The organism is Streptomyces sp. NPDC048603, assembly GCF_043199475.1.
GTDB lineage: Bacteria > Actinomycetota > Actinomycetes > Streptomycetales > Streptomycetaceae > Streptomyces.
The window spans coordinates 55,828-100,373 of sequence record NZ_JBICVY010000022.1; the positions used below are offsets into that span (position 1 = coordinate 55,828).

The 44,546-nt window shown below is 72.9% G+C and carries 42 protein-coding genes and 2 tRNA genes (1 of these 44 running past the window's edge); 15 read left to right on the forward strand and 29 right to left on the reverse strand.

The window, feature by feature from the left end; all coding sequences use genetic code 11:
* Positions 1–215, forward strand: partial view of a helix-turn-helix domain-containing protein gene (locus ACGFQ9_RS36280; RefSeq protein WP_393579948.1) — the 3' portion only. It extends 754 nt beyond the left edge of the window; 215 of the gene's 969 nt are visible here — the last part of the coding sequence; its start codon lies beyond the left edge, outside the window; the stop codon is at positions 213–215.
* A 104-nt stretch (positions 216–319) separates the two neighbouring features.
* A complete protein-coding gene (locus tag ACGFQ9_RS36285) occupies positions 320–529 on the forward strand; it encodes a hypothetical protein (RefSeq protein ID WP_393579949.1) in 210 nt (69 codons plus the stop codon).
* A gap of 64 nt (positions 530–593) precedes the next feature.
* Here ACGFQ9_RS36285 and def read toward each other — a convergent pair whose 3' ends face one another.
* The 8 genes from def to ACGFQ9_RS36325 form a co-directional block, all read right to left on the reverse strand.
* Positions 594–1,229: a peptide deformylase gene (gene def / locus ACGFQ9_RS36290; RefSeq protein ID WP_393579951.1), complete on the reverse strand. Its 636-nt coding sequence runs from the start codon at positions 1,227–1,229 to the stop codon at positions 594–596.
* Positions 1,230–1,287: 58 nt separating this feature from the next.
* Positions 1,288–2,283 (reverse strand): tetratricopeptide repeat protein, encoded by a 996-nt coding sequence (locus ACGFQ9_RS36295; RefSeq protein WP_393579953.1) that lies wholly within the window; start codon positions 2,281–2,283, stop codon positions 1,288–1,290.
* 161 nt (positions 2,284–2,444) lie between these two features.
* Positions 2,445–3,791 carry an HD-GYP domain-containing protein gene (locus tag ACGFQ9_RS36300; protein ID WP_393579955.1) on the reverse strand — a complete coding sequence of 449 codons (1,347 nt, stop codon included), beginning with the start codon at positions 3,789–3,791 and terminating at the stop codon, positions 2,445–2,447.
* Positions 3,788–5,311: an HD-GYP domain-containing protein gene (locus tag ACGFQ9_RS36305; protein ID WP_393579956.1), complete on the reverse strand. Its 1,524-nt coding sequence runs from the start codon at positions 5,309–5,311 to the stop codon at positions 3,788–3,790. The genes ACGFQ9_RS36300 and ACGFQ9_RS36305 overlap by 4 nt, the downstream gene beginning before the upstream one ends.
* A 184-nt stretch (positions 5,312–5,495) precedes the next feature.
* On the reverse strand, positions 5,496–5,813 hold the full coding sequence (rsrA, locus tag ACGFQ9_RS36310; protein WP_393579957.1) for a mycothiol system anti-sigma-R factor: 318 nt from the start codon (positions 5,811–5,813) through the stop codon (positions 5,496–5,498).
* Positions 5,810–6,454 carry a sigma-70 family RNA polymerase sigma factor gene (locus ACGFQ9_RS36315; protein ID WP_393580019.1) on the reverse strand — a complete coding sequence of 215 codons (645 nt, stop codon included), beginning with the start codon at positions 6,452–6,454 and terminating at the stop codon, positions 5,810–5,812. The genes rsrA and ACGFQ9_RS36315 overlap by 4 nt, the downstream gene beginning before the upstream one ends.
* A gap of 370 nt (positions 6,455–6,824) precedes the next feature.
* Positions 6,825–7,475 carry an alpha/beta family hydrolase gene (locus ACGFQ9_RS36320; RefSeq protein WP_393579959.1) on the reverse strand — a complete coding sequence of 217 codons (651 nt, stop codon included), beginning with the start codon at positions 7,473–7,475 and terminating at the stop codon, positions 6,825–6,827.
* On the reverse strand, positions 7,475–8,293 hold the full coding sequence (locus ACGFQ9_RS36325) for an SOS response-associated peptidase (protein ID WP_393579960.1): 819 nt from the start codon (positions 8,291–8,293) through the stop codon (positions 7,475–7,477). The genes ACGFQ9_RS36320 and ACGFQ9_RS36325 overlap by 1 nt, the downstream gene beginning before the upstream one ends.
* Before the next feature lie 100 nt (positions 8,294–8,393).
* Between ACGFQ9_RS36325 and ACGFQ9_RS36330 the strand changes: the two genes are divergently transcribed.
* From ACGFQ9_RS36330 to ACGFQ9_RS36345, 4 genes are all read left to right on the forward strand, one after another.
* Positions 8,394–9,146, forward strand: a complete 753-nt coding sequence (locus tag ACGFQ9_RS36330) for a M50 family metallopeptidase (protein WP_393580021.1) — start codon at positions 8,394–8,396, stop codon at positions 9,144–9,146.
* 54 nt (positions 9,147–9,200) lie between these two features.
* The gene (gene aroA / locus ACGFQ9_RS36335) at positions 9,201–10,541 is read left to right on the forward strand and encodes a 3-phosphoshikimate 1-carboxyvinyltransferase (protein WP_393579962.1); all 1,341 of its coding nucleotides are present in this window, start codon (positions 9,201–9,203) and stop codon (positions 10,539–10,541) included.
* A gap of 4 nt (positions 10,542–10,545) precedes the next feature.
* Complete coding sequence (rsgA, locus tag ACGFQ9_RS36340) at positions 10,546–11,556, forward strand: ribosome small subunit-dependent GTPase A (protein WP_393579964.1); 1,011 nt, start codon at positions 10,546–10,548, stop codon at positions 11,554–11,556.
* A 157-nt stretch (positions 11,557–11,713) separates the two neighbouring features.
* Positions 11,714–12,037, forward strand: coding sequence for a DMT family transporter (locus tag ACGFQ9_RS36345; RefSeq protein ID WP_393579965.1), 324 nt, complete (start codon positions 11,714–11,716; stop codon positions 12,035–12,037).
* A gap of 68 nt (positions 12,038–12,105) precedes the next feature.
* Here the strand turns inward: ACGFQ9_RS36345 and ACGFQ9_RS36350 are convergent, their stop codons facing one another.
* A complete protein-coding gene (locus ACGFQ9_RS36350) occupies positions 12,106–12,645 on the reverse strand; it encodes a TetR/AcrR family transcriptional regulator (protein WP_393579967.1) in 540 nt (179 codons plus the stop codon).
* A 133-nt stretch (positions 12,646–12,778) separates the two neighbouring features.
* On the opposite strand from ACGFQ9_RS36350, the gene hisN reads away from it, so the two are divergent.
* The 3 genes from hisN (at position 12,779) to ACGFQ9_RS36365 (ending at position 14,765) form a co-directional block, all read left to right on the forward strand.
* Entirely contained in the window at positions 12,779–13,585 is an 807-nt protein-coding gene (hisN, locus tag ACGFQ9_RS36355; RefSeq protein ID WP_393579969.1) for a histidinol-phosphatase, read from the forward strand.
* Between the two features lie 185 nt (positions 13,586–13,770).
* Positions 13,771–14,166 (forward strand): cyclic nucleotide-binding/CBS domain-containing protein, encoded by a 396-nt coding sequence (locus ACGFQ9_RS36360; protein ID WP_393579971.1) that lies wholly within the window; start codon positions 13,771–13,773, stop codon positions 14,164–14,166.
* Positions 14,167–14,348: 182 nt separating this feature from the next.
* The gene (locus tag ACGFQ9_RS36365) at positions 14,349–14,765 is read left to right on the forward strand and encodes a Fur family transcriptional regulator (protein ID WP_393579973.1); all 417 of its coding nucleotides are present in this window, start codon (positions 14,349–14,351) and stop codon (positions 14,763–14,765) included.
* Positions 14,766–14,873: 108 nt separating this feature from the next.
* Here ACGFQ9_RS36365 and ACGFQ9_RS36370 read toward each other — a convergent pair.
* The 4 genes from ACGFQ9_RS36370 to ACGFQ9_RS36385 form a co-directional block, all read right to left on the reverse strand.
* Positions 14,874–14,947: transfer RNA gene (locus ACGFQ9_RS36370), tRNA-Met, on the reverse strand.
* Positions 14,948–15,023: 76 nt separating this feature from the next.
* On the reverse strand, positions 15,024–16,895 hold the full coding sequence (locus tag ACGFQ9_RS36375) for a sel1 repeat family protein (RefSeq protein WP_393579974.1): 1,872 nt from the start codon (positions 16,893–16,895) through the stop codon (positions 15,024–15,026).
* A 203-nt stretch (positions 16,896–17,098) separates the two neighbouring features.
* A tRNA-Met gene (locus ACGFQ9_RS36380) sits at positions 17,099–17,172 on the reverse strand.
* A 75-nt stretch (positions 17,173–17,247) separates the two neighbouring features.
* Positions 17,248–20,157, reverse strand: a complete 2,910-nt coding sequence (locus ACGFQ9_RS36385) for a UPF0182 family protein (RefSeq protein ID WP_393579976.1) — start codon at positions 20,155–20,157, stop codon at positions 17,248–17,250.
* 113 nt (positions 20,158–20,270) lie between these two features.
* On the opposite strand from ACGFQ9_RS36385, the gene ACGFQ9_RS36390 reads away from it, so the two are divergent.
* Positions 20,271–20,834 (forward strand): PPA1309 family protein, encoded by a 564-nt coding sequence (locus tag ACGFQ9_RS36390; RefSeq protein ID WP_393579978.1) that lies wholly within the window; start codon positions 20,271–20,273, stop codon positions 20,832–20,834.
* 119 nt (positions 20,835–20,953) lie between these two features.
* On the opposite strand, the gene ACGFQ9_RS36395 is transcribed toward ACGFQ9_RS36390, so the two are convergent.
* The 4 genes from ACGFQ9_RS36395 to ACGFQ9_RS36410 form a co-directional block, all read right to left on the reverse strand.
* Positions 20,954–22,042, reverse strand: a complete 1,089-nt coding sequence (locus ACGFQ9_RS36395) for a PDZ domain-containing protein (protein WP_393579979.1) — start codon at positions 22,040–22,042, stop codon at positions 20,954–20,956.
* Positions 22,043–22,123: 81 nt separating this feature from the next.
* Entirely contained in the window at positions 22,124–22,339 is a 216-nt protein-coding gene (locus ACGFQ9_RS36400; protein ID WP_393579981.1) for a hypothetical protein, read from the reverse strand.
* A gap of 116 nt (positions 22,340–22,455) precedes the next feature.
* Entirely contained in the window at positions 22,456–22,917 is a 462-nt protein-coding gene (locus tag ACGFQ9_RS36405) for a molybdenum cofactor biosynthesis protein MoaE (protein ID WP_393579982.1), read from the reverse strand.
* 454 nt (positions 22,918–23,371) lie between these two features.
* Entirely contained in the window at positions 23,372–24,556 is a 1,185-nt protein-coding gene (locus ACGFQ9_RS36410) for an SDR family oxidoreductase (RefSeq protein ID WP_393579984.1), read from the reverse strand.
* 192 nt (positions 24,557–24,748) lie between these two features.
* Here ACGFQ9_RS36410 and ACGFQ9_RS36415 point away from each other — a divergent pair, with 192 nt between their 5' ends.
* Together ACGFQ9_RS36415 and ACGFQ9_RS36420 are read left to right on the forward strand one after the other, a co-directional pair.
* Positions 24,749–26,152: a zinc-dependent metalloprotease gene (locus tag ACGFQ9_RS36415; RefSeq protein WP_393579986.1), complete on the forward strand. Its 1,404-nt coding sequence runs from the start codon at positions 24,749–24,751 to the stop codon at positions 26,150–26,152.
* Positions 26,149–26,673: an NUDIX hydrolase gene (locus tag ACGFQ9_RS36420; RefSeq protein WP_393579987.1), complete on the forward strand. Its 525-nt coding sequence runs from the start codon at positions 26,149–26,151 to the stop codon at positions 26,671–26,673. Before ACGFQ9_RS36415 ends, ACGFQ9_RS36420 begins: the two co-directional genes overlap by 4 nt.
* Positions 26,674–26,766: 93 nt before the next feature.
* Here the strand turns inward: ACGFQ9_RS36420 and ACGFQ9_RS36425 are convergent, their stop codons facing one another.
* The 4 genes from ACGFQ9_RS36425 to ACGFQ9_RS36440 form a co-directional block, all read right to left on the reverse strand.
* Positions 26,767–27,498, reverse strand: coding sequence for an AIM24 family protein (locus ACGFQ9_RS36425; RefSeq protein ID WP_393579989.1), 732 nt, complete (start codon positions 27,496–27,498; stop codon positions 26,767–26,769).
* A gap of 18 nt (positions 27,499–27,516) precedes the next feature.
* Positions 27,517–28,194, reverse strand: coding sequence for an AIM24 family protein (locus tag ACGFQ9_RS36430; RefSeq protein WP_393579990.1), 678 nt, complete (start codon positions 28,192–28,194; stop codon positions 27,517–27,519).
* 7 nt (positions 28,195–28,201) lie between these two features.
* Entirely contained in the window at positions 28,202–29,788 is a 1,587-nt protein-coding gene (locus tag ACGFQ9_RS36435; RefSeq protein WP_393579992.1) for a TerD family protein, read from the reverse strand.
* Between the two features lie 93 nt (positions 29,789–29,881).
* A complete protein-coding gene (locus ACGFQ9_RS36440; protein WP_393579994.1) occupies positions 29,882–30,463 on the reverse strand; it encodes a M48 family metallopeptidase in 582 nt (193 codons plus the stop codon).
* Between the two features lie 131 nt (positions 30,464–30,594).
* Between ACGFQ9_RS36440 and ACGFQ9_RS36445 the strand changes: the two genes are divergently transcribed.
* Both ACGFQ9_RS36445 and ACGFQ9_RS36450 read left to right on the forward strand, forming a co-directional pair.
* Positions 30,595–31,719: a ThiF family adenylyltransferase gene (locus ACGFQ9_RS36445; RefSeq protein WP_393579996.1), complete on the forward strand. Its 1,125-nt coding sequence runs from the start codon at positions 30,595–30,597 to the stop codon at positions 31,717–31,719.
* 39 nt (positions 31,720–31,758) lie between these two features.
* Positions 31,759–33,087, forward strand: coding sequence for an ABC1 kinase family protein (locus ACGFQ9_RS36450; RefSeq protein ID WP_393579998.1), 1,329 nt, complete (start codon positions 31,759–31,761; stop codon positions 33,085–33,087).
* Here the strand turns inward: ACGFQ9_RS36450 and ACGFQ9_RS36455 are convergent, their stop codons facing one another.
* The 5 genes from ACGFQ9_RS36455 to ACGFQ9_RS36475 all read right to left on the reverse strand — a co-directional run bounded on the left by ACGFQ9_RS36455 (position 33,088) and on the right by ACGFQ9_RS36475 (position 36,973).
* Entirely contained in the window at positions 33,088–33,294 is a 207-nt protein-coding gene (locus tag ACGFQ9_RS36455; RefSeq protein WP_393580000.1) for a hypothetical protein, read from the reverse strand.
* A gap of 121 nt (positions 33,295–33,415) precedes the next feature.
* The gene (locus ACGFQ9_RS36460; RefSeq protein WP_393580001.1) at positions 33,416–33,769 is read right to left on the reverse strand and encodes a hypothetical protein; all 354 of its coding nucleotides are present in this window, start codon (positions 33,767–33,769) and stop codon (positions 33,416–33,418) included.
* On the reverse strand, positions 33,766–34,134 hold the full coding sequence (locus tag ACGFQ9_RS36465; RefSeq protein ID WP_393580003.1) for a WhiB family transcriptional regulator: 369 nt from the start codon (positions 34,132–34,134) through the stop codon (positions 33,766–33,768). Before ACGFQ9_RS36465 ends, ACGFQ9_RS36460 begins: the two co-directional genes overlap by 4 nt.
* A 173-nt stretch (positions 34,135–34,307) precedes the next feature.
* On the reverse strand, positions 34,308–34,646 hold the full coding sequence (locus ACGFQ9_RS36470; RefSeq protein WP_393580005.1) for a hypothetical protein: 339 nt from the start codon (positions 34,644–34,646) through the stop codon (positions 34,308–34,310).
* A gap of 164 nt (positions 34,647–34,810) precedes the next feature.
* Positions 34,811–36,973: an ATP-dependent DNA helicase UvrD2 gene (locus ACGFQ9_RS36475; protein WP_393580006.1), complete on the reverse strand. Its 2,163-nt coding sequence runs from the start codon at positions 36,971–36,973 to the stop codon at positions 34,811–34,813.
* Between the two features lie 266 nt (positions 36,974–37,239).
* Between ACGFQ9_RS36475 and ACGFQ9_RS36480 the strand changes: the two genes are divergently transcribed.
* Entirely contained in the window at positions 37,240–37,500 is a 261-nt protein-coding gene (locus ACGFQ9_RS36480) for a mycoredoxin (protein WP_393580008.1), read from the forward strand.
* 70 nt (positions 37,501–37,570) lie between these two features.
* On the opposite strand, the gene nudC is transcribed toward ACGFQ9_RS36480, so the two are convergent.
* The 3 genes from nudC to ACGFQ9_RS36495 all read right to left on the reverse strand — a co-directional run bounded on the left by nudC (position 37,571) and on the right by ACGFQ9_RS36495 (position 43,954).
* Complete coding sequence (nudC, locus tag ACGFQ9_RS36485; protein ID WP_393580010.1) at positions 37,571–38,500, reverse strand: NAD(+) diphosphatase; 930 nt, start codon at positions 38,498–38,500, stop codon at positions 37,571–37,573.
* Between the two features lie 221 nt (positions 38,501–38,721).
* Positions 38,722–40,122, reverse strand: coding sequence for a dipeptidase (locus ACGFQ9_RS36490; protein ID WP_393580012.1), 1,401 nt, complete (start codon positions 40,120–40,122; stop codon positions 38,722–38,724).
* A gap of 10 nt (positions 40,123–40,132) precedes the next feature.
* A complete protein-coding gene (locus tag ACGFQ9_RS36495; RefSeq protein WP_393580014.1) occupies positions 40,133–43,954 on the reverse strand; it encodes a UvrD-helicase domain-containing protein in 3,822 nt (1,273 codons plus the stop codon).
* Positions 43,955–44,546 lie beyond the last annotated feature (592 nt).

Genomic DNA, 44,546 nt, shown 5'->3' on the forward strand with positions numbered 1-44,546 from the left:
TCGCCGAGACCGGCACCACCCCCTACCAGTGGCTGCTGCGCCAACGGGTACTGCTGGCCCAGGAGCTGCTGGAGTGCTCGGACGAGACGGTGGACGCGATCGCGGGCCGCTGCGGCTTCGGCAACGCCGCCGCGCTGCGGCACCACTTCCTGCGCACCCTGGGCACCACCCCGAACGCCTTCCGCCGCACCTTCCGCGGACCGCGGGTGGCCTGAAGTCGCCTGTTCCCCGATTTGGTGTGATCTTGGCCGTATCCCGTCGGCGCCCCGCCCGCCTACGGTGCGTCGCGTCAAGTTCGCCGATGTTTCTGGGGGTTCAGATGTCGCGCAACTCAGCACGTCTCCTCGCCACCGCGGCCATCGCCGCTCTGGCGTTCGGTGGCGCGGTCACCACCGCTTCTGCCGACTCCGACTGGGGCACGGCCCCGATCGGCAAGAACGACCTGGGCTGGAACAGCACGCCCACCGGCAAGGCCGACTTCGGCTGGAACACCGCCCCGGCCGGCACCGACGACGACCGGTGGGACTAGCGGAAGCAGCCACGAGGGCCCGCTCCGAAATCCGGAGCGGGCCCTCGTGCACGCGTCGCGCGCGCTACGCGTTCGGGACGGTCTCGTAGCGCGGGGTGTTCTCCGCCATCTGGCGCAGGGCGTCCTTGCGGTCGCGCTTCGAGAGGCGGTCGATGTACAGGTAGCCGTACAGGTGGTCGGTCTCGTGCTGCAGGCAGCGCGCGAAGTAGCCGGTGCCCCGCACCTTGATCGGGTTGCCCTGGGCGTCCTGGCCGGTCACCTCGGCGTAGTCGGGGCGGGCGAGCGAGGCGTACGCGGTCGGCACCGACAGGCAGCCCTCGTTGGAGTCGTCCAGCACGCGGCGGTCGGTCGGCAGGTCCACCAGCTTCGGGTTCACCACCACGCCCGTGTGCCGCGCACCCTCGTCGTCCGGGCAGTCGTACACGAAGACCTTCTGGTCCACGCCGATCTGGTTGGCGGCCAGGCCCACGCCCTCCGCCGCCTTCTGGCTGGCGAACATGTCGTCGATCAGCCGGGCGAGCTCCTCGCCGAACTCGGTGACGTCCTTGCACTCGCTGTGCAGCACCGGGTTGCCCACGACGGTGATCGGCCGGGCGGTGCCGCGCTCCCGGTAGGCGAGCTCACGCGCCTCACAGTCCTCGGTGTCCACGACGTAGCCGTCGTCATCGACCTTGAGGACCTCGTTCTCCTGCTGCGCCATGTCCCGCGTACGCCTTCCCTGAAGTCTCTGGTGTGCCCGTACAGCCTACGTGCCGAGGTCAGCAGACTTCTTCGAGATCCCGCCACTCACGGGTGTCGGGGCTGTCCGCCACCCAGCCGTCCAGCAGCCCGCGCACCAGCCCGGCCGGGGCGGCGATCCCGCACTCCCGCTCGGGGACCCAGAGCGAGCCGGAACCGGCGGTGCGGTGGCCCAGCGGGCCGGGGTGGCCGGGCTCGCTGTGGTCGTGCGGGTCCAGGTGCTCCCCGTCGCCCTCGTCGCTCGGCATCGAGCTCTCCGAGCAGGTCCGGCACAGCAGGCGGACGGACGAGGACCAGTCCTCGGCGGCGAACCCGGCGTCCGAGGCGAGCCGCTCCAGCGCGTCCCGGTCCTCCTCGGTGGCGGCCTCCAGCAGCACCACCCAGGTCGGCACCGGCGAGGGCGCCCACAGCTCGATCTCGTCGAAGACCGGGTAGGCGGGCCCGGCCGCGGTCACGCGTTCGCCGTGCGGAACCCCGTCGTGGAGGACGACCTCGCCCCAGCGCCGCCCGGAGGAGGGCAGCGGGATCGACAGGACCTCCATGCGGGCCGGGTCCAGCCGGCGGCCCCAGACCACCTCGGCCTCGCCCTCCGGCGACAGCCGTACGGCCGCGCTGCCCAGCTCCATGCCCACCGGCTCGGCCGAGCCGCCCGTGCCGTGCGGATGCCCCGGCACCTTCAGCCCGTACGCCTGCCAGGCCCGCCGGGCCAGCGGCCAGTCCTGCAGGGCAGTGGCGGCGATGCCCACGTTCCACCAGTCGGGGGCGCCGGCCGCCCGGTCCAGCAGGGCGACGGCGCGCAGTCCGGCCGCCCGGGCCTGCTCCCAGTCGTGCCGGAACTTGTGCAGCAGCGCCAGGTTGAACCAGGACTCCGACAGCCACGGTTCCAGGTCCGCGGCTCTGGTCAGCAGGGCTCCCGCGTCCTCGTACCGACCGTCGCCGATCAGCGTGAACGCGCGGTCGGTGGCCTGCCGCCAAGAGGCGGAGGGCCTGTGCCGTACCTTCCCGAAGATCCTCACGATTCCCGCCTGCCTGGGGCACCCCCGGCGCCGGCCGGGGGGACAACGGTGCAGCCTGTCGGTGCAGCCTTGCGGACACTCTCCACTTCGCATCCAACCATGCCCACTCGGACGGCCGCTCATTACCCATGGGTTACCCCGCCCGATCAGCGGTGATTCCATCACGTCGGAGACCGCTTCCCCCGCCGGACGCCCCCTCGGAGGACGTGGGCGAGGCACTCGACCACCTCCGGCTGGTACTCCCGGCCGGTGCCGAGCCGCAGCCGCTCCAGCGCCTCCAGCGATCCGCCGGGGTGCCGGGCGCCGCCGGCCAGGTCCTCGTAGGCGTCGGCCACCCGGACGATCCGGGCGGCGACGGGCTGTTCCCGGTACGGGTCGGCCTGCCGCTCGACGACGGCGGCGACCTCCGCGGGCACTCCGGTCTGCCGGGCCACCTCCCCGCCCAGCTCGGCGATCCGCCGGGCCTCGGCGGCCGGCAGCGGGCCACCGGCCCCCGCCGGGACCGGGTCCACGAGGGACAGCCGGCCGATGTCGTGCAGCAGCGCGGCGTACTCGAGGACCGTCAGTTCCCGTTCCGACAGCCCGAGTTCCCGGCCCACGGCACAGCTGAGCGCGGCGACCCGGCGGGCGTGGCCGGGCGGGGTGCAGCCGGCGATCTCGGTGGCCCGGGCCAGCGAGGTGATGGTCTGCCGGTACGTCGTGCGGACGGCGGAGATCCGCCGGAAGGACAGCTGGGTGAGCAGCAGCGGCACGCTGAACACGGGCAGGGCCCAGGGCCCGGCCACGGCCACGCCCAGGGCCATCACCACCCCGGTGGCGCAGATCGCCGAGCCGATCCCGGCGTGCGCCCGCAGCTCGTCGCGGAGCAGCGGCCCGTACGGCCATCCGGTGCGGGAGCGGGCGAGGGCGGCGGCGAGCACGGCGTCGCACAGCGCGGTCAGGCCGAGCAGGCACAGCAGGAACGGCACCAGGAGGGGGCCCTGCCCGAGCAGGTCCTCCAGCCTTCCGGAGTTGTAGAGGGGCTGGAAGCAGGCGGCGGCGAAGCCGACGGTGAGCACCCGGCGGGCGACGTGGTCGAGGGCGGGGCCGTGACCGCGGGCGATGTGCGGGACGGTGCCGGCCAGGGCGGCGGCGACCACCACGGCAACGGTCTGGAGCACCCCGTGGTGGGTGGGGGCGCCTCCGTTGTGGCCGAGCAGGGCGTACGCGAGGGCGCCGGCGGAGGCGAGCGGCGCGGGCCGGCGGGCTCCGGCGGGCGGGTGACCGGAACGGTGCCCGGTGTCCCCGGCGTCTGCGGCGTCCCAGGTGTTTCCGGCGTCCCAGGAGGTGTTCCCGGGGTTCCCGGGGTTCCCCGTGTCGCCGCGGGCCAGCTCGCCGACGGTGATCAGCAGGCCGAAGACGAGGGCGGTGCCGGGCTCGGCGATGCCGTTCCACAGGGTGTGGCCGAGCGCGACCGCGGTCAGGGCGCCGGCCGCGCCGCGCACGGCCCACACGGTGCCGGGCCTCATCGGGTGCCAGCCCGGCCGGTACGTCCGGCCTCCCCGGCTCGGCCGCCGGCCCGGACGGACCCGGAGTGCACGCGCCCGCCGCCCTCCCCGCCCTGGACGGGAAGGGCGTCGAGGGCGGGCGGACCCGGTACGGCGGCCGGGGCCGGGGGCGTCGCGCCCGCGGGGACGGTCTGGAGGTCGGCGTCGGAGGTGACCACCGGGTGCCAGCCGTACCGGCGGATCGCGGCGGCCAGGGCGCGCACCATCTGCGGGTCGAACTGGGATCCCGCGCAGCGCTCGAGCTCGGCGAGGGCTACCGGGACGGGCCGGGCGCGGCTGTAGGAGCGCGTGGAGGTCATGGCGTCGAAGGCGTCGGCGACGGCCACCACCCGGGCCGCCACCGGAATCCGGTCGCCCGCCAGGCCGTAGGGATAGCCGGAGCCGTCCACGCGTTCGTGGTGGTGCAGGATCGCCGCCCGGGCCTCGCCGAGGAAGCCGATGCCGCGGACCATCTCGTGGCCGTACTCGGGGTGCAGCTCGATGGTGCGGCGCTCCTCGGGGGTGAGCGGGCCGTCCTTGCGCAGCAGCCGCGTCGGGACGCCGAGCTTGCCGACGTCGTGCAGGATGCCGGCGATCCGGACCGCCTCCACGCGGTCCTCGGCCATGCCGAGTTCGCGGGCGATCATCGCGGAGGCCTGGCCGACGCGTTCGCCGTGGCCGCGCGTGTAGCGGTCCTTGATGTCGACCGCCTGGACGAGGGCGCGGACGGTGGCCTGGTGGGCGGCGTGTTCGCGGTGGTACTGGGCGAAGACCCAGCAGGAGATGCAGACGGGGAGCAGGACGGCCAGGGCGGCCGGGGGGCCGTACGGGCTGCGCCACAGCACCGCCATCATCAGGCCGGCCAAGCCGTGCACCAGGTGCGGAGCCACTACGGGGACCCTCCGGAACGCGCGCCTGGCGGTGGCGGCGGTCCGCCGCTCGGCAGCGGCCCGGATGCCCCCGTCGAGAGCGGTGAGCACGAGGCCGAAGACGAGGGCCGCGACCGCGGACGGAAGCAGGACGTGGGGGAAGTCCGGGGAGCCCGATCCCCCCGCACCGCCGGAACCGGCGGAACCGCCGACGCCGCCGAGCGCGGCGGGCCCGCCCAGCAGGCCGAACGCCCGGCCCGCCGCCCAGGCGGCCATGGACTGCCGGGCCGCGTGCCAGAGCCTGCGCACCCGGGCGGGCCGCTGCTCGGCCTCCCCGGCGAGCGCCGCGGGCACCGTGGCCAGGGCGGCGGCAGACGGCGGCAGCAGGAAGACGGCGGCCAGCACGACCGGGAAACAGAAGCCTGCCCCCTCGGGCACCCGGCCGCCTGAGCCCCGGCCGCCCGGCAACCGGCAGAACCTCACCAGTTCGCAGCAGAGGCAGAGCGCGCACAGCAGGGCGGCGGCCGGCCAGGGGACGGCAGCGGCACCGGTGAGGGCGGGCAGCAGGCACGCGACGGAACCGGCGGCGGCGCAGCAGAGGAAAACGCGCGCGCCCGGCGGAAGTCCGCGCATCGGCGTTCTCCTCCCCCTGTGGCCTGGCGGGCGAACCGGTTGCCGAATCGAACCGGTACCGGTTGGGGAGAATAGGCGGGGCCCCTGCGCGAACGGGCCGCATTTTCGTATTGCGACACGCGGGAACCCCCGGATTAGCACCTTCGGGTGAACGAAGTCCCGTTCCGGGGGCAGTTGTTGACTATCAGCCGGTGGCGGGCCCGGCGGCGGCCGGTCCGGCGGTGATGTCCTCGTCCGGAACGGCCTGTCCGGAACGGATCAGCTCGATCCTTCCCATCACCTTCGACCGCAGGTCGGACGGCACGTCGTCCGATCCGCAGCAGCGCTTCACCAGTTTCTTCACGGCCTGTTCCAGGCCGTACTTCTCCAGACAGGGATTGCACTCGCCGAAGTGTGTTTCGAACTTCGTGCAATCACTGTCGGGCATCTCGTGGTCGAGGAACTCGTACAAGTGGTCCAGGACCTCGGAGCACTCCGTCTCGTGCGGCTCTCCGCAGCTCATGAGCCCGAGCCTTTCCGGTCGTTCGACTCTCCCGCGCCCGCCGGGACCAGCCCGCGCTCACGGGCATAGTCCTCCAGCATTCCGCGGAGTTGACGGCGGCCACGGTGCAGTCGCGACATGACCGTACCGATGGGTGTACCCATGATGTCCGCGATCTCCTTGTACGCAAAGCCCTCTACGTCGGCCAGATAGACGGCGATGCGGAACTCCTCGGGGATCGCCTGGAGCGCTTCCTTCACGTCCGAATCGGGCAGGTGATCGAGCGCCTGCGATTCGGCGGAGCGCAGCCCGGTGGACATGTGCGACTCGGCACGGGCCAGCTGCCAGTCCTCGATCTCCTCCGCGGCGCTGCGCTGGGGCTCGCGCTGCTTCTTGCGGTAGGAGTTGATGAACGTGTTCGTCAGGATGCGGTAGAGCCACGCCTTCAGGTTGGTGCCTTCACGGAACTGGTGGAAGGACGCGTACGCCTTGGCGAACGTCTCCTGAACCAGGTCCTCGGCGTCGGCCGGGTTGCGCGTCATGCGCAGCGCGGCCGAATACATCTGGTCGAGGTAACCGAGGGCGTCGCGTTCGAAGCGCGCGTTGCGCTCCGCGGTCGTCTCCTCCGCCTGGCCTTCGTCGGTCCCGGAAACAGGACCCACCTCCTCCGACAGCGTGGCGGACCCGAATGCGGACCCACTCGAATCGGAGAATAGTCGACCATCCCGGCCATCCGCCGCCCGGCCGGGGGCGTACCTGGCCGCAGGCAGCACCGACCAGTCCAGGTCAGAAGCCTGTGTGCGGTTCGGGCTGATGACCCGGGTCATGCGGCACTCCCTCTCCCTGTGGGTCCCTCTCGGCATCGCCGCGCGTAGCGGCATTCGGAACAACCAAGGGGCCGGGCGGCGCATTCCCGGGGGCTCCGGGAGCCCTCTCCGGCCCGACCGTGTCAGCTCCTGGCGAAATCGGCCACGCGTTCGTCCGTCAGGTCGGGAGGGCCGGTCAGGGCCGGGCGCCTGGCATCGGGGCCGGTCAGGGCACCAGACGGCCGAGCCAGTCCGCCACGGCCCCGGTGATCAGCTCCAGTGCCCGCTCCTGGGTGAGCGCGGCCTTCTTCGGCACGGCCATGCCGTGGTCGGCCGCCTCCACCTCGACCAGTTCGAACGCCCCCTCGGGGAACTCCCCGGGGCGCCCGAAGGCGTCCCGGCCGCCCTGGACCACCAGCGTGGGCACGCCGGCCCCGGTCAGCTCCTCCGCGCGGGACTTCTCCGGCCTGCCCGGCGGATGCAGGGGGAAGGCGAGGGCCAGCACCCCGGCGGCGCCGAGCCCGGCCGCGGTCCGGCAGGCCACCCGGGCCCCGGCGCTGCGCCCGCCGGCCACCACCGGCAGCCCAGGCTCCAGCAGAGCGGGCCACAGCCCGTGCCAGCCCTGGTCGAGCACCTTGGGTGCGGCGGCCACCTTCTTCCCGGCCACCCGCCAGGGCTGCTCGACCAGGGCCACGGTGACGCCCAGGGCGGGCAGGGCGGCGGCCAGGGCCTGCAGGTCCCGGGCCTCGATGCCGCCGCCGGCGCCATGGCCCAGGGCGAGCACCAGGCGGGCCGGACGGGCGGTGTACCAGGTGATCCGGGCCTCCCCGGCGGGGGTGCCGACGCTCTCGGTACGGGTCTCGGTACGCGTGCTCATCAGAACAGCGTGCCCTCCTCGGGGGCCTCCAGCTCGGTAAGCAGCTCCGGTCCGTTGTTGCGGACGTTGCTCACCGCCGTGGGTACCGGGTACGCGCGCATCAGCCCGCCGGGCGGCGGGGCCAGCAGGTCCCGCAGCGAGCCCTCGGTGTCGGTGTCCGCCGGGTCCAGCCAGGCGTCCCAGCGGTCGGGGGTGAGCATCAGCGGCATCCGCGGGTGGATCTCGGCCAGCGAGCGCGGGCCCTGCCCGGGCGCCACGGCCAGCGGCCCGGTCTCGGCCTCGGTGGTGATCACCGAGCAGGTCGCCCACCAGGCGAGCGGGTGCTCGTCGGGCAGGGTCCGGTCGCGCCAGAACTCGTATATGCCGGCCATGGCGAAGACCGAGCCGTCGGCGGGCAGCACGAAGTACGGCTGCTTGCGCGGCCGCTTCCGCTTGCCCTCGACCTCCAGCTGCCGCTCGTCGGTCCCGGTGACCCACTCGTAGTAGCCGTCGGCCGGGATGATGCAGCGGCGCTGCGCGAAGGGCCGGCGGAAGGAGGGCTTCTCGTGCAGGGTCTCCGACCTGGCGTTGATCATCCGGGCGGCGCCGTCGGGGTTCTTCGCCCAGGACGGGACCAGGCCCCACTTCAGTACGCGCAGCTGGCGAACCGGACGCGGGTCCGGAGCGTCCTTCAGGGGGCGGTCGAGTACGACGAAGACCTGCTTCGTCGGGGCCACGTTGTAGTCGGGAGCCAGGGTCTCCTCTGGCTCCCACTTCTCGACCCCGAAGACCGCCGCCAGGTCCTCGGGCCGGCGACTGGATGCATAGCGTCCGCACATGGCTGCCACACTGCCATGTCACTCCCCCCAGCCACCGCTGGAGGTACCACCGGAACATCACGGCAAGGAGCCGTCCGACCCCATGAACCCGACGAACTCCATGCACCCCACACACACGATCACGGACACGCACATATCGGCCGCGGGCCCCCTCGCGGACGGCCTGTGGGAGCGGCTCACCGGCCTCCAGGACGCGCCCGCGCAGTGGCTGGTGCTGCTGACCGCGGCTGCCGCGCTGGCCGTCGTACTGCCGCACCCGCTCTGGCGGCTGTCCCGGAACGCGATCACCATCGCCCACGAGGGCGGCCACGGCCTGGTGGCGGTCCTGACCGGACGCCGACTTGACGGGATCAGGCTGCACTCCGACACCAGCGGGCTGACCGTGAGCCGGGGCCGCCCGGACGGGCTCGGGATGATCCTCACGGCCGCCGCCGGGTACACCGCGCCCTCCCTGCTGGGCCTGGGCGGCGCCTGGCTGCTGTCCGCGCACCGGATCACGCTGCTGCTGTGGGTGGCCACCGCCCTGCTGCTGGTGATGCTGGTGATGATCCGGAACGCGTACGGCGCGCTGACCGTGGTCCTGTCCGGTGGGGCCTTCGTCCTGGTGTCCTGGCTGGCCCCGGCCGGGGTGCAGGCGGCGTTCGCGTACGCGGCGGTGTGGTTCCTGCTGCTGGGCGGGGTCCGGCCGGTGTTCGAGCTGCAGGGCAAGCGGAGGCACGGCGGGGCCCCGGACTCCGACGCCGACCAGCTGTCCCGGCTGACGAACGTGCCCGCCGCGCTGTGGCTCTTCCTGTTCCACGCGGTGGCGCTGAGCTCGCTGATCGGCGGCGGACGCTGGCTGCTCGGCCTCTGAGACGACCCGGCCGCGGGGCGAGTGGGGCGGCGGGCAACAACTAAAGTAAGGGCCATGACCCAGACCCCCGCGCCTCCCGCCCTCTGGCCCGCCCCGCTCGCGGACGGCGCCGTACGTGCCACCGTCACCGTGCCGGGGTCGAAGTCGGTGACCAACCGCGCCCTGGTGCTGGCCGCGCTGGCCGCCGAGCCGGGCTGGGTGCGCCGCCCGCTCCGCTCCCGCGACTCCCAGCTGATGTCGGACGCGCTGCGCGCGATGGGCGTGGGCATCGAGGAGACCGTCTCGTCCAGCTCCGGGGCGGGCGCCGGGTCCGGCGAGGCCTGGCGGGTCATCCCGGCCGCGCTGCACGGCCCGGCCACCGTGGACGTCGGCAATGCCGGAACGGTGATGCGCTTCCTTCCGCCGGTGGCCACCCTTGCCGCCGGTGACATCCGGTTCGACGGCGACCCCCGTTCGTACGAGCGTCCGCTCGGCCAGGTCATCACCGCGCTGCGGACCCTCGGCGCCCGGATCGACGACGACGGCCGCGGCGCGCTGCCGATGACCGTGCACGGCGGCGGTGCCCTGGAGGGCGGCACGGTCGAGATCGACGCTTCCAACTCCTCCCAGTTCGTCTCCGCGCTGCTGCTCTCCGCCCCGCGTTTCAACCAGGGCGTCGAGGTGCGGCACGTGGGCGGCAACCTGCCCTCGCTGCCGCACATCCGGATGACGGTGGAGATGCTGCGGGCCGCCGGCGCCCAGGTGGACACCCCGGAAGCGGGCGGCGAGAAGGACGTGTGGCGGGTGGCGCCGGGTGCGCTGCTGGGCCGCGACATGGTGGTCGAGCCCGACCTGTCGAACGCGCAGCCGTTCCTGGCCGCCGCGATGATCACCGGCGGTACGGTCACCATCCCGGACTGGCCGCGCCGGACCACACAGCCGGGTGACGAACTGCGCCGGATCTTCACCGAGATGGGCGGTTCCTGCGAGCTGACCGACGCGGGTCTGGTGTTCACCGGCACCGGCGCGATCCACGGCATCGACGTGGACCTCAGCGAGGTCGGCGAGCTGACCCCGGGCATCGCGGCGGTGGCTGCGCTGGCCGACTCCCCGTCCACCCTGCGCGGGGTCGCCCACCTGCGGCTGCACGAGACGGACCGGCTGGCGGCCCTCACCAAGGAGATCAACGAGCTCGGCGGCGACGTCACCGAGACGGCGGACGGCCTGCACATCCGGCCGCGGAAGCTGCACGGCGGGATCTTCCACACCTACGACGACCACCGGATGGCCACCGCGGGCGCGGTGATCGGTCTGGCGGTGCCGGGCGTGCAGATCGAGAACGTGGCCACCACGGCGAAGACCCTGCCGGACTTCCCGCAGATGTGGGCGGACATGCTCTCGGGAGCCGGGGAGTAGCGCCATGCGCCGGTACGGGAAGCACACCGACGAGGACGACATCCGGGCCCGCCCCAACCCCAAGGGCAACCGGCCCCGGACGAACATCCGGCCCAAGCACGAGGACGCGGCCGAGGGGTTCGTCCTCACGGTCGACCGCGGCCGGCTGACCTGCCTGGTCGACGACCGCCGGGTGACCGCCATGAAGGCCCGCGAGCTGGGCCGGAAGGCGGCGGTCGTGGGCGACCGGGTGTCGCTGGTCGGCGACCTGTCCGGCAAGAAGGACACCCTGGCGCGGATCGTCCGGATCCAGGAGCGCTCGTCGGTGCTGCGGCGGACCGCGGACGACGACGACCCGTTCGAGCGGGTGGTCGTCGCCAACGCCGACCAGCTGGCCATCGTGACGGCGCTGGCCGATCCGGAGCCGCGGCCCCGGATGATCGACCGCTGTCTGGTGGCGGCGTACGACGCCGGACTGGAGCCGCTGCTGGTGCTGACCAAGTCGGACCTGGCGCCGGCCGACAAGCTGCTGGAGACGTACTCCACGCTGGGTCTGGACTTCGTGGTGGTCAACCGCGACGAGCTGGAGAACGGGGACGCGGCGGACCGGGTGCGGGAGCGCCTGGCGGGCCGGATCACCGCTTTCGTGGGCCACTCCGGCGTCGGCAAGACCACGCTGGTGAACTCGCTGGTGGCGGCCGACCGGCGGCGGGCCACCGGCCGCGTCAACGCGGTCACCGGCCGGGGGCGGCACACCACCACCTCTGCGCTGGCCCTGCCGCTCCCGGGGGAGGACGGCTGGGTGATCGACACCCCGGGCGTGCGCTCCTTCGGCCTGCACCACGTGGATCCGTCCCGGGTGATCCTGGCCTTCCCCGACCTGGTGGACGGTACGGAGGGCTGCCCGCGGGCGTGCAGCCACGACGAGCAGGACTGCGCGCTGGACGCGTGGGTGGCCGAGGGGCACGCGGAGCCGGCCCGGCTGGACTCGCTGCGGCGGCTGCTGGCGACGCGGGAGCGGCGCGAAGGCGACTGATCCCGGGACTGCTCACCGGCACTGGCCCCGGGGACTGATCTCGGGCGCTGATCGCCGGAGCACGTTTGCCGGGCGGCATGTCTGGTAAATGCATAATCGCACCAAGTGGCGCGCGGCCGGGCCGTCCGTGTCACACGACGCGGGGAGGCATTTCGACATGGCGTGGCTGCTCGTGGTGGTCGCGGGGATCCTGGAGACCGGCTTCGCGGTCTGTCTGAAGCTGTCCCACGGCTTCACCCGGCTGTGGCCGACGATCGCCTTCGCCTGCTTCGCGCTCGGCAGCTTCGGCCTGCTCACCCTGGCACTGCGGAAGCTGGACGTGGGCCCGGCGTACGCGGTGTGGACGGGCATCGGGGCGGCCGGTACGGCGATCTACGGCATGATCTTCCTGGGCGACGTGGTCTCCGTCCTGAAGATCGTCTCGATCACCCTGGTCATCGTGGGGGTCGTCGGCCTCCAGCTCTCGGGCTCCGCCCACTGACGCCCCGCACCACTGACGCCCCGCACCACGGGCTCACCGCACCACCGGAGCCCCGTCGGCCGGGCGCGCTACCCGGAGGCCCCGAGCAGGTCACGGAACAGGTCACGGAACAAGTCCCGGGGCCGGGGCCCGTTCACCGGCGCGACCACGTACGACAGGGCCAGCCGCACCACCAGTTCGCAGTGCTCCGGCCTGGCCCCGCCCGGGCCCAGTGCGGCCACCGCCCGGTCCCGTACGGCCACGAGCAGCTCCCCCGGCCCGGCCGCGGAGCGCTGCGCCGGCAGGGCCGCCGTCCAGGCCCCGGTGAGCAGCGCCCGGACCAGCGGGCGCGCGCCGGCCGCCCGTACCGTCCAGTCCGCCACCTCGGCCAGCCGGGCCGGGGCGGGAGCGGGCCCGGCCAGCGCCCGGTCCACTCCGGCCAGGTACCACTCGGCCTCCCGCCGGACCAGGGCCCGCCCGAGCCCGGCCTTGCCGCCGAACTCGTTGTAGAGGGTCTGCCGGGACACTCCGGCCGCGGCCGCCACGTCCACCATCCGCACGGCCGGCCAGGGTCGTGCGGACACGGCCGCCCCGGCCGCCTCCAGCAAGGAATCCCGCGCTGCCGGCATCTCGCCTCCCGCCGCCCCGGCCTCCGGGCGCCTCGGTGGCGCCTCCGGCCTTCGGGACAGGGTTGACGGGGCCTGACGAGGTGTCAAGACGGCCCGTGTGGTCCGGCCCGAACGGCACCGATAATGTTCGGCCATGCCCGAGTATGACGATGACCTGCGCCTCGCCCACGCCCTCGCCGATGCCGCCGACGCGGTCACCATGGCCCGTTTCAAGGCCCTGGACCTCAAGGTGGAGACCAAGCCGGACATGACCCCGGTCAGCGAGGCCGACACCGCCACGGAGGCGGCGGTCCGCAGGCTGATCGAGGAGGCGCGGCCGCAGGACGCGATCCTCGGCGAGGAGTACGGGCTGGTGGGCGACGGCCCCCGGCGCTGGGTGGTCGACCCGATCGACGGCACCAAGAACTACGTCCGCGGGGTTCCGGTCTGGGCCACCCTGATCTCGCTGATGGAGGCCGGCGAGAACGGTGCGTTCCGTCCGGTCGTCGGCGTGGTCTCCGCGCCGGCGCTGGGCCGCCGCTGGTGGGCCACCGAGGGCGGCGGCGCGTACGCGGGCGGCAGCCTGGCCGGCGGGGCCGCCCGGCTCGGCGTATCCAAGGTGGCCTCCCTCGCCGACGCCTCGTTCGCCTACTCCTCGCTGAGCGGCTGGGAGGAGCAGGGCCGGCTGCCCGGCTTCCTGGACCTGACCCGGGCCTGCTGGCGGACCCGCGGCTACGGCGACTTCTGGCCGTACATGATGGTCGCCGAGGGCTCGCTGGACCTGTGTGCCGAGCCCGAGCTGAACCTGTGGGACATGGCCGCGATCGCGGTGGTGGTACAGGAGGCGGGCGGCAGGTTCACCAGCCTGGACGGAGTGGACGGGGTGGACGGCGGCAACGCGGCGGCTTCCAACAGGCTGCTCCACGAGACGATGCTGGCCCACCTCCGGCCGAGCGCCTGAGACACGCCCGGGGCGCGCGACCGGCCGCGCGGCCGCGTGCGGTGCGCGCCCTCTTGATGACCCTGCGTGTCCGTGGGAATCTGAGAATCCTCCGCTTGTGCGCTTGTGAATCCGTTCTCTAGGTGGACGGCTCCTCACCGGCGCTCCGCCCGAGCGGAGGGTCTTCGCCCCAGGAGGTGGCTCTCTTGCTCGTCCGTGACGCCATGAGCACCGTGATCCTCACCCTCGGACCCGCCCACACCATCCGCCAGGCCGCCGGCCTGATGTCCGGCCGGCGTGTCGGCGCGGCCGTCGTCCTCGACCCCGACCACAGCGGCATCGGCATCCTGACCGAGCGCGACATCCTCAACTCGATCGGCGCGGGGCACGACCCCGACCGGGAGACCGTCAGTGCGCACACCACCAACAACGTGGTGTTCTGCACCCCGGACGCCACCCTTCGGGAAGCCGCCGAGGCCATGGCCATCGGCGGCTTCCGGCATCTGATCGTGCTGGAGCACGGCGGCGCAGTCGGCATCGTCTCGGTCCGCGACATCATCCGCTGCTGGGTCCGCACCGGACAGGGCGCGGTCGCCGCCTAGCCCGGACGGAGGAAGCCGGGCCAGACACGGATACGACGGCGGTCCGGATCCCCCCGGGGTTCCGGACCGCCGCTCACCTCCCACGATGGACTTGATCCAAGTCACGTGGACATCCAGGTCCGCATACCGTCGGGAGTGCGTCGAGATCCAGGTGAGATTCGGCCACTGTTACCCTGGGCCGCATGAGTGACCTGCTGGAACGGCTCCGCGGACGTGGCTGGCGCATGACCGCGCAGCGGCGCGTCGTGGCCGAGGTGCTCGACGGTGACCACGTGCACCTGACGGCCGACGAAGTGCACGCGCGCGCAGTGACCAAGCTGCCCGAGATCTCCCGGGCCACGGTCTACAACACCCTGGGCGAGCTGGTGTCCCTCGGGGAGGTCCTCGAGGTCTCCACCGACCGCCGCGCCAAGCGGTACGACCCCAACGCCCACCGGCCGCACCAGCACCTGGTCTGCGCCCGCTGCGGCGCCATCCGCGACGTCCACCCGACCGGCAACCCGCTGGCCGACCTCCCGGCCTCGGAACGCTTCGGCTTCACGCTCGAGGGCGTGGAGGTCACCTACCGCGGCATCTGCCCGGCCTGCACGGGCGCCTAGCGAGCACGTTCCCGCCGCCACCGGCCGGCCCGTACGCGGGTCGGCCACCGCACACCCCGGACACGACGAAGGACCCGGATCCATCGGATCCGGGCCCTTCGTCATCAGTAGCGGGGACAGGATTTGAACCTGCGACCTCTGGGTTATGAGCCCAGCGAGCTACCGAGCTGCTCCACCCCGCGTCGGTGAACCCAACGTTACGTCAAAGCCCCCGAGCAGCGCAAATCGCTTAACGGTGAGGTGCCGCACGGCAGACTTCTACGCGGATAGCTCCTCGGCGAGCGCGTCCCGGAGCTTCGCCGCGCGTTGCGAGACCTCGGCCGGGCCCAGCTCCATGGCCCGGGCGCACCACTTCTGGCCCTCCGCGAGGTCGCCGTGCCGCGCGGCCAGCAGACCGAGCCGCAGCGCGGCCCGGCCGTGGCCGGCCACGGCCGCCCGGGTCCACCACAGCGCCGCCTCCGGCTCGCTGCCCTCCCTGGCCAGCAGCAGTCCGAGGTTGAACGCGCCGTTGCGGGAGCCGGCCTCCGCCGCCTCCCGGTACCAGCGGGCGGCGACGCCCAGCTCGCCCCGGCCCGCGGCCAGCATGCCGACCCGGACCTGGGCGCGCCGGTGGCCCTGCTCGGCGGCCCGCTCGTACCACTCCTCGCTCTCCGTCTTCGCCGCCGCGACCGGCGCGCCCAGCGCGGGCGGCTCCGGCGGCGGGGCCAGCGACTCCAGCAGCGAGGCCAGCCGGAACGCGGCCTCGGCGCTGCCGCCCCCGGCGGCACAGCGCAGGTGCCGCTCGGCGGCCCGCTCCTCCCCGTCCCGGACCAGGGCGATGCCGACCTGGAGGGCCGCGTCGGTGTGGCCGGCCGCGGCGGCCCGCTCGTACCACTTCAGCGCCGTCCGGTCGTCGTCCCGGCTGGCGAACAGGATGCCCAGGTTGAAGGCGGCGTCCACGCTGCCCGCCTCGGCCGCCTTGGAGAACCACGGCTCGGCGCCGGCCGCGTCGCCGCCCTGCAGGAGCAGGATGGCCAGCGCGTTGGCCGCCTCTCGGTGGCCCGCGTAGGCCGCGCGCCGGTAGAACTGCTCCGCCTGGGCCGTACGGTCCTGTGCGGCGCACAGCAGGGCGAGGTTGTACGCCCCGTTGTGGTCGCCGGCGTCCATCGCGGCCCGGTACCACTTCTCCGCCGTCTGGGGCTCGCCGCGCGCCGCGTGCAGCGCGCCGAGCGCGTTGGCCGCGTTGCCGTCGCCGTCCTGGGCGGCCCGGAGCCACCACGCGGCCGCGCTCTCCTCGTCCCCGGCGTCGCGCAGCAGGAAGCCCAGGGCGCAGGCCGCCCGGGCCTCGCCCTGCTTGGCGGAGGTCAGGTACCAGCGCCCGGCCTCCTTGAGCTCGCCGCGCGCCTCCAGCAGGGTGCCCAGGTGCAGGGCGGCCCGGCGGTGGCCGCGGGCGGCGGCCTGCCGGTACCACTGCTCGGCCTCGGTGCGCTCGCGGGCGCGCAGGATCCGCGCCAGCCGGTAGGCGGCCTCGCGGTGTCCCTGCTCCGCGGCCTGCCGGTACCAGCGCTCGGCGCCGTCGTGGCCGCGGTGCTCCAGTACGTCGGCCAGAGCGTACGCACCGAGCGCGTGGCCGGATTCGGCTGCCTGCCGCAGCCAGTACTCGGCGGCCGGCTCGTCGCCGCGCTCGCGGTAGTGCCGGCCGAGGGCGTGCGCGGCGGGGGCCGACCCGGCGACGGCGGCGACCCGCCACCAGCCGGCGGCGTCCTCGGGGTAGCCGCGCTGGAGCAGCAGGACGCCCAGGTTGTTGGCGGCGGCGCGGTCACCGGCGGCGGTGGCCCCGCGCAGGTAGGGCTCGGCGCCGTCGAGGTCTCCGCGGCGCAGCAGGAGCGCGCCGAGCACGCTCATGGCGCCCGGGTCCCCCTTGTCGGCGGGGCCCCGGTGCCGGGCCTCCAGCTCGACGTCGCTCGAGGCCTCGGTCTCGGTCTCGGTCTCGGCGAGCGCGTCGGCCGTGGTCACCGCAGTGGTCAGTGCGGTCCCCTTGCCGTCCTCCGCCGGGTGTGCCACCCCGGCCGCCGCCGTGCCCTCTTCGGTCTCCGTCCGCACAAACCGCCCTGTCTCCAGCAGAGTTGACCTGTCCCCCATAAATCCCATCGTCGCATCACCTGCTACCCGCGTACACCTGGTATGTCGCAGCCAGTGAGGTCACTTCAGCGTTTTGTCGACATGCCCACAGTTGGACAAGTCAAACACGTGCATCCTCCAACTCACCCCCGTGAACACGCGGATGAGGCCGGATGTACATGGATGTACACGACGAAGGCCCGGATCCCATGGATCCGGGCCTTCATCTTCAGTAGCGGGGACAGGATTTGAACCTGCGACCTCTGGGTTATGAGCCCAGCGAGCTACCGAGCTGCTCCACCCCGCGTCGGTGAAACAACAGTACCACGACACGGAAGGGACTCCGGACGGCGGGCCCCGGCGACGGGGCCCGCCGTCGGGCTCAGCCTCCCGTACCGGGCGTCGTCTGGAGCTTGGCCTCCGCGTCGATCGCCCGCTGCAGCGCCGCCTTCAGCTCGTCCTGGGCCTTGCCGTAGGCCGCCCAGTCGCCGTCCTGCCGCGCCTTGTCGGCTGCCTCGATCGCCTTCTTCGCGTCGTCCAGGGCCGCCTTGACCGTCGGGTTCTGCGGGGTGGTGGCCGGCGGCTTCTGCGTGCCGTCGCCCGGCCGGGTCTCCGGCGGGACCGGCACGGTCGGCGCCTGCGCCCCGAAGACCACGTTCAGCGCCTCCCCCAGCGTGTTCTCGAAGGCGGTCTGCTCCCCGTAGGTGACCAGGACCTTCTTCAGCAGCGGGTACTTGAGGCCGCCGCCGCGGACGTACACCGGCTCGACGTAGAGCATGCCCTTGTCGAGCGGCACCGCGAGGAGGTTGCCGTACTCCACCTGCGAGTCGCCCCGGCTCAGGATGTTGATCTCCTGGGCGATCTCCGGCTTGGAGTTGAACCGCGCCTGCACCAGCTTGGGGCCGTCCACCGGGTTGGCGGTGGGCAGCTTCAGCAGTCTGATCTTGCCGTAGTCGGGGGTGCCCGGGTCGGCGTTGACCGCCATGAAGGCGCTCAGGTTGTCACGTCCGTTCGGCGTGAACGTCGTGGTGAGCGAGAAGACCTGGTTCGGCTCCTTCTGGCCCGGCATCTTCAGGGAGAGGTAGTACGGCGGGACCGCGTTCCCCTCCTTGTTGGTCGGGTCGTCCGGGACCGCCCAGACCTCGCTGCCGCTGAGGAAGGTCTGCGGGTCGGTGACGTGGTAGCGGGTGAGGAGCTCGCGCTGCACCTTGAAGAGGTCCTGCGGGTACCGCAGGTGCTCCATCAGGGCCGGCGGGATGTCCTTCTTGTCCTTGACCGTCTTGGGGAACGCCTTCATCCAGGTCTTGAGGACCGGGTCCTGGGTGTCCCACTGGTACAGCTTCACCGTGCCGTCGTACGCGTCGACGGTGGCCTTCACCGAGTTGCGGATGTAGTTGACCTGGTTCTCCTGCGCGACGACCGCGCGCTGGGAGTCGGTCAGCGAGTCCGCCGTGGTGTCGCCCAGCGTGGTGCGCGAGGCGTAGGGGTAGCCGTTGGTCGTGGTGTAGGCGTCCACGATCCACTGGATCCGGTTGTTGATCACGGCCGGGTAGGCCGCGCCGTCGATGGTCAGCCAGGGGGCGACGGCCTCGACCCGCTCCTTGGGCGTCCGGTTGTAGAGGATCTTCGAACCCTCGCCGATCGCGCCCGAGTAGAGGATCTGCGGCTCGCTGAAGGCCAGGGCGTACGCGGCCCGGTTGAGCGGGTTGCCCAGGCTCACCCCGCTGTCGCCCTTGTAGGTGGTCTCCTTCTCGCCCTTGTCGTCGGCGTAGTCGAGCTCCTTCTGCGGGCCTCCGACGATGGAGTACTGCTTGGTCTGCTCGCCGTAGTAGATCTCCTGCTTGTACGTGCCCAGGTCGCCCTTGGCCGGGAGTCCGGACTCGGTGAACACGGGCTCGCCGTTGGAGGTGACCTCGGTGCCCTTGGCCGCGACCACGCCGTAACCGTGCGTGTAGCGGAAGTGGTCGTTGATCCAGTTGTTCTTCGGGATGCCCGCGAGGTTGAGCTCGCGGAGGCCGATCACCGTGTCCTGGCCCTTGTACCGGTCCACCGCGAGGGTGGACGGGAAGCCGTAGTAGCCCTTGTTCTGCTGGAGCTGCTGGAAGGCCGGGGAGACGATGTTCGGGTCGAGCAGCCGGACGCTGGCCGTGGTGTCGGCCTCCTGGCGGAGCTTGGCCTTGTCCGCCTTGCTGTCCGGGATGCCCGAGTACGGCTGCACCTCCGACTGGTCGATGCCGTACGCGTCGCGCGTCGCCTTGATGTTCTTCTCGACGTACGGCGACTCCTTGGCCTGCTCGTTCGGCTGGACCTGGAACTTCTGCACGATCGCCGGGTACAGCCCGCCGATCAGGATCGCGGAGAGCACCATCAGGCCGAAGCCGATCACCGGCAGCTGCCAGGTGCGGCGCCACAGCGTCGCGAAGAACAGCGCGGCGCAGATCGCGGCGATGCAGAAGAGGATGGTCTTGGCCGGCAGGTAGGCGTTGGCGTCCACGTACCGCAGGCCGGTCCAGTTGTCGGAGGCCTTGAAGTCGCTGGACTTCACGGCGAGGCCGTACCGGTCCAGCCAGTACGCGACCGCCTTGAGCGAGACGAACAGGCCGAGCAGCACCGACAGGTGGCCGGTGGCCGCGGCGGTGGCCCGGGCGCCCGGGCTGGTCACGCGCAGGCCGCCGTACAGGTAGTGCACGACGGCGGCGGCGATCAGCGAGAGCACGACGGCGGCGAAGCCGAAGCCCAGCAGGAAGCGGTACCAGGGCAGGTCGAAGGCGTAGAACGACACGTCCAGGTTGAACTGGGGGTCCTTCTTCCCGAACGGGACGCCGTTGACGTACATCAGCCAGGTCTTCCACTGGCCGGCCGCGGAGGCGCCCGCGATCAGCCCGACCAGGACGGAGATGCCCAGGAGCAGCCACCGCTTGTACGGGGCGATGCTCATCCGGTAGCGGTCCAGGCTCTGCTGCTCCATGGACATCGCGGCCAGCGGCGGCCGGAGCCGGTGCGCCAGCCAGATGTTCAGCCCGACCGCGCCCGCCATCAGGAGGCCGAAGACGGCGAACAAGCCGATCTTGGTCCACAGGGTGGTCGTGAAGACCGTCGAGTAGTCCACCGAGCGGTACCAGAGCCAGTCGGTCCAGAAGCCCGCGAACATGATGAAGAGCATGGCCAGGACGGCCAGAACGCCCAGGGTCATGAGGAGAGTGCGGGCACGCCGGGACGGGCGGCCGACTCTGATCCGTGGCCCGGAAGGGCCTCCGCCGCGGTCCGGCATCTGGAAAGCCAAGGTGCGCACCTCGAAAGTCGCGTGTGTCGTGTCGGGGCCCCTGATGGTAGGGCCCACTCTTGCAACTTACTGAGGGTTCGGTCAGTTCCCGGTATGGGGCCTGAAGGAGGCAGGATGTTTCCATGTCCAACGATTCACCCTCCTCCGGGGGCGCACCCATGGCGGCCAGCCCGCTGACCCGCGCCTGCCTGGAAATCGACGAATACGCCTCCGGCCTCGGCTGGGACCAGCCGGCCCGCCTGTTCGCCCTGGTCGACACCGCCCGGCTGCGGTCCTCGGAGCCCCGGCTGGCCTCCCAGCTGGGGCTCGACACCGACGACGCCGGCAAGACCCAGCTCACCCCGATCGAACAGGACGAGCTTCCGGCCGGGACACCCCTGGACAAGTTCCTGGGGACCGTCGCCTGGCCCGACGCGGTGGCGGGCTGCGCGCTCACCGTGGAGCGGCTGATGCTGCCGCCGTCCGCGGAGGCCACCGTGCCCTCCGGCATGAACGAGAAGCAGCTGGCGAAGTGGGTGGCCGCGCATCCGGAGCGGCAGGAGGTCCGGCTGACCGTGGCCGTGCTGCGGGACGGCTCGCGCGAGTCGGCCGTACGGCTGCGGGAGAAGGACTCGGCGAACGAGGTCCTGACCGGGGCAGGGCTGGTGCCGGGCCTGGCCGAGGCCCTGGCGGCGACCTTCGTCTGAGCGGTCGGGCCGTCCCCCGGCGGGCCCGGGGGCTCGGGGGCTCCGGGACCCCGGGGGCGGTTGGGCGGCCGTCGGCCGCCCGGGGGGTCCGCCCGTCCTCCTGCCGTCCTGCCGCCGCGCTACTTCGCGGTGCAGGCGGGCAGGCCGGCCGTGTCGCCCTTGCTGATCTTCTCCAGCGCCTTGTAGGCGTCGTCGATGGTGTTCACCTTGACCAGGGTGAGGCCGTCGGGGACCTGCTTCACGGCGGAGGCGCAGTTGTCGGCCGGGGTCAGGAAGTACTGGGCGCCGGCCTCCCGGGCGCCGATGGTCTTCATCTGGATGCCGCCGATGGGGCCGACCTTGCCCTCGTCGTCGATGGTGCCCGTGCCCGCGACGAACTTCCCGCCGGTCAGGTCCTGCGGGGTCAGCTTGTCGATGATGCCCAGGGCGAACATCAGGCCGGCGCTGGGGCCGCCGACGTCGGCGAGCTTGATGTCGATGCTGAACGGGAAGGTGTGGTCGGTCTCGGCGCGGATGCCGACGATGGCGTGGCCGTCGCCCTCGGCAGCGGCGGTGGTGATGACCACCTTCTCGCCGCCCTGGGGCTCCTTGCCGGCCTTCTCCGCGGCGGCGGCCTCCTTGGCCGGGATGATCGTGAACTCGACCTTCTCGCCGGCCTTGTGCTTGGTGACCAGCTCGGCCACGTCACCGGGGGCCTTCACGGCGACGCCGTCCACGGCCTTGACCACATCTCCGGCGTGCAGCTTGCCCTCGGCCGGGCTGTCCTTGACCACGGTGAAGACGGCCACGCGGGCGGTGACCGGGATGCCCAGTTGCTTGAGGGCCGCGACCTTGGCGCTCTCCTGCGACTGGCTGAATTCCTCGGCGTTCTCCTGCGTGGACTGCTCTTCCGTCTTGCCGTTCGGGTAGAGGTTCTCGTGCGGGACGACGATGTTGTCGTCCGCCAGCCAGCCGTACACCGCTTCCAGCAGGCTCATGTCGTAGTCCGCGCCGGTGACCCGGACCGTGGTCATGTTGAGGTGGCCGGTGGTCGGGTAGGTCTTGCGTCCCGAGATCTGCAGGACCGCCTCGCCCCCGTGCTCGCCCAGCGTGTTCACCGTCGGGCCCGGGCTCATCTCGGAGTACGGGACCTTGATGAAGACCCACGCGCAGAGCAGCGCGAACAGCATCAGCGTGGAGGCGAGCATCGTCGCAGTGCGGCGTGGCATGGAACGACAGTACGGGAAGCGCCGTGGGCGCGACCCCCGGGGCCGGTCCGTACGGGGCTGCACGGAGCGGTGCGCGGCCCGTCAGGCGGACGCGGAGTCGGAGACGGGCGCCGCCGCACCCGCCGCGCCGGCCCCGGCCCTGTCCCGCTCGGCCCGGTCCATGGCCTCGCGGAACCGCGCGTAGCCCGCGAGCTCGGATATGTCACCGGCCGTACGGTCACGAGCCGCCCAGCGGCCCCAGATGGCCGCGCCTATCGCGGCGACCAGCGGAATCAGCAACCACGCCAGTGACGCCATTCCGAGCCTCCCTACCCCGAGATCGAGCTGTTGGTGTCTGCAACGCTCGGGCCCGGGGCCGGGTTACGCAAATCGAGGGCGTGTTGCGCGTCCGAACGGGCGACCGGACGGTCCGTTCAGCAGGCTCCGACCCATTCCTCGGTGCCGTCGGAGAAGGTCTGGTGCTTCCAGATCGGAACCTCGTGCTTGAGGTCGTCGATCAGCATCCGGCAGGCCTCGAAGGCCTCCCCGCGGTGCGGGCAGGAGACCGCCACGATGACGGCCAGGTCGCCCACGTTGAGGTCGCCGACGCGGTGCACGGCCGCCAGGGCGCGGACGGGGTACTTGGCCACGACCCGCTCCGCCACGCGGCGGATCTCCGCCTCCGCGGTGGGGTGGCAGGAGTAGCCGAGCGCGTCGACGTCGGCCCCTCCGTCGTGGTTGCGCACCGTGCCGACGAACAGGGTGGTCCCGCCCGTCGAGTCATCGCCCACGGCCCGGAAGACTTCGTCGAGCGAGAGCGGGGTCTCACGGATCTCGACGAGCCGGATGGGGTCCGCGGCGGCTTGCTCGCCGGGGTGATCGAAATGCGGTGCCATAACCTCCATCGTGCCCTACACCGCGGACGCGGCGGAATACCCCGATCACCCGTCCGGAGCCCCCTGGATTGGGAGCCTCCTACAGCGAAAACCGGCCTGACCGGGCGATGCCATGCGGGCAGGCGCCTCGCCCCCGCCCCGGTGCGGGCAGGCGTCCTCTCTCCCTCCCCGGTGTGGGCACGCGTCCCGTGGGGCGGGACGGGTGGGCACACCGGCACGGCCCCGCACGGGGGCCTGGGGGTCCGTCCCCGCCCCCGCGATGGGCTCGCGGAGCCCCGCCGGCGCCTGAGGTGTTCGGGATGGTCCGCACGGACGGAGTCCGGGGAGGGCTGGGTGGGGATCCCGGCCGCGCCGGGACGCGCGAGGGCACCGGAGGGCCCGCGTCCCGGCGGGGCTCCGGCTCCGGCGGAGCCGGCCCTCGCGGGGCGGTCCGGCCGCGCCGGCCGACGTACGGCTAGATCCCGCGGCGGCGGCGCGCCCGGCGGACCACCGCGGCCGCGCCGAGCAGGGCGACCGTCGCTCCGGCCGCCCCCGCCGCGGTCGCGTCCTTGCGCCCGAGCCGGCGCCCGGCCACCGTGTGCCGTCCCGACACCTCCTGCAGGAGCTCGGCCAGCACCTCCTCGTTCGTCCAGCGCGGCCGCCACCCCGCCGCGTGCAGCCGGCTGACGCTGACCACCCACGGGTGCATGGTGTAGGCGAGGTCCCCGGCCGGGGACGGCGTCAGGCCGATCCGGTGCAGCCGGGCCGCGGCCCCCAGGGCCACCGCGGAGGGGAGCTCCATGCGGCGGATGCCGCTCAGCTCCTCCACCTCCTCCTGCTCCAGCCAGCCCTCGCAGCCCACCGCGAGCTCGCCCTCGACCTTCTCCAGCGCCGCGTACTCCAGCGCCGACACCAGGTCCTCGACGTGGCAGAACTGCCACATCGGCCGGGACCCGGCGACCACCAGCAGCCGCGGCGACTCGAAGTAACGGGTCAGGGCGGTGTCGGTGCCGCCGACCAGGACGGCCGGGCGGACCACGGTCACGTTCAGTCCGGGGTGCGCGCGGGGGGCGCGGCGGCCGAGGCGTTCGATCTCCAGCAGGTCGCCGACGCCCGTCGCCTCCGCCGTGGCCCTCAGCTCGGAGTCCTCCGACAGCGGCACGTCGTTGTCCGGCAGCGCCCCGTAGACCATCGCGGAGGTGCACAGCACCACCCGCCGTACGCCGGCCGCCGCCGCGGCGGTCAGCACGGTCTGGGTACCGCGCACGTTGTACGCCGTACGGGCCGCCGGGTCGGTCTCCAGGTCCAGGTCGAGCGCGAGGTGGACCACCACGTCGGCGCCCCGGAGCTTGTCGGCGATCGCCGGGTCCCGGACGTCCAGGACGTGCCACTGGGCCGTGGCGCAGTCGCCGCGCCGCTCGTCGATCGCCACGACCTGCTTGACCTCGTCCGAGGCCGCGAGCCGGGCCACCAGCGCGGCGCCGACGCCTCCGGCGGCGCCGGTGACGGCGACGACGGGACCGCGCACGGCCTGGTTTCGCGGCCGGCGAACGCCGTCGGCGGCCTCGGACACGGCATCGGCCCGGGCGGCGTCAGCGGCCTGTCCGTGCCGTTCTTCGCCGTCCTGCGGCGCTCGAACCTGCGGATCTGGGGAACTCACCGGGCGTCTCCAGCGGTTGTCTTCAGTAGGTAGGCGTCCTGACGCGTACCTACCAGGTGACGTCCATCCTGCCGCAGCCCGGGAGCCGGCGGAGCACCGAGCCCGGAAGCGGGTGTGGTGTCTACGCTGGGGGTGTTGTCGGGACCATTGCCCGCCGGCGTGTGCCGGCGGCCCTACGAGCCGAGGAAACCCGTGAGTGACACCCCATTCGGATTCGGCCTTCCGCCGGAGGAGCCGGAGGACGGCGACGAGGGCAAGAAGAAGGGCGCGCCCAATCCGTTCGGGTTCGGCGGGGCCGGCATGCCGGGCGGCACGGACAATCCGTTCGCCGCGATGTTCGGCGCCATGAACCCGAACGACCTGGGGGCCGCGTTCCAGCAGCTGGGGCAGATGCTCAGCTACGAGGGCGGCCCGGTGAACTGGGACATGGCCAAGGACGTGGCCCGGCGGACGGTGTCCGCGGGCACGGCCGACGGCGTCAAGGACCGCAGCGTCGGCATCGCCGAGAAGGCAGCCGTCGAGGAGGCCCTGCGGCTGGCAGACCTGTGGCTGGACGGCGTGACCTCGCTGCCGTCCGGCGCCGGCACGGCGGTGGCGTGGAGCCGCGCCGAGTGGGTCGAGGCGACCCTGCCGGTGTGGAAGGAGCTCGTCGACCCGGTCGCCGAGCGGGTCGGCGCGGCCATGGGGCAGGTGCTGCCCGAGGAGATGCAGGCGATGGCGGGCCCGCTGCTCGGCATGATGCGCTCCATGGGCGGGGCCATGTTCGGTCAGCAGATCGGCCAGGCCGTGGGCGTGCTCGCGGGCGAGGTCGTCGGCTCCACCGATGTGGGCCTGCCGCTGGGCCCGGCCGGGAAGGCCGCCCTGCTCCCGCTGAACATCGAGGCGTTCGGCAAGGACCTGGGCATCGGGTCCGACGAGGTCCGGCTCTACCTGGCGCTGCGCGAGGCGGCGCACGCCCGGCTGTTCGCCCACGTGCCGTGGCTGCGGTCGCACCTGTTCGGTGCGGTCGAGGGCTACGCGCGCGGGATCAAGGTGGACACCTCGAAGCTGGAGGACGTGGTCGGGCAGCTCGACCCGACGAACCCGGAGCAGCTGCAGGAAGCACTGCAGGGCGGCATGTTCCAGCCGCAGGACACCCCGGAGCAGAAGGCCGCGCTGGCCCGGCTGGAGACGGCGCTCGCGCTGGTCGAGGGCTGGGTGGACGCGGTGGTGCACGAGGCCGCGAAGCCCCGGCTGACCTCGGCTGACGCGCTGCGCGAGATGCTGCGCCGGCGTCGTGCCACGGGTGGTCCGGCGGAGCAGACCTTCGCCACGCTGATCGGGCTGGAGCTGCGGCCGCGCCGGCTGCGGGACGCCTCGCGGCTGTGGGCCTCGCTCACCGACGCGCGCGGGATGGACGGCCGGGACGGGCTGTGGGAGCACCCGGACATGCTGCCGACCGCTTCCGACCTGGACGACCCGGACGGATTCGTGCACCGCGAGCAGATCGACTTCTCGGAGATCGACAAGATGCTCGGCGAGGCCGCGCAGAAGCGGGACGCCCAGGACGAGGGCGGCAAGGACGGCGACGAGGGCAAGGGCGACGGCGCGAAGTGAGCCTGCACGAGGACGCGGTGCTGGTGCTGAAGGGGTACGAGCACCAGCACGGGCTGAGGGACGTGTACCTGGAGCACCTGGCGGCGCACCCGGACGGGGTCTACAAGCCCTGTGAGGCGGGGCACGTCACGGGCAGCGCGCTGGTGGTCGACCCCTCGCGCGGGCGGGTGCTGCTGACCCTGCACAAGAAGCTGGGCATGTGGCTGCAGATGGGCGGGCACTGCGAGCCCGGTGACGCGACGCTCGCGGACGTGGCGCTGCGCGAGGCCCGCGAGGAGTCCGGGATCGCTTCCGGGTTGGCGCTGCTGCCGGGCGGACCTGTGCGGCTGGACCGGCATCCGATCCCGGCGCCCTGCAACTGGCACCTGGACGTGCAGTACGCGGCACTGGCGCCGGCCGAGGCGGTCGCGGAGATCAGCGAGGAGTCGCTGGACCTGCGCTGGTTCGCGTACGACGAGGTGGCGGACGTGGCCGATGCGTCGGTGGTCCGGCTGCTGGAGGCGACCCGGGCCCGGCTCTGACGACGGGACGGACGGGCGCGATGGACGGGAGGGCGGTCCGGCAGCAGGCTGCCGGACCGCCCTCCCGTTCGCGGTGTTGGTGTGCGCGGGCCGTCAGGCGCGGCTGCCGCCGAGGGAGTTGCCGCGCATGCCGAAGCCGAGCATGCCGCCGCGCAGGTGCGTCGGCGGGAGCAGCTCGCTGGGCTGGACCAGGACGTGGCCGGTGCCCTGGAACTGCATCTCCCAGCCCTCGCCGGTGGCGCCGCGGCGGCGCCAGACCCCGGAGGTGGAGGTGGGGGCCTGCAGCTGGGTGCGCAGGGAGGTGGACCAGGCGATGACGGCGTCGGCGTCCGCGCAGATGTTCTTGCCCGGGCCGACCTCCAGCACCAGCGGCTCACCGGAGGTGAGCAGGGCGACCTGGCCGGCTCCGCTGAGCTCGAGGTTGTAGGCGCCGGCCGAGGCGATCTCGACGGCGCTGTCGATGGCGACGATGCCCACGCCGAGGGTGGAGTCGAAGGCGAGGACGTACTTGCTGTCGACGGTCAGGCCGCGGCCGACCTCCATGATGTGGATGTGCTGGGCGAAGTTGGCCAGGTAGACCTGGCCGTTGCCCTTGCACTTCATCAGTTCGATGCCCTCGCCGGTCATCTGCCGGACGTTGCGCCAGCTGTTGTTGCGGTACTGGCTCTGGAAGTCGACCTGGCCCTCGAAGGCGACCATGGCGCCCTGACGGGCGAGGACCGATCCGCTGCCCTGGTTGATGTCGACCTTGAGCAGCTGCGGGTTCTGCAGGGTGTAGCGGCCGGTGGACTGCACCGGGACGTGCGCGAAAAGTGTGCTGTGCATGGTGGCTCGGTGCTCCTCTCAGCCCCGGATCTTGAAACGGTCGCCGGTGTCCTCGCTGGGCTGGACGATCACGAAGCCCTGGCCCTTGAAGCCGATCTGCAGCGCTTCGCCGCTGCCCCGGCCGATCAGCGCGCTCGCCTTGACGGTGCGCTTGGCCTTGAGGTCGAGGCCGGTGGTCCAGCCGATCAGCGCGTCCGGGTCGACGTAGGTCTCGCGCTCGGCGCAGTTCAGGACGGTGGGGAGGCCGCGGCTGACCAGGGCGACCCAGCCGGTGCCCCGGATCACCAGGTTGGTGAGGCCGGAGCCGGACAGCTTGGCCAGGCCCTTGACCGGCTCGATGGCGAGCTGGAGGGTCGCGTCGCAGGCCAGCAGGGTGGCCCCGTTGACGGAGAGCGCCTCGTCGGCGAGGTGGACGACGAGGACGTCCGCGCCGTAGTCGGCGAGGAAGAGGTCACCGTCGCCCCGGCAGAGCATCAGCTTGCCGCCCTCGCCGGTGACCATTTCCTCGGCCGAGCGGCGCAGACTCGCGGGTGCCGCGTCGAACTGCACGTAGCCGTCGTAGGCGATCATCGAGCCGGCCTTGGCGATCAGATCGTGACCGGTGGCCATGGTGACCTTGAGGGTCTTGGCGTTGTGGACGGCCATCCGGACGCCGGTGGCTGCGGCGCGGTGGGCGCCGAGGGTCTGTGTGTCCATGACTGCCTCACACCTCGAAGGGCTGTACGACGACGAAGTTGCCGGGGGCGCCGCGGAACTGGAGGTTGACGGCCTCTCCGCCGCGGCTGGCGTACCCGGAGCGGCGCAGCCGCAGGGCGGTGGTGGTGACCGCCTGGGCCCCGGCCGACCAGGCGATGACGGCGTTGCCGTCGACATAGGTGGCGGGGCCGACGGGGAGGACCACCGGGGTGCCGCGGGTCTTGACGACCACGGCTCCGGTGCCGGAGAAGAGCATCGAGAACAGGCCGCCGCCGGGCAGGCCGGCGCCCTCGATGCGGCGGACCTCGGTGCTCAGCGACTCGTCGAAGGCGAGGACGCCCTGGGCGCTGGTGTAGAGCTGGTCGGTGCCTTCCAGGCGGATGACGAAGAGGCGGCTGGCCTCGTCGGCGAGGAAGACCTCTCCGTCGCCGGAGCAGCGCATCAGCGACATGCCCTGGCCGGTCAGCTGTCCGGTGAGCTTGCCGAGGAGGCCGGAGCCCTTGTGGGCGAAGTCGATGTCGCCCTGGTAGGCGACCATGCTGCCCTGTCTGGCGAGGATGGCCTGGTTCTTGGTGAGGGTGACGCGGACCTGCTGGGGGTTCTGCTCGGTCCAGCGGTCGCCGACGGCCACCTCTGCGTACTTGGTGAGGACCACGCGCAGGCCGGCCTCCGGCGGGACCGGGGCGGCGGCCTGGACCCCGCCGAACGGCGGCGGGACGGCTGCACCGGGCGGCGGCACGGCCCCGAAGGGCGGGGCCACCGCGGCGGGCGCGGCCGGGGCCACGGGCGCTGCCGGGGGAGGCGGCGCGGCCGGTGCCGGCACGGCGCCGAACGGCGGCGGGGAGCCGAAGGCCGCGGTCTGCGGAGTCGGGGTGCTGAAGTCCGGGGCGGGCACGGCGGACGGAGCGGGTGCGGGCGCGGGCGCCGGTACGGGAGCCGCCGGGGCGGGGGCGGCGAGCGTCGGTGCCGCCGGGGCCGCGGGAGCGGATGGGGCTGCGAAGGCCGGAGGTGCGAAGGCGGGGGTCGTGGCGGCGGGCTGCGCGGCGGCGGGCTCGGCCTGCCGCTCCTCTGCGACCTCGCCGCCGAAGTTCTGCAGCAGGGCGGCCAGACCGCCGTCGAAACCCTGGCCGACGGCGGCGAAGCGCCAGACGTCCTTCAGGTAGAAGTCACCGAGCATGACCGCACGCTCGGTGCTGAACTCCGCGCCGGTGAAGGAGTACCGGACGACCTCCTCCCCACCCGCGACGACCCGGATGTATCCGGGTCCGACCTGCGACATCGTGCCGTCGCCGTCGATGGTGGCGGTGAAGGACAGCTTGTGGACGGCCGCCGGGATCCGGTCCAGGGTGATCCTGAAGGACTCGGTGTCCCCGGCCTGCGGGCCGAGCTGCTGGATGGACTCCTCGGGCGACTTCGGCTGGTTGTAGAAGACGAAGTACCGGTCGTCGGAGAGCCGTTCGTCCGCGTCGAGCCCGAAGCAGCTGATGTCGAAGGTCAGCCCCGGGGCGGAGATCTGGACGCCCACGTACAGATCCGTGCCCGCTGTCAGGTCACTGACCTTGGCCTTGTGGCCGCGTTGGAATTCCCTGGCCATGCGCTGTGACCGTCCCCCATCCGAAGGTGTTTGCGTTTCGTCAGGCTATCCGCACCCGGCCGGATCCGGCCAAGCCCTGTGGATGACCGGTTGTCACTCCTCGCGCGGTGCGGGCACCTTCGGCAGCCGTTCCGCCGCCGCCACGCCCTCCAGGTAACCGCGTGCCCGCTCGGTCCGCGGGTAGGCCTCCAGCAGCTGCCAGAACCGCGGGCCGTGGCCCGGCACCAGCAAGTGGGCGAGCTCGTGCAGCAGCACGTAGTCGACCACGTACTCCGGCATCCCCTGGAGCCGGTGGGACAGCCGGATGCTGCCCTCGGCCGGGGTGCAGGAGCCCCAGCGGGTGTTCTGGTTGGTGACCCAGCGCACGGAGCGGGGGCGGGCGCGGCCCTGGAAGTACTGCTCGGAGAGACGTCCGGCGCGCTCGAACAGTTCCGTGTCCCCGAGGGTGCGGCGGCTCTCCTGCGCGGCGAGTTTGTCGAGCATCACGCCCACCCAGCGCCGCTCCTCGGCCTCGGACATCCGGGCAGGGATGAGCACGACCGTGCGGTCGCCCTCACGGTAGGCGGACACGGTCCTGCGGCGGCGCGCGCTCCGGCGGACTTCGACGGGGCAGTGGGGAGGCTCGGCGGACACGCCCCCGACGGTACCTGCCGACAGCGGCAGACGTCCCGTCATCTCGTATGACGAATAGGTGGGGCTGTGGATAACTCCTCACGGGCGTCGGCCGGGGTGGGCATGCTGCGGTCATCGGGCAGGACGAGGAGCCTGCCGGGACCGGGTGAACGGACGGCGTGAGGGGGAAGGCGATGCATCCGAAGGTGAAGCCCGCGCTGGCGAGGGCGTGGCGGGATCTGCAGACCGTGCAGTTCGGGGTGACTCCGGCGCATGCGGTGGTGTTCGGCCCGCTGGACACGGCGACGGGGACGCTGATCGACCGGATCGACGGCACCCGGGGCATGGAACTGCTGCGGGCGGAGGCCGTGGCGCTGGGACTGCCCGACGGCCGGGCGGACGAGCTGGTCCGCGGGCTCGCGGGAGCCGGGCTGATCGACGACGCCGGCGCCGGGGATCCGGCCGCGCAGGCGTTGCGGCGCGGGGCCCCGGAACGGCTGGGCCCGGATCTGGGGTCGCTCTCGGTGCTGTCCCGGGAGCCGGCCGGGGTGCAGGAGCGGTTCGCGGCACGGCGTGCGGTACGGGTCCGGGTGCGCGGGGCCGGGCGGGTCGGGGCGGCGGTCGCCGCGGTACTGGCCTCGGCCGGGGTGGGCCGGGTCGAGGTGATGGACGGGGGCCGGGTCGAGCCCGGGGACCTCGCTCCGGGCGGACTGGGCCCGGACGCCGTGGGCCGGTTGCGGTCGGAGGCCGGGGCGGCGCTGGTCCGGGCACCGGCACCGGGCCGGCCACCGGCGGCGAACGGCCCGCCGGGGGCGGAACCGGGTCCGGCCCTGGTGGTGGTCGCACCCCGGGACGGTCTGCAGGCCTGGGCCCCCGACCCGGACACGGCCGCCGACTGGATCGCGACGGGGACACCGCATCTGTACGCGGGAGTGCTGGAGGGCACCGGGGTCGTGGGGCCGCTGGTGCTGCCGGGCGGCACCGCGTGCGCGGGCTGCATGGAGCGGGACCGGATCGCACGGGACCCGGCATGGCCCCGGCTGCTGGTGCAGTGGCGCTCGGCACACCGGCGGAGGGCCGTGCCGGCCTGCGACGTGGGACTGGCCACTGCGGTCGCGGGCCTGGCGGCGGCGCATGCGCTGGCCTTCCTCGACGGGGAGCTGCCCGCGTCCGTGGGGGCCCGCTGGGAAGCGGCCCTGCCCGGACTGCACTGGCAGCGGACCGGGCTGACTGCGCATCCGGAGTGCGGTTGCGCGGCCGCCGGAGAGCCGGGGCACCCGTCCGGCATGCGAGAAGCACAGGACACAATGGCCGGGTAACCGCCGCTTGCGGCACGGTTTCTGGCACTGGAGGGGCACATGTCTGATCTTCCCCGGAAGGCGGTCGCCCGGACCGTCAAGCTGGCCACGCTGCCGCTCGGCATCGCGGGCCGGGCCACCTGGGGGCTCGGTAAGCGGATCGGCGGGAAGTCGGCCGAGTTCGTGGCGCAGGAGCTGCAACAACGCACGGCCGAACAGCTGTTCCGGGTGCTCGGGGAGCTGAAGGGCGGTGCGATGAAGTTCGGGCAGGCCCTGTCGGTGTTCGAGTCGGCGCTGCCCGAGGAGGTGGCCGGGCCGTACCGGGCCGCGCTGACCAAGCTGCAGGAGGCGGCCCCGCCGCTGCCGGCGGGGACGGTGCACCAGGTCCTGGCGGAGCGCCTGGGCGAGGACTGGCGCGAGCTGTTCGTCTCCTTCGAGGACAAACCGGCCGCGGCCGCGTCGATCGGGCAGGTGCACCGGGCGATATGGCACGACGGACGGCAGGTCGCGGTCAAGGTGCAGTACCCGGGAGCGGGCGAGGCCCTGCTCTCGGACCTGAAGCAGCTGGGCCGTTTCGCCGGCCTGCTGGGGCCGCTCATCCCCGGGATGGACGTCAAGCCGCTGATCCGGGAGCTGCGGGACCGGGTCGCGGAGGAGCTGGACTACGAGCTGGAGGCGGAGGCCCAGCGGATCCACGCGGAGGCGTTCGAGGGGGACCCGGACGTGCTGGTGCCGGACGTGGTGCACCAGGGCGACCAGGTGCTGGTCACCGAATGGGTTGAGGGCGTCCCGCTGTCGGAGGTGATATCCGGCGGCTCCGAGGAGGAACGGGACCGCGCGGGGCAGCTGCTGGCCCGGTTCCTCTTCTCGGGGCCGGCCCGGACCGGACTGCTGCACGCGGATCCGCACCCGGGGAACTTCCGCCTGGTGCCCGGGCCCGACGGCCGTGCCCGGCTGGGCGTGCTGGACTTCGGCACGGTCGACCGGCTGCCCGGCGGGCTGCCCCGGTCGATCGGGGTGTCCCTGCGGATGACCCTGCAGGGCGACGCGGAGGCGGTCTACGAGCAGTTGTGCGCCGAAGGGTTCGTCAAGGAGACCGTCGAACTCGACCCGGACGCCGTGCTGGAGTACCTCCGGCCGATCATCGAGCCCGCCGTGGTCGAGGAGTTCACCTTCACCCGGGGGTGGATGCGCGGTCAGGCGGCACGGCTCGCCGACCCGCGCTCCCCCGCGCACCAGTTGGGCAAGCAGCTCAATCTGCCGCCTTCGTACCTGCTGATCCACCGGGTGACGCTGAGCACCATCGGGGTGCTGTGCCAGCTGGGCGCGACGGTACGGCTCCGGGACGAACTGGAGGCATGGGTCCCGGGGTTCACCGCCGAGGGCTGATCACCACCAGGAGGAATCGAGTCTGCCTTCGATCGCCCGGATGTTGGCCCGGGCGCAGTCGTGGCAGAAGTACTCCCGGACGCCGTTCTCCACGGAGCAGGTCCAGGTGATCGGGGCCCCTTCGGGGGACCGTGTGCCGCAGCGGGCGCACACGACGGTCCGGTCCTCTGGCCCCGGCGGTACGGGATGGGGGGTCGGCTGGTCCACCTCCAGACGATACCGCCGCGCGGCGTTGACAGCGGGCCGCAACGCACCGGGGGGACCGGTCCGTTCGGACCGGTCCCCCCAAGGGCGGTGCTGCCGTGGTGCCGGCGTGGCGTGTGCGCCGTCAGTTCATGACGGCCATGGCCAGCGCGCGCCGGGCGCGCATCGAGACGCGCTCGGCCCGCCGCTGCATGCGGCGCGCGTTGACCAGGCTGATGGCGCGACGCTCGGCGTGCGCCTCACGCAGCCGGTCGGCCATATGGGCACGGGCCAGGGCTTCTGGGATGAGTTGCATTTCGCGGGTCCTGTTCTGGCGCGAGGTGATCGCACCGGTGGTGATGAAGTCTTCGGCGGTGGCGGCTGCCTTGGAGGGGGTCAGCTCGCTCGTCGTGTAGGCGGTCATGGGGGCCTGCTTCAGGGGGTCGTGCGTCAGGGGACGGTCGATGGTTCCGAATCCGGTGCGGTGGGCGGTGTTCATGCCATGACCGGGTTCTTGCGCGGACGGCCACGGGGCCGCTTGCGGGCGACGACCACGCCCTGGACGAAGAGCTCGCCACCCCAGACACCCCAGGGCTCGCGGCGCTCCATCGCACCGGCGAGGCAGGCCTCGACCAGCGGGCAGGTGCGGCAGAGGGACTTGGCGTACTCGACGTCGGCCGGGGACTCGGCGAAGAAGACCTCCGGGTCGTTCGAGCGGCAGGGAACGGGCACGCCGAGCTTCTCGATGGCGTCGTCGAGCGCGGTGAGCGCGGTGAGCGGAGTCAAGGTGGAGTCCTCCGGGACTGCGGGCGGGGAGATCGTTCGGTTCTGCGGTACGGACGGGGCGTGCGCTTCGAGTTGCACGGTTGGTTTCTTCCTCGTCTGTTCGTTCCGGCCGGTCGGCCGGTGTCGGCTGGTACCTGGTCTTGCCAGTCCCGAGGCCCCTTCGCCCTGTCGTCCCCGTTCGGGGCAAACAGAAGGGCCGCGGATCCCGGGTGGGGTTCCGCGGCCCTGAAGGCGCCGGCCTGATCATGCGATCAGGCTGGATCACTCCAGGGTTCGAGCCCGCGGAAGGCCCACATCAGGTGGTGCTGCGTCGTCTGCTTCTGGGATCCGGCACCGGCTGCCGCAAAGGCATAGGCGCCATGTGCCGCCTGCTCCTTCGCTACTGCCACCGGTGCCTGGGTCGGTCGCTCGTTGCGCTCTCGGACCGGAAGGGTCGGCAGGACGGCAGGGCTGTTCGCGGAAATCGCGGACAGACCGGTGCCCTGACCCAGGGAGGCGGCGGAGGCGGCAAGGAGCGAGGTGGAGCCGAGCAGGCAGGAGGCGGCAACCGAGCGATCGGTCATTTTGGTGAAGGTGTTGAAGCTGATCACTGGACTCGCCTCCTCTCGGCGTCTCGGGGACCGGCTGGTGGGCCTGTCCCGTGTATTCGGATAAGTACAGCACGAAGACAGGGCTTCGAAGAAGCCGCCGTTCCCGTGGTTAAGAACCTATGGGGATCCGCAGGGCATGTGCAAACTATTTTTCCGACGAGTTTCTACGCGTCGTCAGCAGACTCGTGGTCAAGCTCTTGACCAGCGCAGATGGCCAGCACATCGGCCCCGTACCGGTCGAGCTTGCGGCTGCCGACGCCCGGGATCATCGCGAGCTCGCCCGGCTCGGCGGGAGCGGCCTCGGCGATCGCCATGAGGGTCTTGTCGGTGAAGACGCAGTACGCGGGCAGGCCCTGGACCTTCGATTCGGCCGCGCGCCAGTCGCGGAGGCGCTCGTAGAGACCCTCGTCCATGTCGGACGGGCAGTCCTCGCAGCGCATCAGCTTGACCTCGCCCGCTTCGGTGAGGGTCTTGCCGCAGACCCGGCACAGGACCGGGCCGCGCCGGCTCCGCTTGCGGACGCCGCCGGCCTCGGCCCGGTCCCGGTGTCCCGCGGCGGCGGAGCCGGGCCGCAGCCCGTTCAGGAACCGGCTGGGCTTCCGGGTGGCACGGCCCCCGGGGGCCCGGGAGAGCGCCCAGGACAGGGTCAGGTGCAGCCGGGCCCGGGTCACGCCGACGTAGAGCAGTCGGCGTTCCTCCTCGATCTGCTCGTCGGTCCTGGCGTAGGTGATGGGCACCATGCCGTCGGTGAGGCCGACCAGGAACACGGCGTCCCACTCCAGGCCCTTCGCGGCGTGGAGGGAGGCCAGGGTGACGCCCTGGACGGTCGGGGCGTGCTGGGCGGCCCGGCGCTCGTCGAGTTCGGTCACGAGGTCGGCCAGGGTGGCGGCGGGGCGCGCCCGGCCGAAGTCCTCGGCGAGCCGTACCAGCGCGGCCAGTGACTCCCACTGGTCGCGTACCGCTCCCGAACCGGCCGGCGGCTCGGGCGTCCAGCCGGTGGCGCTGAGCACGGCCCGCACCTGTCCGGCCAGGTCCACCACGTCGGCCAGCAGCGGGTCGCGGGCGCCGGAATGGGCGGCGCCGCGCAGGGCGAGCACCGCCCGGCCGACCTCCTGCCGCTCGAAGAAGCGCTCGGCGCCGCGCAGCTGGTAGGGCACCCCGGCATCGGCCAGGGCCTGCTCGTAGACCTCGGACTGGGCATTGATCCGGAACAGTACGGCGATCTCGCCGGCCGGGACCCCGGCCGCGATGAGGTCCCGGACCCGGCGGGCGACGCCCTCGGCCTCGGCGGGCTCGTCCGGGTATTCCGCGTACACCGGATCGGGGCCGGGCTCGCGCTGCGAGACCAGCTCCAGGCGGTGGTCGGCGGCGCGGCCGCGGGCCTGGTTGAGCAGGCCGTTGGCCAGGTGGACCACCTGGGGCGTGGAGCGGTAGTCGCGGATCAGCTTGACGACCGTGGCCTGCGGGAAGCGGGTGCGGAAGTTCAGCAGGTGGTCGGGGGTGGCTCCGGTGAAGGAGTAGATCGTCTGGCTGGCGTCCCCGACCACGCAGAGGCTGTCGCGGTCGCCGAGCCAGAGTTCCAGCAGCCGCTGCTGGAGCGGGCTGACGTCCTGGTACTCGTCGACCACGAAGTGCTGGTACTGGGCGCGGATCTGCTCCGCGATCACGGGCTGGTCCTGGAGGATGGCGACGGTGAGGAGCAGCACGTCCTCGAAGTCGATCATTCCGCGGTCGCGCTTGAGCTGTTCGTACCCCGCGTAGATCCGAGCGATTTCGGCCATGTCGCGGGGAGCCTCGCGGCCCGCCTTGACCGCCGCGGCCGGATAGTCACCGGGGATGATCTGGGTGACCTTCGCCCACTCGATCTCACCCGTGACGTCCCGCAGCTCGTTGCGGTCGAGGCGGACGGAACAGCGGGCGCCTGCCTCGGCGACCAGCTGGATCTTCCGCTCGACCAGGCGGGGCAGATCGCCGCCGATGGCTTTCGGCCAGAAGTAGTGGAGCTGGCGGAGGGCGGCCGAGTGGAAGGTGCGGGCCTGGACGCCCTCGGCTCCGAGGCCTCGGAGCCGGCCGCGCATCTCCCCGGCGGCGCGGTTGGTGAAGGTGACTGCGAGCACACTGGCCGGCTTGAACGCGCCGGACCGGACGCCGTACGCGATCCGGTGGGTGATCGCGCGGGTCTTGCCCGTGCCGGCGCCGGCGAGCACGCACACCGGCCCGCGCAGGGTCGTGGCGACCTCGCGCTGCTCCGGGTCCAGACCGAGGAGCACGGCGTCGGCCGATTCGGCGACGTCCGGGAAGGATGAGGAGTGCGTTACTGCTGTCACCCCGCCATGCTGCCAGGTCCCCCGGGGCGGGCGGGAAACTTGTCCACAGCCCGTGCGCACCGGTCATACCGGCAGTCACACCGGCGAGCGGACGGCGTTGCCGCGGTCACCCGGAGTGGCCTCCGGGCCCTCCGGGAATGGCCGGGCGACCCGGTACGTTCGACTACTCCGGAACGATCCGCTTCCGACCGATCCGCCTCCGGACCGGTCCGAACCGGACCGTTCCTCCTCTGGACCGACCGCTCGCCCCCGAAAGAGAGTGCCCCATGCAGGACAAGGGTTCCGTGACGATGTACAGCACGACCTGGTGCGGCTACTGCCGTCGGCTGAAGTCCCAGCTGGACCGGGAAGGCATCGCGTACACCGAGATCAACATCGAGCAGGACCCGGCGTCCGCCGCCTTCGTCGAGAAGGCGAACGGCGGCAACCAGACCGTCCCCACGGTCCTCATCGTCTCCCAGGCGGGCACCGAGTCGGTCATGACCAACCCGAGCCTGGCCCAGGTCCAGCAGGCCCTCGCGGTCTGACCCGGGCGCACCGGGAAGGCCGGCCGCACGACGTGAAGGCCCCCCGCGGAAGCGGGGGGCCTTCGTGCTGTCAGTCCAGCGGCCTCGGCAGCGGCTCGCCGTACCAGAGCTCGACCAGCCGCGCCGCGATCGAGATCCCCGACGGCGGCAGCACCGCGCCCGTCTCGATGGCCGTGCGGAACTCCTCCCGGGAGAACCAGCGGGCCTCCTGGATCTCCTCGCCGTCCACGTTGATCTCCGACGAGACCGCACGCGCGGTGAAGCCCAGCATCAGGCTGTACGGGAAGGGCCAGGGCTGGCTGGCGACGTACTCGACCTCGCCGACCCGGACACCCGCCTCCTCCCAGACCTCGCGGACCACGGACTGCTCGATGGACTCACCGGGCTCGACGAACCCGGCCAGGGTCGAGAACCGGCCCTCGGGCCAGTGCACCTGGCGGCCCAGCAGCGCCCGGTCCTGCTCGTCGGTGACCAGCATGATCACGGCCGGGTCGGTCCGGGGGTAGTGCTCGGCACCGCAGCCCGGGCAGCGGCGCACGTGCCCGGCCGCCGCGACGACCGTGCGCTCCCCGCAGCGGGAGCAGAAGCGGTGCATCCGCTGCCAGTTCTCCAGGGCCACCGCGTGCACCATCAGCGCCGCGTCCCGCGGGGACAGCAGCAGGCCCGCCTCGCGCAGCCCGGCCGGGCGCGCCGACTGGTCCATACGGCCCGGCAGCGAGTCCTTCTGCAGCGCGAAGTAGCTCACGCCGTCCTCGTCGGTGCCGAGGAAGTAGCGGTGGGTCTCGGTGATCGGCGCGTCGAAGGCGGGAGTCATCACGATCCCCGTGCCGCCGTCCGGGGTGTCGTCGATCAGGACCTGCCCGCCGGAGACCACGAAGACCCGGGTCGTCGGGTGGCTCCAGGCGGCGGCGAGCCATGCCTCGTCGAGGCGGTGGTGCGCGGCGCGATCGATTCCGCTGGGCGCGGTAAGCGAGACGGGCCGCTCGGTCAAGATGCTCACAGTGAGATTCCAACTCCCCCGGTGGTGGGACAGGCAGCGGGCAGGCTTGTTCGGTGCGGGCGACGCGGCGCGGTGCGGGGCGCGCGGTGCGGGCGTGGGACGGGTGGGACCGGCTCGGGGCCGGATGCGGGGGCGCAGGGGCGGCGCTTCGGGCGTACGGGACGGGAGGGACGTACGCGCTCCGCGGGCGTGCGGCGGCGGTTACCGGACGGGGTGCGGTGTCACACGGGCCTCCAGGTCTCGGCCAGGTCCGCCCACAGGTACGCGGCCGTCTCCACGCCCTTCACCAGCAGGCCGAGCTCGACCTTCTCGTTCGGCGCGTGCCAGCCGTCGGACGGGACGGAGATGCCCAGGAACAGCACGGGCGCCCCGAGCACGTCCTGGAGGTCGGCCGCGGGACCCGAGCCGCCCTCCCGCGTGAAGCGGATCTTCTGCTCGAAGGCCCGGCCCATGGCCCGTACGACGGACTGCAGGGCCGGGTGGTCCAGCGGTGTCAGGCAGGGCCGGGTCGGCGCGCCGAAGACGATGGAGTGCCGGATGCCGGACGGGACGAGGGCCGCGACCCAGTTCCGGACCGCGGCCTCCACCTCGTACGGGTCCTGGCCCGCGACCAGCCGGAACGACAGCTTCAGGTGGGCGGCGGCCGGGACGATGGTCTTGCCGCCGGGGCCCTGGTAGCCGCCGCCGATGCCGTTGACCTCGGCGGTCGGCCGGGCCCAGACCCGCTCCAGGGTGGAGTAGCCGGCCTCGCCGAGCGTGCCGTGCGACTTGGCGGCCGCGAGCCATTCCGCCTCGTCGAAGGGCAGCTCCGAGATCAGCGCACGCTCGGCGTCGGTCAGCTCGACCACGTTGTCGTAGAAGCCGGGGATGGCCACCCGCTCGTCGGCGTCGTGCAGCGCCGCGACGAGCCGGGCGGCGACGGTCGCCGGGTTGGGCACGGCCCCGCCGAAGGCACCGGAGTGGATGTCCTGGTCCGGTCCGAACAGCTCGATCTCGCAGTCGGCGATGCCGCGCAGGCCGGTGCAGACGGTGGGGGTGGTCTCGTTCCACATGCCGGTGTCGGAGACGATCACGACATCCGCGGCGAGGCGGTCGCACTCGCGCTCCACCAGGGCGCGGAAGTGGGTGGAGCCGGACTCCTCCTCGCCCTCGACCAGCAGCTTGAGGTTCACGGCGGGGGAGGTGCGGCCGGTCGCGGCGAGGTGGGCGCGCACGCCGAGGGTGTGGAAGAACACCTGGCCCTTGTCGTCGGCGGCACCGCGCGCGTACATCCGGCCGTCCCGGACGACCGGCTCGAAGGGCTCGCTGTGCCAGCCGTCCGCGAGGGCGGCTGGCTGGACGTCGTGGTGGCCGTACACCAGGACGGTCGGCGCGTCCGGGTCCCCGCTGGGCCACTCGGCGAACACGGCAGGGGCGCCCGGTGTCTCCCAGACCTCGGCGGTGGGGAAACCGGTCTCCTTGAGCTTCCCGGCCAGCCAGTCCGCGCTGCGTCGTACGTCGGCATCGTGCTCGGGCTGTGCCGAGACGGAGGGGATGCGCAGCCAGTCCGCGAGGTCGTCGAGGAAGGCGGCGCGGTGCTGGTCGATGTACGTGCGGACGGCGCTGTCCGGGGTCTGGCTCATGCCTACGAGCCTAGCTGTCCGCCTGGTGGTCACCGGCCGGGCCCGGAACCCGGTCGGCCCCGCCGAGGAGGATCCGTTCCAGCCGCTCGCGGGTGGGCAGGTTCCGGGGCCTTATGACGCGTCCGCTGCGGACGTGCAGGAAGGCGGCGGTGACCTTGTCCAGCGGGGTGCCGGTGGTCTCCGCCCAGGCCAGCCGGTAGATCGCCAGCTGGAGGGGATCGGCGTCGGTGGTCCGGCCGGTCTTCCAGTCGACGATCTCGAAGCCGCCGCCGGGGGTGGCGTACACGGCGTCGATCCGGCCCCGGACGACGCGTCCGGCCAGGGTCACCTGGACCGGAACCTCCATGCGGTGCGGGGTGCGGTCGGCGTACTCGCTGCGCTCGAAGGCGGCCTTGAGGGTGTCCAGGTCGTGGGCGTCGGCGACCTCCTGGTCGGATCCGGGGAGATCGCCGGCGGGGTCGAGCACGTCGAGCAGCGGGAGGGGCAGGTCCTCGAACCGCGCCTCGACCCAGGCGTGGAACCGGGTGCCCTGGCGGGCCGCCGGCTGCGGCGGCTTGGGCATGGGGCGCGCGAGCTCGCGTACGAACGCCTGCTCGTCGGCGGCGAGACGGAGCAGGTCGCTCGCCGAAAGGGAGGCGGGCAGCGGGATGTCCCGCACGGCGGCGCGGGTGCGGCGGAGCTCGCGGGTCAGGGCGTCGAGGTCACGGTCCCAGGAGTCGACGGTGCGGTGCTCCTCCGGAGCGAGCGCGCCGGCACCGGGGCCCGAGGCGTGGCGGGGCCGGGGCAACGATGCGCTGCGCGCGTCCGCGACGGCCCGGCTCCCCTGGGCGGGGCCCTCCTGGACGGGGCCCTCGGCGTCGAGGTCGGCATCGCCCCAGAGGTCGTCCCCGTCCGACAGGGGCTCCGGAGGGGCCTCGTCCGCCCACGGGTCGTCGGACCAGGCCGCACCGGCTCCGGCCGCGCCCTGGGGCCGATCCCCCACCCCGCCCTCCCCCTCGCTCCGCGGGGAGGACCCCCGTCCCGAAACCGGAGCCCCGCCCCGGACCCCGTCCGCGCGCTGCGCGGGCACGCCAACGGCCGAACCGGCCTCATCAGCCGCCCACAGATCGTCCCCGGACGGCCCGCCGGCCGGGCCCGCGGAAACCGGGCCCCCGCCCCGGACAGCACCCAGGTCACGCCCGGGCACGCCAGAGGCCGGGGCGGCGTCATCGGCCGCCCACAGATCGTCCTGCGGGGGTTCTTCCTCGTACGCCGGGTCTTCGCAGGAGGGGGGCCAGAGGTACGGGTCCTCCGGTGGTGCGGACAGGTGGGATTCGACCAGGGCCGCGGCGGCGCGGCGAAGGCGGAGGGAGGAGGGGTCCAGGGGCAGGGGCCAGGACCGGTGGTCGTCGGTGCTCACGGTCAGGGCCGGGTTCTCGGCGTCGGGTTCGGGCTCGTCCGCCCATAGCTCGACCTCGCCCCGGCCCGGCAGCTCGCAGTGCTCGCGGAGGGCGGTGAGGAAGGCGGAGGGGCCGCGGCGCCTCTTCTGGGTCGGACCCCACCAGTGCGCGGAGGCCAGGAGGAGGGACTTGGGCCGGGTGAAGGTGACGTAGCCGAGGCGGAGCTCCTCCACCTGCTGGTGGGAGCGGAGGTCGACGCGGAAGGACTTCAGGCCGGCCGCCGTCCACGGCGGGTCCGCCGGCAGGGTGGCCGCGTCCCCGCGCAGGGCGTGCGGCAGCACCTTCGCGTACGAGGTCCAGGACTCGCGCGGCTGTTCGCTCGGGAACGCGCCCGCGTACAGGCCGGGGACGGCGACGACGTCCCACTCCAGCCCCTTGGACTTGTGCGCGGTGAGCACCTTCACGGTGTTCTCACCGCCGGGCAGGGCGTTGTCCAGACCCTTCTCGTACCGATCGGCGGTGCGCAGGAAGGCAAGGAAGGCGAGGAGGGTCGCCTCGCCGTCGAGCGCGGCGAACCCCGCCGCCACGTCGAGGAAATTGGAGAGCGTCTCCCGGCGGCGGGCCGCGAGCGCATGCGGGGAGGCAGCAAGCTCGACGTCCAGGCCGGTGGTCGTCAGCACCCGGTGCAGGACGTCCATCAGCGGATCGGACAAGGAACGGCGCAGGTCACGAAGCTCCTGCGCGAGGTGGGCGAAGCGGACGCGAGCCTCGGCGGAGAAGGGAAGACCGTCATCCGCCCCGGCACCCGCCCCGGCACCGGAGCCCGCTCCGTCGAGGAAGGTGTCCAGGGCGTCCGCGAGGGAGATGATCTCGGCCGGGTCCACGCCCTCCACCGCCGCCGCGAGGCGCAGGTCGGGGTCGTGGTCCCCGTCCGCCGGCTGCTCCCTGGAGACCAGCCGGCGGGCCAGACGGCCCAGCAGGGCGAGGTCACGGGCACCGATCCGCCAGCGCGGGCCGATCAGCAGGCGGACCAGGGCCGCGTTGGCGCCCGGGTCCTGAAGGACCTCGCAGACGGAGACCAGGTCGGCGACCTCCGGCAGGTGCAGCAGCCCGGACAGGCCGACGACCTCCACCGGGATGTCCCGGGCCACCAGCGCGGCCTGGATCGCCGCGAAGTCCGCCCCGGACCGGCACAGCACCGCGATGTCCTTCGGTTCCTTGTCCGTACGGACCTGATGGGCGACGGAGTCGGCCAGCCAGGCGAGCTCCTCCGCGTGGGTGGTGAGCAGGGCGCACCGCACGATGCCCTTGTGCTCGTCACCCTCGGCGGGCCGGAGGGCCTCCACGCCCTCGTGCATCGAGCGGAGCGGTGCGGCCAGCGTGTTGGCGAGGTCGAGCAGGCGGCCGCCACTGCGGCGGTTCTCGCTGAGCGAGTAGCGGGTGGCGGGAGTGCCGTCCGCATGGGGGAAGTGCTCGGGGAAGTCGTCCAGGTTGGCCACGGAGGCGCCGCGCCAGCCGTAGATGGCCTGGCAGGGGTCGCCGACGGCGGTCACGGCATGGCCGGTGCCCCCGCCGAACAGCCCGGACAGCAGCAGCCGCTGGGCCACCGAGGTGTCCTGGTACTCGTCCAGCAGGACGATCCTGCACTCGTCCCGGAGCAGCGCGCCGACCTCGGGGCGGGTGGTGGCCAGCTCCGCGGACAGCGCGATCTGGTCACTGAAGTCGATCAGGTCCCGGGAGCGCTTGGCAGCCCGGTAGCGGCTGACGAGCTCGAGCAGCTCCAGCCGGCCGCGGGTGGCCTCGGGCACCTTGCGGAGGTCGTCATTGGTGAGCCGGACACCGGCGAGGGCGTCGAGCAGCGCGGTGTCGTGCGCACGGAGCGCGTCCGGGGCGACCAGGTGCTCGGAAAGCTCGGCGTCCAGCGCGAGCAGATCACCGACCAGGTCGGGGATGGACTTGGTCAGCGAGGGGTACGGCCCCGGAGCCTCGCGCAGCACGCGCGCGGCGAGCTGGAAGCGGGTCGCGTCGGCGAGCAGCCGCGCGCTGGGCTCCAGGCCGATGCGCAGCCCGTGGTCCTTGAGGAGCTGCCCGGCGAAGGCGTGGTAGGTGGAGATGCGCGGCTCCCCGGCCGCCGCGTCCCCCTCCGCGGGGGAAGGGTCCGGGTCGGTGATCCCGGCCTTCGCGAGGGCCTTGCGGACCCGCTCGGCCAGTTCACCCGCAGCCTTGTTGGTGAAGGTCAGACCGAGCACCTGCTCGGGGGCCACGGTGCCGGTGCCGACCAACCAGACCACTCGCGCGGCCATGACGGTGGTCTTGCCCGAACCCGCACCCGCGACGATCACCTGCGGGGCGGCGGGGGCGGTGATGCAGGCCGTCTGCTCGGGCGTGAAGGGGATCCCGAGCAGCGTCTTGAGCTGTTCGGGATCGGTAAGGCGAGGGGCACGTCCGGACACCCGTCCAGGCTAGCCCGGCCATCCGACAACCCCGGCCCTCCCGCGTGCGGCGACGGTCTGCGGACCTGTCGCTTTCCGCGGTGGCCGTCCGCCGTGGCTTTTCCGCGCTCCGCGCGGGGGGGGTCTCCCACCCGCCCACCCGTACAAGGCATCACGGATGCCGGGCCACCGGTGGGTGGCTGCTCGCCGTTTGCGGCTGGCCCGCCGTATGTTTTTCGCGCTTCGCGCGGGGAGTTTCCCACCCGCCCACCCGTAGAGGGCATCACAGATGTCGGGCCACCAGTGGGTGGTTGCCCGCCGTCGGCGGCCGACCGTCCGGCGGCCGGTGGATCAGCCGGCCTGCCGGCCGCCGTGATCGCAAGAGCGCCCAGCGATCGTTGGCGGCCGGCCCCATGTTCTGCCCCTGACGGGCCGCACCCGCCATCCGGCAGGAGCGCGTAGCGATCGTGGGCGGCCTATGTCCGGCCCCCGACGGCCCGTATCCGCTGAGAGACAGGAGCGCGTAGCGATCTGGTGCGCGTGGGCCGAGCTGGATGACGTAGATCTGATCGACTTCGATTCCGCGTCCGCCCGGATGGGCGGCTGGCCGAGC

Excerpts from the sequence above, each read along its gene's own strand:
- ACGFQ9_RS36445 (WP_393579996.1), top strand. The coding sequence starts at position 30,595 with ATGCATCCGAAGGTGAAGCCCGCGCTGGCGAGGGCGTGGCGGGATCTG.
- ACGFQ9_RS36395 (WP_393579979.1), bottom strand. The coding sequence starts at position 22,042 with ATGCCACGCCGCACTGCGACGATGCTCGCCTCCACGCTGATGCTGTTC.
- ACGFQ9_RS36330 (WP_393580021.1), top strand. The coding sequence starts at position 8,394 with ATGCACCCCACACACACGATCACGGACACGCACATATCGGCCGCGGGC.
- rsgA (WP_393579964.1), top strand. The coding sequence starts at position 10,546 with ATGCGCCGGTACGGGAAGCACACCGACGAGGACGACATCCGGGCCCGC.
- ACGFQ9_RS36430 (WP_393579990.1), bottom strand. The coding sequence starts at position 28,194 with ATGGACACACAGACCCTCGGCGCCCACCGCGCCGCAGCCACCGGCGTC.
- ACGFQ9_RS36425 (WP_393579989.1), bottom strand. The coding sequence starts at position 27,498 with ATGCACAGCACACTTTTCGCGCACGTCCCGGTGCAGTCCACCGGCCGC.
- def (WP_393579951.1), bottom strand. The coding sequence starts at position 1,229 with ATGGCGCAGCAGGAGAACGAGGTCCTCAAGGTCGATGACGACGGCTAC.
- ACGFQ9_RS36400 (WP_393579981.1), bottom strand. The coding sequence starts at position 22,339 with ATGGCGTCACTGGCGTGGTTGCTGATTCCGCTGGTCGCCGCGATAGGC.
- ACGFQ9_RS36375 (WP_393579974.1), bottom strand. The coding sequence starts at position 16,895 with ATGGGATTTATGGGGGACAGGTCAACTCTGCTGGAGACAGGGCGGTTT.
- ACGFQ9_RS36405 (WP_393579982.1), bottom strand. The coding sequence starts at position 22,917 with ATGGCACCGCATTTCGATCACCCCGGCGAGCAAGCCGCCGCGGACCCC.
- aroA (WP_393579962.1), top strand. The coding sequence starts at position 9,201 with ATGACCCAGACCCCCGCGCCTCCCGCCCTCTGGCCCGCCCCGCTCGCG.
- hisN (WP_393579969.1), top strand. The coding sequence starts at position 12,779 with ATGCCCGAGTATGACGATGACCTGCGCCTCGCCCACGCCCTCGCCGAT.
- ACGFQ9_RS36365 (WP_393579973.1), top strand. The coding sequence starts at position 14,349 with ATGAGTGACCTGCTGGAACGGCTCCGCGGACGTGGCTGGCGCATGACC.
- ACGFQ9_RS36350 (WP_393579967.1), bottom strand. The coding sequence starts at position 12,645 with ATGCCGGCAGCGCGGGATTCCTTGCTGGAGGCGGCCGGGGCGGCCGTG.
- ACGFQ9_RS36490 (WP_393580012.1), bottom strand. The coding sequence starts at position 40,122 with ATGAGCCAGACCCCGGACAGCGCCGTCCGCACGTACATCGACCAGCAC.
- ACGFQ9_RS36345 (WP_393579965.1), top strand. The coding sequence starts at position 11,714 with ATGGCGTGGCTGCTCGTGGTGGTCGCGGGGATCCTGGAGACCGGCTTC.
- ACGFQ9_RS36325 (WP_393579960.1), bottom strand. The coding sequence starts at position 8,293 with ATGTGCGGACGCTATGCATCCAGTCGCCGGCCCGAGGACCTGGCGGCG.
- ACGFQ9_RS36440 (WP_393579994.1), bottom strand. The coding sequence starts at position 30,463 with ATGACGGGACGTCTGCCGCTGTCGGCAGGTACCGTCGGGGGCGTGTCC.
- ACGFQ9_RS36460 (WP_393580001.1), bottom strand. The coding sequence starts at position 33,769 with ATGAACACCGCCCACCGCACCGGATTCGGAACCATCGACCGTCCCCTG.
- ACGFQ9_RS36450 (WP_393579998.1), top strand. The coding sequence starts at position 31,759 with ATGTCTGATCTTCCCCGGAAGGCGGTCGCCCGGACCGTCAAGCTGGCC.
- ACGFQ9_RS36285 (WP_393579949.1), top strand. The coding sequence starts at position 320 with ATGTCGCGCAACTCAGCACGTCTCCTCGCCACCGCGGCCATCGCCGCT.
- ACGFQ9_RS36435 (WP_393579992.1), bottom strand. The coding sequence starts at position 29,788 with ATGGCCAGGGAATTCCAACGCGGCCACAAGGCCAAGGTCAGTGACCTG.
- ACGFQ9_RS36320 (WP_393579959.1), bottom strand. The coding sequence starts at position 7,475 with ATGAGCACGCGTACCGAGACCCGTACCGAGAGCGTCGGCACCCCCGCC.
- ACGFQ9_RS36480 (WP_393580008.1), top strand. The coding sequence starts at position 37,240 with ATGCAGGACAAGGGTTCCGTGACGATGTACAGCACGACCTGGTGCGGC.
- ACGFQ9_RS36300 (WP_393579955.1), bottom strand. The coding sequence starts at position 3,791 with ATGAGGCCCGGCACCGTGTGGGCCGTGCGCGGCGCGGCCGGCGCCCTG.
- ACGFQ9_RS36390 (WP_393579978.1), top strand. The coding sequence starts at position 20,271 with ATGTCCAACGATTCACCCTCCTCCGGGGGCGCACCCATGGCGGCCAGC.
- ACGFQ9_RS36305 (WP_393579956.1), bottom strand. The coding sequence starts at position 5,311 with ATGCGCGGACTTCCGCCGGGCGCGCGCGTTTTCCTCTGCTGCGCCGCC.
- rsrA (WP_393579957.1), bottom strand. The coding sequence starts at position 5,813 with ATGAGCTGCGGAGAGCCGCACGAGACGGAGTGCTCCGAGGTCCTGGAC.